The sequence below is a fragment of the Streptomyces sp. NPDC086835 genome (assembly GCF_044745705.1).
Classification (GTDB): Bacteria; Actinomycetota; Actinomycetes; order Streptomycetales; family Streptomycetaceae; genus Streptomyces.
Genome location: NZ_JBIVAU010000008.1, coordinates 110,766 through 168,436 on the forward strand (window position 1 = coordinate 110,766; position 57,671 = coordinate 168,436).

General features: G+C 69.9%; 40 protein-coding genes and 1 pseudogene (2 of these 41 cut by a window edge). 16 read left to right on the forward strand and 25 right to left on the reverse strand.

The annotated features are described in order from the left end of the window. Positions 1-309: the 5' portion of a protoporphyrinogen oxidase gene (gene hemG, locus ACIPJI_RS24785; RefSeq protein WP_356622137.1), read on the reverse strand. The gene continues 1,119 nt to the left of window position 1, outside the view; 309 of the gene's 1,428 nt are visible here — the first part of the coding sequence; it begins with the start codon at positions 307-309; its stop codon lies beyond the left edge, outside the window. Positions 310-438: 129 nt separating this feature from the next. On the opposite strand from hemG, the gene ACIPJI_RS24790 reads away from it, so the two are divergent. After that, entirely contained in the window at positions 439-1,410 is a 972-nt protein-coding gene (locus tag ACIPJI_RS24790) for a DUF4349 domain-containing protein (RefSeq protein WP_402248898.1), read from the forward strand. Positions 1,411-1,438: 28 nt separating this feature from the next. Next, complete coding sequence (locus ACIPJI_RS24795; RefSeq protein WP_402248900.1) at positions 1,439-2,818, forward strand: FAD-dependent oxidoreductase; 1,380 nt, start codon at positions 1,439-1,441, stop codon at positions 2,816-2,818. A gap of 143 nt (positions 2,819-2,961) precedes the next feature. On the opposite strand, the gene hemE is transcribed toward ACIPJI_RS24795, so the two are convergent. Beyond that, positions 2,962-4,023 carry a uroporphyrinogen decarboxylase gene (gene hemE, locus ACIPJI_RS24800; RefSeq protein ID WP_356622140.1) on the reverse strand — a complete coding sequence of 354 codons (1,062 nt, stop codon included), beginning with the start codon at positions 4,021-4,023 and terminating at the stop codon, positions 2,962-2,964. 92 nt (positions 4,024-4,115) lie between these two features. Between hemE and ACIPJI_RS24805 the strand changes: the two genes are divergently transcribed. From ACIPJI_RS24805 to ACIPJI_RS24815, 3 genes are all read left to right on the forward strand, one after another. Further along, positions 4,116-4,811, forward strand: a complete 696-nt coding sequence (locus tag ACIPJI_RS24805; RefSeq protein WP_356622141.1) for a DUF3000 domain-containing protein — start codon at positions 4,116-4,118, stop codon at positions 4,809-4,811. A gap of 270 nt (positions 4,812-5,081) precedes the next feature. Beyond that, complete coding sequence (locus ACIPJI_RS24810) at positions 5,082-5,744, forward strand: response regulator transcription factor (RefSeq protein ID WP_005310513.1); 663 nt, start codon at positions 5,082-5,084, stop codon at positions 5,742-5,744. 79 nt (positions 5,745-5,823) lie between these two features. Continuing rightward, on the forward strand, positions 5,824-7,110 hold the full coding sequence (locus tag ACIPJI_RS24815) for a ribonuclease D (protein WP_356622142.1): 1,287 nt from the start codon (positions 5,824-5,826) through the stop codon (positions 7,108-7,110). Here ACIPJI_RS24815 and ACIPJI_RS24820 read toward each other — a convergent pair. Next, positions 7,091-8,017: a LysR family transcriptional regulator gene (locus tag ACIPJI_RS24820; RefSeq protein ID WP_402248902.1), complete on the reverse strand. Its 927-nt coding sequence runs from the start codon at positions 8,015-8,017 to the stop codon at positions 7,091-7,093. The genes ACIPJI_RS24815 and ACIPJI_RS24820 overlap by 20 nt on opposite strands. 99 nt (positions 8,018-8,116) lie before the next feature. Between ACIPJI_RS24820 and ACIPJI_RS24825 the strand changes: the two genes are divergently transcribed. The 3 genes from ACIPJI_RS24825 (at position 8,117) to ACIPJI_RS24835 (ending at position 12,032) form a co-directional block, all read left to right on the forward strand. Then, positions 8,117-8,482: a nuclear transport factor 2 family protein gene (locus tag ACIPJI_RS24825; protein WP_307708894.1), complete on the forward strand. Its 366-nt coding sequence runs from the start codon at positions 8,117-8,119 to the stop codon at positions 8,480-8,482. 197 nt (positions 8,483-8,679) lie between these two features. Then, positions 8,680-9,906, forward strand: a complete 1,227-nt coding sequence (locus tag ACIPJI_RS24830; protein ID WP_307708893.1) for an acetyl-CoA C-acyltransferase — start codon at positions 8,680-8,682, stop codon at positions 9,904-9,906. Beyond that, positions 9,903-12,032 (forward strand): 3-hydroxyacyl-CoA dehydrogenase NAD-binding domain-containing protein, encoded by a 2,130-nt coding sequence (locus tag ACIPJI_RS24835; protein WP_356622144.1) that lies wholly within the window; start codon positions 9,903-9,905, stop codon positions 12,030-12,032. The genes ACIPJI_RS24830 and ACIPJI_RS24835 overlap by 4 nt, the downstream gene beginning before the upstream one ends. 78 nt (positions 12,033-12,110) lie before the next feature. Here ACIPJI_RS24835 and ACIPJI_RS24840 read toward each other — a convergent pair whose 3' ends face one another. From ACIPJI_RS24840 to ACIPJI_RS24860, 5 genes are all read right to left on the reverse strand, one after another. Beyond that, positions 12,111-13,502, reverse strand: a complete 1,392-nt coding sequence (locus tag ACIPJI_RS24840) for a hypothetical protein (protein ID WP_402248905.1) — start codon at positions 13,500-13,502, stop codon at positions 12,111-12,113. A gap of 8 nt (positions 13,503-13,510) precedes the next feature. After that, positions 13,511-16,375 carry a stealth conserved region 3 domain-containing protein gene (locus tag ACIPJI_RS24845; RefSeq protein ID WP_402248907.1) on the reverse strand — a complete coding sequence of 955 codons (2,865 nt, stop codon included), beginning with the start codon at positions 16,373-16,375 and terminating at the stop codon, positions 13,511-13,513. Between the two features lie 10 nt (positions 16,376-16,385). After that, complete coding sequence (locus ACIPJI_RS24850) at positions 16,386-17,330, reverse strand: hypothetical protein (RefSeq protein WP_307708889.1); 945 nt, start codon at positions 17,328-17,330, stop codon at positions 16,386-16,388. Then, positions 17,327-19,123 (reverse strand): stealth family protein, encoded by a 1,797-nt coding sequence (locus ACIPJI_RS24855; protein ID WP_402248909.1) that lies wholly within the window; start codon positions 19,121-19,123, stop codon positions 17,327-17,329. Before ACIPJI_RS24855 ends, ACIPJI_RS24850 begins: the two co-directional genes overlap by 4 nt. Before the next feature lie 167 nt (positions 19,124-19,290). Next, complete coding sequence (locus tag ACIPJI_RS24860; RefSeq protein ID WP_402248911.1) at positions 19,291-20,361, reverse strand: hypothetical protein; 1,071 nt, start codon at positions 20,359-20,361, stop codon at positions 19,291-19,293. Between the two features lie 249 nt (positions 20,362-20,610). On the opposite strand from ACIPJI_RS24860, the gene ACIPJI_RS24865 reads away from it, so the two are divergent. Further along, positions 20,611-21,666: an LCP family protein gene (locus tag ACIPJI_RS24865; protein WP_356622149.1), complete on the forward strand. Its 1,056-nt coding sequence runs from the start codon at positions 20,611-20,613 to the stop codon at positions 21,664-21,666. A 119-nt stretch (positions 21,667-21,785) separates the two neighbouring features. On the opposite strand, the gene ACIPJI_RS24870 is transcribed toward ACIPJI_RS24865, so the two are convergent. Next, complete coding sequence (locus tag ACIPJI_RS24870) at positions 21,786-22,877, reverse strand: hypothetical protein (protein ID WP_307708885.1); 1,092 nt, start codon at positions 22,875-22,877, stop codon at positions 21,786-21,788. Between the two features lie 142 nt (positions 22,878-23,019). Here ACIPJI_RS24870 and ACIPJI_RS24875 point away from each other — a divergent pair. Continuing rightward, positions 23,020-23,277: pseudogene (locus ACIPJI_RS24875) on the forward strand (hypothetical protein); the annotation flags it as partial. Here ACIPJI_RS24875 and ACIPJI_RS24880 read toward each other — a convergent pair. From ACIPJI_RS24880 to ngcE, 9 genes are all read right to left on the reverse strand, one after another. Continuing rightward, complete coding sequence (locus ACIPJI_RS24880; RefSeq protein ID WP_307708884.1) at positions 23,223-24,737, reverse strand: amino acid permease; 1,515 nt, start codon at positions 24,735-24,737, stop codon at positions 23,223-23,225. The pseudogene ACIPJI_RS24875 and the gene ACIPJI_RS24880 overlap by 55 nt on opposite strands. Positions 24,738-24,932: 195 nt before the next feature. Continuing rightward, the gene (gene dxs / locus ACIPJI_RS24885) at positions 24,933-26,846 is read right to left on the reverse strand and encodes a 1-deoxy-D-xylulose-5-phosphate synthase (RefSeq protein ID WP_402248914.1); all 1,914 of its coding nucleotides are present in this window, start codon (positions 26,844-26,846) and stop codon (positions 24,933-24,935) included. 187 nt (positions 26,847-27,033) lie between these two features. Continuing rightward, positions 27,034-28,323, reverse strand: coding sequence for a sugar ABC transporter permease (locus ACIPJI_RS24890; protein WP_307708882.1), 1,290 nt, complete (start codon positions 28,321-28,323; stop codon positions 27,034-27,036). Continuing rightward, positions 28,320-29,108, reverse strand: coding sequence for an ATP-binding cassette domain-containing protein (locus tag ACIPJI_RS24895; RefSeq protein ID WP_307708881.1), 789 nt, complete (start codon positions 29,106-29,108; stop codon positions 28,320-28,322). The genes ACIPJI_RS24890 and ACIPJI_RS24895 overlap by 4 nt, the downstream gene beginning before the upstream one ends. A gap of 210 nt (positions 29,109-29,318) precedes the next feature. Next, the gene (locus tag ACIPJI_RS24900) at positions 29,319-30,431 is read right to left on the reverse strand and encodes a substrate-binding domain-containing protein (protein ID WP_307708880.1); all 1,113 of its coding nucleotides are present in this window, start codon (positions 30,429-30,431) and stop codon (positions 29,319-29,321) included. 122 nt (positions 30,432-30,553) lie between these two features. Further along, positions 30,554-31,753, reverse strand: coding sequence for an ROK family transcriptional regulator (locus ACIPJI_RS24905; RefSeq protein ID WP_356622152.1), 1,200 nt, complete (start codon positions 31,751-31,753; stop codon positions 30,554-30,556). A gap of 233 nt (positions 31,754-31,986) precedes the next feature. Beyond that, positions 31,987-32,931 carry a carbohydrate ABC transporter permease gene (locus ACIPJI_RS24910; protein ID WP_356622153.1) on the reverse strand — a complete coding sequence of 315 codons (945 nt, stop codon included), beginning with the start codon at positions 32,929-32,931 and terminating at the stop codon, positions 31,987-31,989. A gap of 15 nt (positions 32,932-32,946) precedes the next feature. Next, complete coding sequence (locus ACIPJI_RS24915; protein WP_307708877.1) at positions 32,947-33,879, reverse strand: carbohydrate ABC transporter permease; 933 nt, start codon at positions 33,877-33,879, stop codon at positions 32,947-32,949. A gap of 29 nt (positions 33,880-33,908) precedes the next feature. Next, positions 33,909-35,354 carry an N-acetylglucosamine/diacetylchitobiose ABC transporter substrate-binding protein gene (ngcE, locus tag ACIPJI_RS24920; RefSeq protein WP_356622154.1) on the reverse strand — a complete coding sequence of 482 codons (1,446 nt, stop codon included), beginning with the start codon at positions 35,352-35,354 and terminating at the stop codon, positions 33,909-33,911. 575 nt (positions 35,355-35,929) lie between these two features. On the opposite strand from ngcE, the gene ACIPJI_RS24925 reads away from it, so the two are divergent. Together ACIPJI_RS24925 and ACIPJI_RS24930 are read left to right on the forward strand one after the other, a co-directional pair. Next, on the forward strand, positions 35,930-39,703 hold the full coding sequence (locus ACIPJI_RS24925) for a GH92 family glycosyl hydrolase (protein WP_402249161.1): 3,774 nt from the start codon (positions 35,930-35,932) through the stop codon (positions 39,701-39,703). Positions 39,704-39,933: 230 nt separating this feature from the next. Further along, positions 39,934-40,854: a VCBS repeat-containing protein gene (locus tag ACIPJI_RS24930; protein WP_356622156.1), complete on the forward strand. Its 921-nt coding sequence runs from the start codon at positions 39,934-39,936 to the stop codon at positions 40,852-40,854. 73 nt (positions 40,855-40,927) lie between these two features. On the opposite strand, the gene ACIPJI_RS24935 is transcribed toward ACIPJI_RS24930, so the two are convergent. Together ACIPJI_RS24935 and acnA are read right to left on the reverse strand one after the other, a co-directional pair. Further along, the gene (locus tag ACIPJI_RS24935; RefSeq protein ID WP_402249163.1) at positions 40,928-42,031 is read right to left on the reverse strand and encodes a lytic polysaccharide monooxygenase; all 1,104 of its coding nucleotides are present in this window, start codon (positions 42,029-42,031) and stop codon (positions 40,928-40,930) included. A 169-nt stretch (positions 42,032-42,200) separates the two neighbouring features. Further along, positions 42,201-44,918 (reverse strand): aconitate hydratase AcnA, encoded by a 2,718-nt coding sequence (acnA, locus tag ACIPJI_RS24940; RefSeq protein ID WP_402248918.1) that lies wholly within the window; start codon positions 44,916-44,918, stop codon positions 42,201-42,203. A 244-nt stretch (positions 44,919-45,162) separates the two neighbouring features. Between acnA and ACIPJI_RS24945 the strand changes: the two genes are divergently transcribed. Next, positions 45,163-46,389 (forward strand): DUF418 domain-containing protein, encoded by a 1,227-nt coding sequence (locus tag ACIPJI_RS24945; RefSeq protein ID WP_402248920.1) that lies wholly within the window; start codon positions 45,163-45,165, stop codon positions 46,387-46,389. Between the two features lie 23 nt (positions 46,390-46,412). On the opposite strand, the gene ACIPJI_RS24950 is transcribed toward ACIPJI_RS24945, so the two are convergent. After that, complete coding sequence (locus tag ACIPJI_RS24950) at positions 46,413-47,045, reverse strand: response regulator transcription factor (RefSeq protein WP_307710523.1); 633 nt, start codon at positions 47,043-47,045, stop codon at positions 46,413-46,415. Further along, complete coding sequence (locus tag ACIPJI_RS24955; RefSeq protein ID WP_356622158.1) at positions 47,045-48,337, reverse strand: sensor domain-containing protein; 1,293 nt, start codon at positions 48,335-48,337, stop codon at positions 47,045-47,047. The genes ACIPJI_RS24950 and ACIPJI_RS24955 overlap by 1 nt, the downstream gene beginning before the upstream one ends. Positions 48,338-48,595: 258 nt before the next feature. Between ACIPJI_RS24955 and ACIPJI_RS24960 the strand changes: the two genes are divergently transcribed. Further along, positions 48,596-50,125, forward strand: a complete 1,530-nt coding sequence (locus ACIPJI_RS24960; RefSeq protein WP_356622159.1) for a UDP-N-acetylglucosamine 1-carboxyvinyltransferase — start codon at positions 48,596-48,598, stop codon at positions 50,123-50,125. A 60-nt stretch (positions 50,126-50,185) separates the two neighbouring features. Here the strand turns inward: ACIPJI_RS24960 and ACIPJI_RS24965 are convergent, their stop codons facing one another. Next, a complete protein-coding gene (locus tag ACIPJI_RS24965) occupies positions 50,186-50,599 on the reverse strand; it encodes a CBS domain-containing protein (protein WP_307710521.1) in 414 nt (137 codons plus the stop codon). A 561-nt stretch (positions 50,600-51,160) separates the two neighbouring features. On the opposite strand from ACIPJI_RS24965, the gene ACIPJI_RS24970 reads away from it, so the two are divergent. After that, positions 51,161-55,594, forward strand: a complete 4,434-nt coding sequence (locus ACIPJI_RS24970; protein WP_402248921.1) for an HAD-IC family P-type ATPase — start codon at positions 51,161-51,163, stop codon at positions 55,592-55,594. A gap of 42 nt (positions 55,595-55,636) precedes the next feature. Here the strand turns inward: ACIPJI_RS24970 and ACIPJI_RS24975 are convergent, their stop codons facing one another. Beyond that, positions 55,637-56,113: an Rrf2 family transcriptional regulator gene (locus ACIPJI_RS24975; RefSeq protein ID WP_159694932.1), complete on the reverse strand. Its 477-nt coding sequence runs from the start codon at positions 56,111-56,113 to the stop codon at positions 55,637-55,639. Positions 56,114-56,263: 150 nt separating this feature from the next. On the opposite strand from ACIPJI_RS24975, the gene ACIPJI_RS24980 reads away from it, so the two are divergent. Further along, positions 56,264-56,992: an SDR family oxidoreductase gene (locus ACIPJI_RS24980; protein ID WP_402248923.1), complete on the forward strand. Its 729-nt coding sequence runs from the start codon at positions 56,264-56,266 to the stop codon at positions 56,990-56,992. Between the two features lie 36 nt (positions 56,993-57,028). Here the strand turns inward: ACIPJI_RS24980 and ACIPJI_RS24985 are convergent, their stop codons facing one another. Next, a protein-coding gene (locus ACIPJI_RS24985) for a hypothetical protein (RefSeq protein WP_402248926.1) crosses the window boundary here: on the reverse strand, positions 57,029-57,671 show its 3' portion. It continues 212 nt past the right edge of the window; the window shows 643 of its 855 coding nt (coding positions 213-855); the start codon falls outside the window, past its right edge; the stop codon is at positions 57,029-57,031.

Sequence of the window (57,671 nt, forward strand, 5' to 3'; positions counted from 1 at the left end):
CGGCATGGGCCGCAGCGCGTCACGGGTCCAGACCGCCGAGGTCGCCGTGGCCGGCGGTTCCAGCCGGTCGCCGAGACCGACGGCGCGGGCGAGGCCGGTGCCCTCGGGCCGGCGGGCGAGCATCGACTCGGCGCCCAGGTCGACCCGTACGCCCTCGATCTCGCCCGACTGCAGTTTGCCTCCGACCCGGCCGGTCGCCTCGAGAAGGGTGACGCGTACGCCGGAGGCGAGCAGCCGGTGCGCGGCGGCGAGACCGGCGATACCGCCGCCGATGACGACGACATGGCGCCCTCGTGTGTCCACGTTCATGGTCCAACTCTCTCAAACGCCGTTCCGAGTCCTGACCGTGACCGCTTCGGAACCCGGGACCGGCAACCCCCGCCGGGGGCGCGGCGTCGAACCTGCGACAAGTTCACAACTCATCCCCGGGGGGCCGGTATGCGTGCACGGCGTGCGTTCGCGGTACTACTTCTCACTGCATCACTCGGCCTTGCCGGGTGCGGCGCAGGCGGTTCCGACTCCGGCGACACAGCGCAGAGCGCGGCGAAACCGGCCGCGCGCGACGCGGAGCGCGCGCCCGGTTCCGGACAGGCGGCCGACGAGGCGGCGGGGGCGCCCGCCGAGGACGGCGCGGATACTGACGGCGCCGCGAAGCCGTCGGCGCTGCCGAGCACCCACGTCATCCGCACGGCCACGCTCGAGGTGGAGGTCGAGGACGCCACCAAGGCGCTCGCCGCGGCCCGCAGGGCGGCGGGGAACGCGGGCGGACACGTGGAGAACGAGAGCACCGAGCGGATCGACGACACGCACGTCACGTCGAACGTCGTGCTGCGCGTGCCGCAGGAGCGTTACGAAGCGGTGCTGGCCGAACTGGCCGGAGCCGGGAAGCTGTTGTCCCGCACGGCCGACGCGAAGGACGTCACCGGCCAGGTCGTGGACGTCGAGAGCCGTATCGCGACCCAGCGGGCGAGCGTCGCCCGGGTGCGGGAGCTGATGGACCGGGCGACGAGGCTGTCGGACGTCGTCACGCTCGAGGCACAGCTGAGCACCCGTCAGGCCGACCTGGAATCCCTGCTCGCACAGCAGGCGACGCTGAAGGACCGCACCTCGCTCGCGACGATCACGCTGACGCTGTCGGAGAAGGAGCGCGAGGAGACCGGGAAGGAGGACGACGGCCCCGGTTTCCTCGACGCGCTCGGCGGCGGCTGGGACGCGCTGGTCGCGACGCTGCGCTGGATCGCGGTGGCGGTCGGCGCGGTCGCCCCCTTCGCGGCGCTGGGCGCGGTGCTGTACGCGCTGTGGCGGTGGCTGGTCCGGCCGCGGCTGCCCCGGCGTCCGGCCGGGTCCACGGCTCCCCCTGCCGCTCCCCCGGCCACTCTCCCCACCGCTCCCCCGGTCAAGGAGGACTGAACGGCCCCTCCCCCGTAGCGTGTTCCCCATGACAGCGACCGAACGGCTGGTGATCATCGGGGGCGACGCGGCGGGCATGTCCGCCGCGTCGCAGGCGCGCCGGATGAAAGGGCCGGACGAGCTGGAGATCGTCGCGTTCGAACGCGGCCACTTCAGCTCGTTCTCGGCGTGCGGCATCCCGTACTGGGTGGGCGGCGATGTCGGCGAGCGCGACGAACTGATCGCGCGCACGCCCGAGGAGCACCGCGAGCGGGCCATCGACCTGCGCATGCGCACCGAGGTCACGGAGATCGACGTCGCGGGCGGCCGGGTGCGCGCTCGCGACGCCGGGACGGGCGCCGAATCGTGGACCGGCTACGACAAGCTGGTGATCGCGACCGGCGCCCGGCCAATCCGGCCCGCGCTGCCGGGCATCGACGCGCCCGGCGTGCACGGCCTGCAGACCCTCGACGACGGCCAGGCACTGCTGGACACCCTCTCCCGCACCGAGGGCCGGCGCGCGGTCGTCGTCGGGGCCGGCTACATCGGCGTCGAGATGGCGGAGGCACTCCTCAAGCGCGGCTACGAGGTGACCGTCGTCAACCGCGGCGAGCAGCCGATGGCGACCCTCGACCCGGACATGGGCCGGCTGGTCCACGACGCGATGTCGGGCATGGGCATCACCACCGTCTCCGGCACGGCCGTCACCGGGATCCGCACCGGTGACGACGGCCGGGTCCGGGCCGTCGTCACCGACAGCGGCGAACACCCGGCGGACGTCGTGGTCCTCGGCATCGGCGTCGAACCGGAGACCTCCCTCGCCCGCGCGGCCGGCCTGCCGGTCGGCCGCCACGGCGGCCTGCTCACCGACCTCGCGATGCGGGTCCGCGGCCAGGAGAACATCTGGGCGGGCGGCGACTGCGTCGAGGTCCTCGACCTCGTCTCCGGCCGCGAACGCCACATCGCACTCGGCACGCACGCCAACAAGCACGGACAGGTCATCGGCGCGAACGTGGGCGGCGGCTACGGCACGTTCCCGGGCGTCGTCGGCACCGCGGTGAGCAAGGTCTGCGAACTGGAGATCGCCCGCACCGGCCTGCGGGAGAAGGACGCCCGCGCGGTGGGCCTTCAGTACGTGACGGCGACCATCGAGTCGACGAGCCGCGCCGGCTACTACCCGGCCGCCGCTCCGATGACGGTGAAGATGCTCGCGGAACGCCGCACGGGCCGCCTGCTGGGCGTCCAGATCGTGGGCCGGGAGGGCGCGGGCAAACGCGTGGACGTCGCGGCGGTGGCGCTGACGGCCGGTATGACCGTCGAGCAGATGACGGCGCTGGACCTCGGCTACGCCCCGCCGTTCTCACCCGTGTGGGACCCGGTCCTGGTGGCGGCACGCAAGGCGTCGGCGGCGGTGCGGGCGACGCCGTAGCGCCTGCGGCGGGCCTGTTCCCCTACGCCGCCCCTTCCCCGACCGGGGGCTCTCCCCCGGGTCCCGTACGGCTGTCGGCCGTACGGGACCCGGGCCTGCCCCGCCACGCGGCGGAGCAGCACATCGATACAGCAGAAGCGCGGCTACCGCGCGGTCTGCTCGTGCACGTACGCCACCAGCCGCGTCAGCGCGTCCGGGTCCGTCGTCGGCAGCACCCCGTGCCCGAGGTTGAAGACGTGCCCCTCCAGCCCCGCGGCCGCCTCCAGCACCTCACGGGTCTTGGACTCGACGGCCTCCGGCGTGGAGAAGAGCACCGCCGGGTCCAGGTTCCCCTGGAGCGCCTTGCCGGGGCCGACCCGGCGCGCGGCCTCGTCCAGCGGGACGCGCCAGTCGACGCCGACCACGTCCGCGCCCGCTTCGCCCATGAGGCCGAGCAGTTCGCCCGTGCCGACGCCGAAGTGGATCCGCGGGACGCCGTAGGAGGCGACGGCCTCGAAGACCTTGACCGACGCGGGCATCACCGAGCGCCGGTAATCGGCGGGAGCCAGGGCGCCGACCCACGAGTCGAAGAGCTGTACCGCGGACGCACCGGCCTCGATCTGGACCTTCAGGAAGGCGGAGGTGATCTCCGCGAGGCGGTCCAGCAGGTCGGCCCACAGCTGCGGGTCGCCGTACATCAGGGCCTTGGTGTTCTCGTGGTTGCGCGAGGGCCCGCCCTCCACCAGGTAGCTCGCGAGGGTGAAGGGCGCGCCGGCGAAGCCGATGAGCGGGGTCCCGCCGAGCTCGCCGGTGAGCATCCCCATGGCCTCGGTGACGTACCAGACGTCTTCCGGTTCGAGGTCGCGCAGCCGCGCGAGGTCGGCGCGGGTACGGATCGGCTCCGCGATCACCGGTCCGACGCCCGGCTTGATGTCGAGGTCGATGCCGATGGCCTTGAGCGGCACCACGATGTCGCTGAAGTAGATCGCCGCGTCGACCTTGTGCCGCCGGACGGGCTGCAGCGTGATCTCCGTGACGAGGTCGGGCCGCATGCACGACTCGAGCATCGGGACGCCTTCGCGGACCTTCAGGTACTCGGGCAGTGAGCGGCCCGCCTGACGCATGAACCAGACCGGCGTGTGCGGCACCGGCTCGCGGCGGCACGCCTTCAGAAAAGCGGAGTCGTACGTCGTCTGGTGGCCCGGGGGGCGGTTGTTGGCGCTCACGCACTGAATCTTCGCATGTGCGCGGGAAGTGCCCGCCCCGGCCCGGGTGTCCCTCCCTGCGCGAAGCCCCCGTTCCGCCTACTCTTCCCCGCATGGCTGCGGCTCAGGGACATTTTTCCGATCATTCCAAAAGCGCTGACGAGAAGGGGAACCCCGAACCGAGCAGTGACCCGGGCACCGAAGCGGGTGCTGTTCCGCTTGCGTTCCGTCATGCGGTGGAGGCGCTGCGGTCCGCACGGCTGCGGCCGGAGATCGAGATCGAACCGACCCGGCCTCCGCAGCGGCTCGCCCCCCACTCGTACGCGCTGGAGGCGGCGGTCGTCGACGGTGAGGACGATCTCGCGGACGGCCGTCTGGTGCTGCTGCACGAGCCGGCCGGCCACGACGCCTGGGACGGCACGTTCCGGATGGTGACCCTGGTGCGGGCCGAGCTGGAACCGGAGATGGCGGCCGATCCGCTGCTGCCGGAGGTGTGCTGGTCCTGGCTGACGGGCGCGCTGGAGGCGCGCGGGCTGTCGTACGGGGTGCCGAGCGGCACCGTCACCCGTGCGGGGTCTCACTATTTCGGAGGACTCTCCGACCGGCGTCCCGCGACCCAGATCGAGATCCGTGCGTCATGGACGCCCCGCGAGGGTCCGGGCGGCGTGCCGGACACCGCCGCACACCTCGCGGCCTGGTGCGATCTGCTCTGCCAGATCGCCGGACTGCCGCCGTCCCCGGCCGGCCCGGCCGACAACGCGACGGGCGTGGTGAGCCTTCCGCAGCGCCGCGGCCCCCAGCAGACCTGACCCGGCTCGGGGCCTCGGCGCGGGGAGACTGGGCGCGGCCGTGCGCCGGAGCAGCGGGCTCTTACACCGCCCGTGACCGCCCGCCTGAACGGTTCGCTCGTAGGATGATCGATCGCCTGTCCGAATTGCCCGGATTATTACTCACCAAATCGTGATCATTCTCTAAAGGCGGACGGGTTCGGTGCCGAAGAGGTCAATGACCCAACTGCACGGTTCGCCCCGGCTTCACCCCCCGAGCCGGCTCCGTCCCGCACCTTTCCAGGAGGCCTGGTGTCCGTTCTTCTCGAGCAGCCCGCAAGCCTGGTCGCCTACCGCCCGAACAAGCCGACGGCCATGGTCGTCGTGGCCGACCCGCGCGTCCGTTCCACCGTCACCCGCCACCTGTGGGCACTCGGGGTCCGTGACGTCATCGAGGCGTCGTCCATCGCGGAGGCACGTCCCCGCGTCGGCAACCCGCGCGACATCTGCGTTGCCGACGTCCATCTGCCCGACGGTTCCGGGCTGACCCTCCTGTCCGAGACCCGCGCGGCGGGCTGGCCCAACGGCCTGGCCCTCTCCGCCGCCGACGACATCGGCGCCGTGCGCAACGCCCTGGCCGGCGGCGTCAAGGGTTACGTCGTCACCGGCACCCGAACCAACATCGGCCACCCGACCCGCCCCGGCGCCGCCCCCATCGGCGCCGCGGCGAACCGTATGCACCGCCGCCCCCCGGGTGCCCCGAGCCACCCGGGCGGCTACCGCGAACTGTCCGGCCGCGAGGTCGAGGTCCTGCGCCTCGTCGCGGAAGGCCAGTCCAACAAGGCCATCGGCGTCTCCATGGGCCTGTCCGCGCTGACGGTCAAGAGCCACCTCGCCCGTATCGCCCGCAAGCTGGGCACGGGTGACCGTGCCGGAATGGTGGCCGTGGCACTGCGCACCGGAATCATCCACTGACCGCTCCGTCATACTTTCCGCGCCCGTCGACGGAACGTTCCGTCGACGGGCGCGTTCCGTTCACAGATACCCTTGACACGTGACCGACGCCCAAGAGACCGCAGCAGAGACGACACTGCATTCCACCGGGGGCGCCCCCTCGGACGACGAGGTCCCTGCCGCAGGGCTGCCGATCCCGTTGCTGGAGCCCCGTGAAGGCATTCCCCCGGTGGTCGCCGACGAGGACGCGCTGGCCGAGGTGATCGCCGCCTTCGCAGCGGGCACCGGTCCCGTGGCCGTCGACGCGGAGCGCGCGTCCGGCTACCGCTACGGACAGCGCGCGTACCTCGTGCAGCTGCGCCGCGAGGGCGCCGGCACCGCGCTCGTCGACCCTGTCGGCTGCCCCGACCTGACGGCCCTCGGCGACGCGCTCGCCGACACGGAGTGGATCCTGCACGCCGCCACCCAGGACCTTCCCTGCCTGCGTGAAATAGGCATGGTGCCTGCGCGGATCTTCGACACGGAGCTGGCCGGGCGGCTCGGCGGCTTCCCGCGGGTCGGGCTCGGCGCGATGGTCGAGAGCGTCCTCGGCTACGCCCTGGAGAAGGGCCACTCCGCCGTCGACTGGTCCACCCGCCCTCTGCCCGAGCCGTGGCTGCGGTACGCGGCGCTCGACGTGGAGCTGCTGGTCGACCTGCGCGACGCGCTGGAGAAGGAACTGGACCGGCAGGGCAAGCTCGACTGGGCCCACCAGGAGTTCGAGGCGATCGCCTCCGCCCCGCCCCCGCCGCCGCGCCGCGACCCCTGGCGGCGTACGTCGGGGATGCACAAGGTGCGCCGCCGCCGCCAGATGGCGGTCGTACGGGAGATGTGGACGGTGCGCGACCGGGTCGCCCAGCGCCGGGACGTGTCGCCCGGCAAGGTGCTCGGCGACGCCGCCATCGTGGAGGCCGCGCTCGCCCTGCCCGCGAACGTGCACGCCCTCACCGCGCTGCCCGGCTTCGGACACCGCATGGGCCGGCGTCAGCTCGAGCAGTGGCAGGCCGCGGTCGACCGGGCCAAGGCCCTGCCCGACTCCGAGCTCCCGCAGCCCGGCCAGCCGCTGAACGGTCCCCCACCGCCGCGGTCGTGGGCCGACAAGGACCCGGCCGCCGCGGCCCGCCTGTCCGCGGCGCGCGCGGCGGTCTCCGCGCTGGCGGAGGAACTGAACATGCCGCAGGAGAACCTGATCACGCCGGACACCGTGCGGCGGGTGTGCTGGGAGCCGCCCGCCACGGTCACGGTCACGTCGGTGGCCGACGTGCTGGAGTCTCTCGGCGCGCGTCAGTGGCAGCGGCAGCTCGTCGCGCCCCTGCTGGCCGGGGCGCTCACGGTCCGCCCGGCGTAGCGACCGCGTCCACCGCGACGGGGCCCGCCGCCGTTGTGAAGGCCCCGCGGCAGTGGGCGCTCAGCGCCCGCACCGCGGGGTTGCCCGTCCGCCGCCTGACCAGGGCGAGCTGCGCGGGTGTCCGGACGTCGTCGATGAGCCGGGCCGTCAGTCCGTCCTGATACCCGGCGGCCATGGACTCGCTCAGCACCGCGACACCGAGTCCGCGACGGGCGAGGTCCGCGACGGCGTCCGCGGCGCTCGCCTGGAGCGCGATCCGGGCTTCGATCCCCTGCTCCGCGCAGGCGCTGTCGAGCACCGTGCGCAGGCCGGTGCCCGGCGGCATGCAGACGAGCGGGTGGGCCGCGGCCTCCCGCAGGGTGACGCGGCGGCACCGCTCGAGAGCGTGGTCATGGGGGACGGCGACGACGAGCCGCTCGCTGATCACCGTCCATGTGTCGAGGCCCTCGACCGCCGGGGCGGCGGTCCCGACGAGCGCCAGATCCACGCCGCCCGCGCGTACGGCCTCGATCAGCCGGTCGGAGTTGTCCTCCAGCAGACGCAGTTCCACGCCCGGGTGCGCCCGGTGGAAGGCGGCGAGTCCGTCGAAGAACGGCGTGACGGTGCACCCCGCCACCATGCCGACCGTCAGCCGGCCCCGGATCAGGCCGGTCAGCTCCCCCACCGACCGGCCGACCGCACCGGCTGCCGCCAGTGCGGCCCGTGCGTGCCCGAGTGCCGCCTCCCCGGCCGGGGTGAGCGTCACGCTGCGGGCCGTCCGGTCGAACAGCTCCGCGCCGACCTCGGTCTCCAGGCGGCGGATCTGTGCACTGACGCCGGACTGGCTGATGTGCATCCGTGCGGCGGCGCGGGTGAAGTTCCGCTCCTCGGCGACCGCCACGAAGTATGCGAGCTGCCTGAGTTCCATAACCAGAAATGCTAGTTCCGATCCGAACCATCTGTTGGACTTCTGATCACCTCGGGGCCGATCCTTGAAGGGCCGAAGCCGGAACAGCTGGAGGTAGCGATGACGGAGTACGAGAAGGCCCTTCACCCCGAGGACATCACCCGCCTCTTCGTCGAACGCTCCAACGCGGGCGACGCGGCCGGGGTCGCCGCGCTGTACGAGGAGGACGCGGTGCTGGCCTATCCGCCGGGCCGGCAGACCGTGGGCCGCGAAGCGATCAGGGCCCTGTGGGAGAAGGTGCTGGCGAGCGCGCCCACGTTCCGTCCCGAGGCGCCGCTGCCCACATTGATCAGCGGGGATCTCGCGCTGACGTCCACCCCTCCGTCGGACGGTGCCGGGGCCCGGGCGCAGGTCGCCCGCCGCCAGCCGGACGGGAGCTGGCTGCGCGTGCTGGACCAGCCTGAGTTCGTGACCCCGACGGACTGAGCGACCGCCGGGCGGGCGTTTCGCGCCTGGCCGGGGCGGGGAAGGGCTCGGCGCAGCCGCCTGCGACGTGTGACCTTCACCGCTCCCGCCCCAGGGGGTGGGCAGCCTGGTTACCCACAAGTAGCATGGGGCGAGCAAGCGCACGCTCAGCCGTGCGCCCGCAGCAGTGCAACCCCGCACCCTGGAGGAGAGCCATCGTGCCTCGTACCGTCAGGGACGTCGTCTTCGTCGACGGCGTCCGCACCCCGTTCGGCAAGGCGGGCCCGAAGGGCATCTACCACGAGACCCGCGCCGACGATCTCGTCGTGAAGGCCATCCGGGAGCTGCTGCGCCGCAACCCGGCCCTCGACCCCGCGAAGATCGACGAGGTCGCCATCGCCGCGACCACGCAGATCGGTGACCAGGGTCTGACCCTCGGCCGTACCGCCGGCATCCTCGCCGGTCTGCCGCAGTCCGTGCCCGGCTACTCCATCGACCGGATGTGCGCCGGTGCGCTCACCGCCGTGACGAGCGTCGCCGGTTCCATCGCGTTCGGCGCGTACGACGCCGTCATCGCCGGTGGTGTCGAGCACATGGGCCGCCACCCCATGGGCGAGGGCGTCGACCCGAACCCGCGCTTCGTCAGCGAGAAGCTCGTCGACGAGTCCGCCCTCTTCATGGGCATGACCGCGGAGAACCTGCACGACCGGTACCCGCAGATCACCAAGCAGCGCGCCGACGAGTACGCCGTGCGTTCGCAGGAGAAGGCCGCCAAGGCGTACGCCAACGGCAAGATCCAGCAGGACCTGGTGCCGGTCTCCGTCCGCCGCACCAACCCCGAGGCCGGCGAGACCGGCTGGGGCCTGGTCACCGCCGACGAGCCGATGCGCCCGGGCACCACGCTCGAGTCCCTCGCGGGCCTGAAGACGCCGTTCCGCGTCCACGGCCGCGTCACCGCCGGCAACGCCGCGGGCCTGAACGACGGCGCCACCGCCTCGATCATCGCGTCCGAGGAGTTCGCCCGCGAGAACGGCCTCCCGGTCAAGATGCGTCTCGTCTCGTACGCCTTCGCCGGTGTCGAGCCGGAGGTCATGGGTTACGGCCCGATCCCCGCGACCGAGAAGGCCCTCGCCAAGGCCGGCCTGTCGATCGAGGACATCAACCTCTTCGAGATCAACGAGGCCTTCGCCGTCCAGGTGCTGGCGTTCCTCGAGCACTACGGCATCGCCGACGACGACGCGCGCGTCAACCAGTACGGCGGCGCGATCGCGTACGGCCACCCGCTGGCCTCCTCCGGTGTCCGTCTGATGACGCAGCTGGCCCGCCAGTTCGAGGAGCAGCCGGAGGTCCGCTACGGCCTCACCACGATGTGCGTCGGCTTCGGCATGGGCGCCACGGTCATCTGGGAGAACCCGCACCACAAGGACGCCGGAGGCGACAAGTGACCACCACCGCTGAACTCCTGAAGGGCGCAGCCGAGCTGTTCCCCGACGAGGTCGTCACACAGGCGCACGTACGCCACCTCGACCTCCCCGGCGGCGCCGGGCGCTTCGCGCTCATCACGCTGGACAACGGCCTGGACCACACCAAGCCGACCACCTTCGGCCCGCAGTCGCTCGCGAACCTGAACACCGCGATCGACCAGGTCGAGGCGGAGGCGGCGAACGGCGACATCGTCGGCGTCGGCGTCACCGGCAAGCCGTTCATCTTCGCCGTCGGCGCGGACCTCAAGGGCGTGGAGCTGCTCAAGGAGCACTCCGACGCGCTCGCCATCGGCAAGGGCGGCCACGACGTCTTCAAGCGTCTCTCCGCCCTCGCGGTCCCGACCTTCGCGTACTACAACGGCGCGGCCATGGGCGGCGGCGTCGAGGTCGGTCTGCACTGCTCGTACCGCACCGTCTCCCAGGCGATCCCGGCCTTCTCGCTGCCCGAGGTCTTCCTCGGTCTCGTCCCCGGCTGGGGCGGCTGCGCGATCCTGCCGAACCTGATCGGCGCGGACCGCGCGGTCTCGGTCATCATCGAGAACTCGCTCAGCCAGAACAAGCAGCTCAAGGGCGCGCAGGTCTACGAGCTCGGCATCGCCGACGCGATCTTCGAGGGCGCGGACTTCCTGGAGCAGTCCCTCGTGTGGACGGCGTCCGTCCTCAAGGGCGAGATCGCCGTGGAGCGTCCCGAGGTCGACCGCGGCGAGGCCTGGGACCAGGCCGTCGCCAAGGGCCGGTTCATCGCCGACTCCAAGGTGCACGGCGCGGCCCCGGCCGCGTACCGCGCCCTCGACATCATCGAGGCCGCCAAGGACGGCGACCTGCAGAAGGGCTTCGACGCCGAGGACCAGGCCCTGGCCGACCTCATCATGGGCGGCGAACTGCGCTCCGGCATCTACGCCTTCAACCTGGTCCAGAAGCGCGGCAAGCGCCCGGCCGGCGCGCCGGACAAGAGCCTGGCCCGCCCGGTCACCAAGGTCGGCGTCGTCGGCGCCGGTCTGATGGCCTCGCAGCTGGCGCTGCTGTTCCTGCGCCGCCTCGAGGTGCCGGTCGTGCTGACCGACATCGACCAGGAGCGCATCGACAAGGGCGTGGGCTACGTCCACGCCGAGATCGAGAAGCTGCTCGGCAAGGGCCGCATCAACCAGGACAAGGCCAACCGCCTCAAGGCCCTGGTGACCGGTGTGCTCGACAAGGCCGAGGGGTTCGCGGACGCGGACTTCGTCATCGAGGCCGTGTTCGAGGAGATGAGCGTCAAGCAGAAGGTGTTCGCGGAGGTCGAGGCGGTCGCCCCGGCGCACGCGATCCTCGCCACCAACACCTCCTCGCTGTCGGTCTCCGAGATGGCGTCGCAGCTGAAGCACCCCGAGCGGGTCGTCGGCTTCCACTTCTTCAACCCGGTCGCGGTCCTGCCGCTGCTGGAGATCGTCCGCGGTGAGAAGACGGACGACGCTTCGCTGGCCACCGCCTTCGGTGTCGCGAAGAAGCTGAAGAAGACCGCGGTGCTCACCAAGGACGCCCCGGCGTTCGTCGTGAACCGCATCCTGACCCGCTTCATGGGCGAGATCCAGAACGTCATCGACGAGGGCACCCCGGTGGCCACCGCCGAGAAGGCCATCGAGCCCCTCGGCCTGCCGATGTCGCCGCTGGTCCTGCTGGAGCTCGTCGGCCCGGCCATCGGCCTCCACGTCTCCGAGACCCTGAACCGCGCCTTCCCGGAGCGCTTCAAGGTCTCCGAGAACCTGGCCGCGGTCGTCAAGGCCGGCAAGCGCGGCTTCTACGTCTACGACTCCGGGAAGCCGGAGCTGGACCCGGAGGTCGCCGCGCTCCTCAAGCAGGGCGACACCGTCCTGACGGAGGAGCAGGTCCGCGACCGCGTGCTGGACGCCGTCGCGCAGGAGATCGGCCTGATGCTCGAGGAGGGTGTCGTGGCCGAGGCCCAGGACATCGACCTCTGCCTGATCACGGGCGCCGGCTGGCCCTTCCACCTGGGCGGCATCACGCCGTACCTGGACCGTGAGGGTGTCTCCCAGCGGGTGAACGGCAAGCCGTTCCTGGCTCCGGGCGTGGCGAGCGTCCCGGCGTAACGCCCACAGCCCTCCGCCCCGGTACCGCTGACGCGGTGCCGGGGCGGAGGCGTTTTCGGGTCCGCGTGCTGCCGGCCGTCACCAACTCGGTTCGTGCGGAAGGTGCTCACATGCGGAAGCGCAGTCATGCCGGGCCAGGGCGGACTCACGCAGCCAGTTGCTCTCCGGAATTCCGTGAACCTTGAGGGTCAGCGCGGCCGGGCTCGAGCGCAGCGCGCTGAACACGGAGACGAACTCCACCGTGTACACCCCCGGCTTCCAGTCGTGCGGGTGCTTCACGCTCCACGTCCCGTCCTCCTTGACGGCGGCCTCGGCGATCAGCCGTCCGCTCTCCAGGAGCATCACCTTGCTCACACCCTGGGCGGCCGTGCCGGAGAATCTCGGCCGTGGGCCACTCCACGCCCCCTCGCGCGGGCCGAGGACCTGAGGCGCCTCCACGTGGTCACGGACCACGAATCCCACGGCGGCCACGGGCGACATGCCTCGGTCATGGAGACCGACGGCCTGTACGACGTGCTCGCCCGCCGGCCAGCTGACCACACGCCGCCACATCCACTGGCCCTGGGCGTTGACGGACGTGCCGCCGATGTACTCCCCCGCGCCGGTGAAGAACAGCAGATACGTCGTGCCCGGCTCGGCCGTGCCCGCGAACTTCAGCTGCCCACTGACCATCCGGCCGTGCACCGGCGAGGTGATGACGGGCGGGGCACCGACGCGGCCCTGGTCGACGAGAGCGGACTCGGGGTTCTGCACAGTGAATTCGGGCAGCACCGGCGGGTAGTCACCGGTTATCAGCTTTTCCGCATCGACCACTCCGGGCGCGATGCCCGGGGCCGACCGGAGCGCCCCGGCGAACAGCCTGGCCACCTCGCGGGCACCCAGTTCGTTGAAGTGCGTGGAGTCGATGATCCCCTCGGGATGGTTCGGATGAGCACCGGCGTCCTCCCACCGGAACAGGCCCCTTGCCCTGGTACAGCCGAGTTGGTGCAGCATCCGGGTCGTGAGTTCGTTGAGGTCGACGAGGACTGCCCCCGTCTCCGCGGCGGCGTCCCGTGCGTACTGCGGATATCCGTCATGGGTTTCCGACACGTTCCCGTGCACGTCGAACACACAGCGCGCGGCGGGGGTCACCACGACGGGAACGGCGCCCTCGCCGCGGATGGCCTCCACGTAGAGTTTCAGATACTCCTTGAACTCGCGGGGGCCGTGGTACCTGAGCGGCACATTGACCCGTTGCTCCACGGCGCCGAAGTCGATCGCCACGAAGTCCCCGGGCTCCAGGATGTTCAACAGCTTCACGAACCGGTCGGTGAAATAGCCCCGAAGCGTCATCGCGTCGCGGGCGTAGTTCTTGACCTCGTACCCGGGCCCCAGGAATTCCTGGACGTACTGGCCCCAGCCCGCCATCGGGGAGTCCTCCGGGCGGCGTGAGGTCGCGACGGAATTGCCCAGGATGCAGAACTTGTTCACGCTTTTCCTTACAGAGGCCAGCCGGGAAGGCGGCCGGCATGGAAGAGTTGGTTACGTGCCGATCCCGCCTCGAACTGGCTCGCGATCGGGAAATAACTGGGGAGGAAGGCGGCGAGCGTCGCGTCCTGCTCGTCCTCCGAGACGTCGCCGTCGTGGAAGTCGTTCAGACAGAAGACGTCGTTGGAGCGCGCGGCGAGAAGGTGGTTGAGCTTCTTGACCTGCTCGCTGATACCGACGTTGACGAAGCCGCTGGAGATGCTGCCGGGCACGCTGCGTTCGGTGTAGTAGCCGAAGTAGTGGTGCAGCGAGGAGGCGACCGACACGTCGGAGCGGTCCCTCAGCTGGCTCGCCGCCGTGGCCCGGAGATGGTCGGGGAAGGTTTTTTCGAGGTCGTACATCACGCTGCGCCGCAACGGGTGCGGCGCGTGGATGAACGAATTGACGAGGAGCCGGCCGAACGCCCAGGAGATCAGCTCCCTGTTGTTCTTCGCCGCGCTGCGGCTGTACTCGTCGGTGAGCTGGACCGGGTTCATCGGGATGGCGTTCGACGACATGAAATGCTTGGACTGCCCGTTGCCGAGGAAGAAAAGGCTCGGCCGGATCGGCTTGGCCACGAAGACGTCGTCGTTGAAATACAGGAACTGCTCGGACAGATCCTTGATGTGGTGCATCCGGCTCTCGATGGCGTGCGAGTTGTACGTGGGCAGCACGCCGTCGTCGCCGAATATCTCGGTGTGGTCGACCACCCGTACACGCGGGTGGGCCGGGTCGAGCCAGGCCGGCACCTGGCGGTCCGTCACGATGTAGATGTTGCGGATCCACGGTGCGTACATGTCGAGCGAGCGCAAGGAGTAGCGCAGTTCGTCGCGGTTGCGGAAGCGGGCGGCGCTGGCCGCCGCGTCCTCGGTGTCCATGCCCTTCGCGGCGAGCACCGCGTTCTTCCGCTCCAGCCAGTCGACGTCCGATCCGTCGACCCAGGTGTAGACGGCGTCGATGGGGAAGGCGACGTCGTGGTGCAGGGTCTGCTCGAAGGGTGTGATCGTCGGGTAGCGCCGCCCGCCCAGAACGGTGGGGACCCGGGTCAGGGCCTCCTTGGGGATCCGGGAGCCGATCAGGGTGCGCAGCGGGGAGATCATGTGGTCCGGTTCCTCCGGATCCTCCTCCCAGAAGGAGATGGTGCACCCGTACGCCGCCCCGAGCCGCAGCGTGCGCGCCGGGGTGACCACGTTCTGGTAGACCCGCACGCCGGCGCAGGGCGTGTTCACGTGATCGGTGGCCAGCGAGGCCAGCGTCGTCGTCATGGCGGCGTCGGAGTCGTTGAGCAGGGCCATGTACACCGCCTGGCCCTGGCAGCTGGCGGCGAGGGCCTTGAGCGCCGCCTCCCGCTGTCCCACGAAGACGGCGAGACTGTGCCTGATCTTGGAGGTACGCGTCACGAAGTACGGGATCCCGCCCTGCTCGAGGGCGTTCGCGGCCAGGGCGAGGTTGGCCTGCATCACGTCGAACGGCGTCTCGGTGTCGGTGACCCGGCAGATCTGTCCCCCGTCACGCACCAGCCCGGTCCCGCCCTGGAGAACGCGCTGCTCCGCGTTGGAGAGCCGACGGGAGTGCCGGGTGCTCGGAGGCGCGGCGGCGGCCGGCCGGCCCTTGCCGTCGACCCCGCAGTGCAGGGCGTACGCCGCCACACGCTCCGCCTTCATCAACTCCCGGCGGCCGGAGGACAGATCGGCCCGCAGCGCGGCCAGCAGCGTCTCCCACCCCTCCGTGGGCCGGAACCTGGCGGCGTACGAGGCGGCCGACCGGCCCAGCGAGTGGCGCATCTCCTGCTGCTCGATCACCGCGAGCAGGACCGACGCGAGGGCCTCGACGTCCCCCGGGGTCACCAGCAGGCCGGTCTGGCCCTCCATCACGACGTCACGGGAGACACCCGGCGCGTCGTAGGCGATGACCGGGACCCCCGCTGCCTGCGCCTCCATCAGTGAGAGGCCGACGGCGTCCTCGTCGGACGTGCTCACCGCGATGCTCGCCTTCGCCCATTCCTCCGCCTGGTGGGGCGCTTCACCGATGAACTGCACACTGCCCTGGAGGCCCAGCTGGTCCCTGCGCTGGCGGAGGGCCCTGCCGTACGGCCCGTCGCCGAGGATGCGCAGGGTCCATGTGGGGTGGAGGCCGCTGACCTTGGCCCAGGCGGCGAGTACGTCCCCTGTCCGGGACTCCTTCTCCAGCCGCGAAGCCATGGTCACCATCCGCGTCTCCAGGGTGGAGCGCGGCCGGAAGCCCTCGGGCAGGCCCGGCGGCAGATGCGTCAGCCTGGCCGCGCCAGGGCCGAAGGTGTCGGCGAACCACTGCTCGGAGCGCGCGCCGGAGAACGTGAGGGCGTCGCACCGCGCGCCGTGCAGGGCCAGCGGCTCCCGCTCCGCTCCCCCGCTCTCCACGGCACGCAGTTCGTGATGGACGGTGAGGACACGCGCGGGCGCGAACCGGGCCACGTAGGCGAGCAGCGCGGGAGAGGTGGGGACGACCACGTCGGCGTCGATGCCCTGGAGGAAGTACTCCAGTTCGATGTCGGCGAGCCGGTGGTACTGGCCGTCCCAGCGCCGCTCGACGATCTCGCTGGGCATGGCGGCCAGGGCCGCCCCGGTCGCGGCGTCCGGTCCCGAGCGGCGCACGGCCTGATGGACCGACTCCGCCGCCTCGACGAGGAACTGGACGGCGACCCGCTCGTCCGGTGACACGAAACGCCGGCGCCGCGCCTTGAAGACGCTGACGACACCGACCTCGTGACGGTGGGCGAGCAGGGACGCATGCTGGAACACGGCGCGTTCGGCATCGCTCATGACATCCGCGCGCGCCAGCAGGAACGCGATCTTCATACAGAACCCTCTACTTGCCCTCTGCCTCGCGGCTGCAGGTGAGCCGGAAGTTGCCCGCCGGGGTGTAGCGGGGCTCGACCACCATCAGCCGCTCCCGCTGCGGGGCGACCGTGATCCTTCGCATGCCGAACACCTTGCCGGGGTCGCGCACGTCGTGCAGCCGCCTGGCCAGGCGCAGCGGGCGCTTGCCGCCCCCGGGGTGCACCAGGACGTCCCAGTGGACGCGCCGGCCGCTGTCGGGGACCATCTCGGACAGCGGCACCTCGACCCGCCACAGTCCCGGAACCGTCTCGGACAGGGGCCGTTCGACGCTGTGTCCGGCCGCCACGAACTCGGCCACCGGGCGGTCGGCGCGCACGCCGAAGAGATAGAGGTCCAGCTCCACCCCGGAATGGGCCGAGTGGACGTTCGCGACCTCGGCCGCCGGCCTGGCCTTGCTGCACACGATCCGCGCGTCACCTCGCAGCGTGCGGCCCACGCGGTAGCGGTCGCCGCTGACCGGCGAGGCGCTCATCGCCCCGGTCGGGCCGCCGGTGGGGGCGGGAAGCTCACGGAGCAGCAGGGGCATCCGGCGCGACCTGTTCCCGGCGCCGACCCGCAGCCGCAGCTTCCAGCGCCCGCGCCCGACCGGCAGTCCGCCGGCCTGCGCCCCGAAGAGGACGGCCGCGTCCATCAGCAGCCGGCCTCCGCTCTCGTACACCGTCGCCGGCACCCGGTGGCGGCTGCCCCGGCGCCGGACGAGGATCTCCGCGCTGTCCGCCGCCTTGACGGACGGCGGCAGCACGGCGTGCAGGTTGAGCGTCTGTCCGTCGAGCAGTGCCGCGTAGCGCAGCACAGCGGTGCCGCCCTCCCGCCGGGGCAGGAAGAAGCGGGTCATCACCCGCAGGCGGACGGCACCGAAGCGGGCACGGACGCCGCGGCGCGCGGCGCCCAGGCGTCTGCGGACACGGCTCATGCGCTCAGCCCCAGGCCGCCGGTACGCGGGGCCACGAGCGCGTCGGCGCCGGCCTGCTCGTACGGGCTGGGAACCGGGAAGTACGTGTTCAGGAACGTGTCGATCATGCGCGCCTGGGCGTCGGGATCGTCGGCCACGACGGTGTCGTTGATGCAGAAGGTGTCGAAGTTCCGCTTCGCCAGCAGGGAGTTGAGACGCCGCTGGGCGAGCTTGTCCGCGAGGTCGATGTAGACGTACCGGATGTCGCCGACGGTCGCCCGGGCGGAGTGGTACGCGTAGTAGTGGTGCAGCGACGAGGCGATGGGCACGTCGTGCGGCGAGCGGAAGCGGGAGTGCTGGGTCACCCGGTGCGCCTGGGCGTAGACCTGCTCGATCTCGTCGAGGACGCTGCGCCGCAGGGCGTGCGGGGTGTGCTTCATCTTCTGCGAGATGACCGTGCCGAACTGCTGGGCGATCAAACCACGGCTGTTCTTGCCGGCCGCGTTGACCGGCAGGTCGTCGGGGCCCGCGCTGCCCGAGGGGATCAGCGCCTTGGACATGAAGAACTTGGTCAGTCCGTTGGGGTGGAAGAACTGCCCGGGCTGGACGGGACGGCCGAAGAAGACGTCGTCGTTCAGGTACAGGAAGTGCTCCGCGAGGTCCGGTATGTGGTGCAGCTGGCTCTCGATCGCGTGCGAGTTGAAGGTCGGCAGCGCGTCGGGGTCCGAGAAGATCTCGCGGTGGTCCACGACCCGCAGGCCGGGGTGGTCGGTGTTCAGCCACCGCGGCACCTGGCCGGCGGTGACGAGGTGGATCCGGCGTACCCACGGGGCGTACTGGTGGAGGGCGCGGAGGGAGAAGAGGAGTTCGTCGCGGCTGGTGTAGCGGGAGTCGTTGGCGGCCTGCTCGTGCAGCGGCGGCACGTCGGCCGCCGTCTTCCCGTCGCGGACCGCGTCCCTGCTGGCACGCCACTTCGGGTCGTCGCCGTCGACCCATGTGTAGACGACGTCGATCGGGAAGAGGTGGTCCTCGGGGAGCGGTGCCGCGAACTCGGGCAGAGTGCGGGCGTAGCCGGTCGTGTAGGCGGCCGGGACGGTGCTGAACAGCGTCTGCGGGGCCCAGCCGGTCTCCCGTGCCACCGGCACCTCGGTCACCACCCGGTTGGGTCGCGGAGCGACGAGCCGGCCGTCGGCCTCCGTCCAGAACTCCAGGTCGCAGCCCGATTCCGCGCCGAAGACGAGTTCGCCGGTCGGGTCGCACACGTACCAGGCCAGGCGCAGGACCTTCTGCGAGGTCAGCCGCCGCCAGGTCTTCGCGGAGGCGCCCGGATGCATCCGGGCGCCGGTGGTGCCGACGTAACCGGGGTTGCGTCCGAACACCAGCCGCAGCACTTCCTCCACGTCGCCTCTGGAACGGGAGGGCACCGCCACGCAGGGAAGGGGGCCGGACACACCGCGGACGCAGAAGTAGTCGATGTCCGCGGCCTCGAGGGCGGCGACGACGATGTGCAGGTTCCGCGCCCGGGCGGCCCAGGCGGTGGCTCCGGGCACCAGGGTGGCGCGGGCGTGCCTGCCGCCCACCTTCACGACCTTGAGCAGGGCGGCGGCACTGTGGCGGGCCGGCTTGCGGCGCCCGCCGAGCATCCAGACGACCGTGGCGGTACGCACCGCGTCGGCGAGGGCCAGTGCGGCCATGACCGCGTTACGCAGTGGCTGCGGGACCCGCCGGACAATCTTCCTGCGCGCACGGACCGGCACGAGAGATCGATAAGTCGACACAAGCGCACTGGCCTCGGGGTTCTCGAGGCTGACCACTGAACTACCGCACCATCCCAGACAAGGCACACCGCGCCCCTGTCAGCGGCGCTGCTGCAGATTGGCGGCCCGGCGCGGTCGTCACGGCCCCCCCATGAGACGCACACCCAAGATCGACAGGGAAATCGATCACTCCACGCTGGAGTGATCGATCACGCGCAGGATCTTCACATTTTCTTTGTCCATTTGTCCAGCAGAAAACCTTCGTCCGACGCCTTCTGTCGCGTAAGCCACAGTTGCTGCCGATCCGCCAGGGCGGCGGCCACCATGCGGCCGTGGGTGCCGGTGCACACGGCAGGCACCACGGAAGGCGCCCCCGTGTCGGTCTCCGACCACCACGCGCCCGCCGACTCCTGCTCGGTGGGGTGGGCCGTGAACGAGACCCGCCCCGGCCCGGACTCCTGGGCCAGGACGGTGCAGTCGTACCCGCCGATCATCGCGCGGGTGGCCACCAGCGGCCCGGCGCCGGCAGCCTGCACGAGCGGCTGCGCGTAAGGCGAACGCCCCGGGGCCCAGACGTTGACGATTCCCCCGCCGTCGAGGAAGTACAGCGAGACGGAGCCGGAGCTGGTCGCGAGGGCGGTGAACGCACCCGGCGCCGCGACGGCGTCGAGCTGACCGCTCAGGACGAACTTGCCGCCGTCCTCCTCCTGTGTGAACCATCGGATCGCCCGCGCCCCCGGCACGAAGAGCTGCACCCGGCCCGCACCGTCGGCCGCCGCGGCCAGGAAGTCGCCGGTCCGCGCGCCGCCGAGGTCCTGCCAGCCGCCCCACCCGCGGCTGTTCTGCACCCGGCAGCTCACACCGCCGCCACCGTTGCGCACGAAGACACAGAGCCGCCCGTCGGCGTCGACGGCCGCGGCGGGATGGCCCGTCCACGGGCCGGTCCTGTTCGGATGTCCCAGCGAGGTCCATCCCAGCACCGGCCGCCCGGTCTGGAACTGCACGGCGTGCGTCAACTCCACCTCGTCACCCACGCCGGTGCGACGTATGCCTACGAGATGGACATATCGGTCCACGCCTTGAGCGACCGTCAGATCGGCGGTCAGTCCGTCATGGGCCAGCCGGTCCGGCTCCGACCATCCGGAGCGGCCTTCCGTCCAGCGCAGCACCGCACCCTCGGCGGGCGCATAGGCACTGAAGAGCCCTTCTTTTCCGCAGGTCAGCCACGAACCTGTCAGAAGGGAGGCACCGAGCGTGCCGTCCTCTCGGGACGGGCGGGTGCGTGCAGTAGGCATGTCAATCCAGTGCGTAAGATAGGACCGGTTGGGTTTTCATTCGCCCGTTGATCGTTGGATCACCATAGTCTGTTCACTGTACGATCACTTCCGCCGCTGCCCTGCTCGGGGTACGCACTTCGGACAACAGAAGCCGTCCCCACCGGCCCCGATCGTGCACCTTCGCGACAGCAGCCTCCCCCATGAACGGCCATCACGGCGACGCGATGACACATGCCCGGACGGGCTCAGCACGAAGGTTGGACGACCATGACTGACGAAGGCGGCCGCAGGAAAAGGGGCCGGTCCCGGAAGCGACCCGTGCTCCGGATCGTTCTAGGGACGCTGCTCGTACTCGTCCTCGCAGCGGCCGGCACCGGATACTGGCTGTACAGCCGTCTCGACAGCAACATCGAGTCGATCGACATCGACGATGCCGTCAACGGCGAGCGGCCGGAGAAACTCGCCACCGGCGCCCGGGACATCCTCGTGCTCGGCTCCGACTCGCGCTCGGGCGACAACAAGGACCTGGCGGGCGGCAATGTGGGCGGCACCGCGCGTTCCGACACGGCGATGGTCGTCCACATACCCGAGGGCCGGCAGCAGGCCGTCGCCGTCAGCATCCCGCGCGACACCCTGGTGAGCCGGCCCGAGTGCACCAAGAAGGACGGCTCCACGCTCCCGGCCGCGGAGCGGGTGATGTTCAACTCCGTCTACACCAGCGCCGGTCCCGCCTGCGTGATCAGCACCGTGGAGAAGATGTCCGGCGTCCGGATCGACCACTACATGGAGATCGACTTCTCCGGGTTCAAGGAACTGGTCGACGCGATAGGCGGCGTGACCGTCGACGTGAAGGAGCCCATCCACGACAAGGAGTCGGGCCTCGACCTCACGGCCGGCTCCCACAAGCTCGACGGCACGCAGTCACTGGCTTTCGTCAGGACCCGGCACGGCATCGGCGACGGCAGCGACCTCGGCCGCATCGGTCTCCAGCAGCAGTTCATGATGGCGCTCCTCAGCGAGGTCAAGTCGCAGGACCTGCTGGGCAGTCCGGCCAAATCGTTCAAGATCGCCGACTCGCTGACCCAGTCGCTGACGACCGACTCCGGGCTCGACTCCCTCACGAAACTCGCCGACTTCGCCCGCAGCATGGACGGTGTCGACCCCGCCTCGATGGAGACGATCATGCTGCCCGTCGCCTACGACAAGGTGGACCCGAACCGGGTCGTGGCCGCCGAACCCCAGGCGACCGAGCTGTGGAAGGCGATCCGCGAGGACTCCGAGATCCCGGCCTCCGCGAAGAAGTCACCCGCCACGGGCGGCTGACGGACCGCCGGCCAAGGAAGCCACGGCCGCGCCTCGCGCGCGCCGTGGCTTCCTGCGTCCCGCGCGGTCCGCCGGGCCGCTCCGGTGGACGGTCCGCAGGACTCCGCTGCCCGGCAGCCTCACCGCAGCGGCTTCCAGCTCCCCAGCGCGAACCCGCCCGCCTCCGTCTTCTGTCTGCTGACGATCAAGCTGCCGTCGCGCGCGAGAGCCATCGCGACCAGGCCGTGCCCGCCGTGTTCCCGCAGAGCCAGCGGAAGGTGGCCGGCGCCGGTGGTGGCCGTGCGGGTCCACCAGCCGCCCGCCGACTCGTCCTCGGTGGGGTACGCGGCGAACGCCACCTGCCCCTGGTCCGCCTCCTGGGCGAGGACCGTGCAGTCATGGCCGTCGATGACCAGCCGCGAGAGCACCAGGGGCCCGGGCCCCGCCGCGTCCATCAGCGGGCGGGGCTCCGGCAGCCGGCCCGGTGCCCAGACCTGGATCACCCCGTCGCCGTCGGTGTAGAAGAGCGAGACGGTCCCGGAGACCGTGGTGATCGCGGAGAAGGCTCCGCCCGGGGCCGCCTGGACGTCCAGCCTGTCCGCCAGGGCGAAGGCCGCGCCCGGCTTCTCCTGGGTGTACCGCGTGATCTGCTTGCGTCCCGGTACGAAGAGTTCGACCAGTCCTTCCCCGTCGGTGGCGACCGCCAGTGCGTCCAAGGTCCCGTATCCGCCGAGGTCCTGCCAGCGGCCCCAGCCGCCGCGGACGCCCTGGACCCGGCAGCTCACACCGGTCCCGCCGTTGCGCAGGAACACACAGACCCGGCCCTCGCCGTCGACCGCGGCCACCGGGTCGCCGGTCCACTTGCGGACCTTGTTGGGGTGACCGAGCGGGTGCCAGCCGAGCAGGGGGCGCCCGGTCTGGAACTGCACCGCGTGCACCAGCTCCAGCTCCTGCTCCCCCTCCGTGTCGGTGCCGGTCCGGCGCAGGCCGATCAGATGGGCGTAGCCGTCCGCTCCCTGGGCGACGGTGAGCACCGGCATCAGCCCGGGTGCGTCGAGCCGGTCCGGCCCGCTCCATCCGGAGGGCGTCTGGGTCCAGCGCAGCACCGCGCCGTCCGCGGGTGCGTACGCGGTGAGGAGACCGTCCTTGCCGCGGGTCAGCCATTGTCCCGACAGCCGTGTGTCATCGGCCCGGTCTCGGTCTCGAAGCGTGGTCGCACGCTCAGTTGGCATGGGAAGTCCAGTGCGTCGGAACGGCTCGGAGGGGCCGGTGAGTTACCTCACCGGCCGGTCAATTCTGGCAGCACCGGCGGGCCACTGACACCGCAGCCCCGCGCACGCTGCGACCCTGGTGCCATGGACGAGCCGCCCCCCAGCTTCCCGGGGCGGCGGCTCCGTGCCCGGCACCACGGTGGAGCCGGCACCGGGGAGCGGTGACGACGTGATCGTTGCGAGGGTGCGGAAGGCGGCCGGCCGGACCTGTGTGATCGTCACGGCCGACCGCGAGCTCCGGAGAAAGGTCGAGGCGCACGGCGCGCGGCGTGTGGGCCCGCGTGCCGTGCGCCCTGCGGAGCCGGCTCAGTACCGGGCGCCTGGGCCCGCCTTGCCGAGGCGGCTGTGCCTGCGCCCGTAAAGTGCGTACACGACGATGCCGAGCGCCATCCACACTGCGAACCGGAACCATGTCTCGCCCGGCAGGTTGAGCATCAGCCACACCGAGGCCGCGACCGACAGGATCGGCACCAGGGGCACCAGCGGGGTACGGAACGCGCGGTGCAGGTCGGGCCGGGTGCGGCGCAGGATGATCACGCCGAGGGCGACGACGACGAACGCGAAGAGCGTTCCGATGTTCACCAGGGTGGCCAGCTCGTTGATGCTGGTGAAGCCGGCGACGATCGCGATGATCACACCGAGCAGGATCGTCGGGCGGTACGGGGTGCGGAACCGCGGGTGCGTCTTGGAGAAGAACCGCGGCAGCAGGCCGTCGCGGCTCATCGCGAAGAACACCCGGGTCTGGCCCAGGAGCAGGATCATGCACACCGTCGTCAGACCGACCGCGGCGCCGAAACTGATGATGCCGGCGAAGAACGGATGGCCGGTGGCCTTGAAGGCGTCCGCCAGGGGTGCGCTGATCGACAGTTCGCTGTAGTGCTGCATACCGGTCACCACGAGGGACACGGCGACGTAGAGCACGGTGCAGATGAGCAGCGACCCCAGGATGCCGCGCGGCATGTCGCGCTGCGGCAGCTTGGTCTCCTCGGCCGCCGTGGCCACGACGTCGAAGCCGATGAAGGCGAAGAAGACGATGGACGCGGCCGTGAAGATGCCCATCACGCCGAAGTTCGTGGGCTCGTAGCCGAACAGCAGCTGCACCAGCGGCGCGTCCCAGCCGGAGCCGGCCTCCTGACCCTGCGCCGGGGGGATGAACGGGTCGTAGTTGGCGGCCTTGACGAAGAAGAGGCCCGCGACGATGACGATCAGCACCACGCCGACCTTGATGGCCACGACCACAGCGGTGATGCGTGCGGACAGCTTCATGCCGACGACGAGGATCGCCGTCAGCAGCAGGATGAGTACGAAGGCCAGCAGGTCGAAGGTGCCGCCCTCCACATCAGGGCCTTGCAGCCCGGCGGGTAGGTTCCACCCCACGTTGTCCATCAGCGAACGCACATAACCCGACCAGCCGACCGCCACCACCGCCGTGCCGAGCGCGAACTCCAGCACCAGGTCCCAGCCGATGATCCAGGCGGGCAGTTCGCCGAGCGAGGCGTACGCGAAGGTGTAGGCGGAGCCGGCCACCGGGACGGTGGAGGCGAACTCGGCGTAACACAGGGCGGCCAGGGCACAGACGATGCCGGAGGCGACGAAGGCGAGTGCGGTCGCCGGGCCGGCGTTGTTCTTGGCGACGGTGCCGGTGAGGACGAAGATGCCGGTGCCGATGATCACACCCACGCCGAAGACGGTGAGGTCCACCGCGGAGAGGGACTTCTTGAGTGCGTGCTCCGGCTCTTCGGTGTCCTGGATCGACTGCTCGACGGGCTTGGTCCGGAAGACGCCTTGCCTGCCTCCGGACGGGTCAGTATCTGTGCTCACCCCTGCACCTCCACACTTGTCGTCCTCGCCATGATCGGGACGGTGCGTGGTCCACAGAGAGCCGGAACGGGTGGAGTTCAGCCGAATGGGCCGAAGGGACCACCCTTTCAGGGTTACCCTCCGGCCCGGGGTCGGCACGTCGTGCACACGATCCGTCCCATTCGTCCACGGATCGATTGCATCGGCCGCGGCGGATCAGTCGCGGGCGGGCTCGACCGCCTCGCTGTCGATACGGCCGTCGAGCTTGGAGACCAGACCGGTGACCTGGCGGGCGATGTCCGGTGCGGTCAGGCCGATCTCCGCCATGACCTCCTTGCGGGAGGCGTGGTCGAGGAAGCGGGGCGGGATGCCGAAGTCGCGCAGCGGCACGTCCACGCCCGCGTCGCGCAGGGCCTGGGCGATGGTGGATCCGACGCCGCCGACCCTGCTGTTGTCCTCGACGGTCACGACGACCCGGTGCTGCTCCGCGAGCGGTGCGAGCGCCTCGTCGACGGGCTTGACCCAACGGGGGTCGACGACGGTGGTCGAGATGCCCTGGGCGTCGAGCAGGTCGGCGATCTCCAGGCACATCGGGGCGAGGGCGCCGACGGAGACGAGCAGGACGTCGGGCCGGTCGGCCTCCGGCCGGCGCAGCACGTCCATGCCGCCGGCCTTGCCCACGGCCTTGACGGCCGGTCCGACCGCGCCCTTGGAGAAGCGGACCACGGTCGGCGCGTCGTCGACCTCCACGGCCTCGCGCAGCTGGGCGCGGACCTGGTCGGCGTCGCGGGGGGCGGCGATCCGCAGGCCGGGAACGACCTGGAGGATCGACATGTCCCACATGCCGTTGTGCGAGGCACCGTCGGTGCCGGTGACACCGGCCCGGTCCAGTACGAAGGTCACACCGCACTTGTGCAGGGCGACGTCCATCAGGACCTGGTCGAAGGCGCGGTTGAGGAAGGTGGCGTAGACGGCGAAGACGGGGTGCAGTCCGCCGGTCGCCAGGCCCGCGGCGGAGACCGCGCCGTGCTGCTCGGCGATGCCGACGTCGTAGACCCGGTCGGGGAACGCCTTGGCGAACCGGTCGAGACCCACGGGCTGGAGCATCGCGGCCGTGATGGCGACGATGTCCTCGCGCTCCTTGCCGAGCTTGACCATCTCCTCGCCGAACACCGAGGTCCAGTCGAGGCCGGAGCTCGAGATGGGCAGACCCGTGTCGGGGTGGATCTTGCCGACGGCGTGGAAGCGGTCCGCCTCGTCCGCCAGGGCGGGCTGATAGCCGCGGCCCTTCTCGGTGAGGCAGTGCACGATGACGGGGCCGCCGAAGCGCTTGGCGCGGGCGAGGGCCGACTCGAGCGCCTCGATGTCGTGGCCGTCGATGGGGCCGACGTACTTGAGGCCGAGGTCCTCGAACATGCCCTGCGGGGCGATGAAGTCCTTGAGGCCCTTCTTGGCGCCGTGCAGCGTGCCGTACAGCGGCTTGCCGACGACGGGGGTGCGCTCCAGGAGGTCCTTGCCACGGGCGAGGAAGCGCTCGTAGCCGTCGGTGGTGCGCAGGGTGGCCAGGTGGTTGGCGAGGCCGCCGATGGTCGGCGCGTACGAGCGCTCGTTGTCGTTGACGACGATGACCAGCGGACGGTCCTTGGCGGCCGCGATGTTGTTCAGCGCCTCCCAGGCCATACCGCCGGTGAGAGCGCCGTCGCCGATGACGGCGACGACGTGGTCGTCCTTCTTCAGGACCTCGTTGGCCTTGGCGAGGCCGTCGGCCCAGCCGAGCACGGTGGAGGCGTGCGAATTCTCGATGACGTCGTGCTCGGACTCGCCCTGCGAGGGGTAGCCGGACAGACCACCCTTCATCTTGAGCCGGGAGAAGTCCTGGCGGCCGGTCAGCAGCTTGTGGACATAGCTCTGGTGCCCGGTGTCCCAGAGGACCTTGTCCTTGGGGGACTCGAAGACACGGTGGAGGGCGATGGTCAGCTCGACCACGCCGAGGTTGGGTCCGAGGTGCCCACCGGTCTTGGACACGGCGTCCACCAGGAAGGTGCGGATCTCTGCGGCCAGCTGCTCCAACTGCTCCGGTCCGAGCCGGTCCAGGTCGCGCGGTCCCCTGATACGGGAAAGCAGTGCCACCCGTGCCTCCTTGCATTCGAGCTGCATCCGAGCCGATCGGCTCTGGGCTGATCGACCTTGCCGATTGCCCGAGTCTAATGTTCCGTGCACGGGCCCCGTCATCGGGCGGTGCGTTCTGTGTCACGGCTATGACGTGACACAGCAGTGCCCGGCACCGCTGGGCGGCACCGGGCACTGTGCGGTCGTACTAGGCGCGACCTGCGGTCTTCTGCGTCCTACGGGTGACGGAGTCGATCACGACCGTCGCCAGCAGGACACCGCCGGTGATCATGTACTGGATCGGCGTCGCGATGCCCTCCAGGGCGAGTCCGTACTGGATCGAGACGATGACCATGACGCCCAGCAGGGCGTTCCAGGTGCGGCCCCGGCCACCGAAGAGGCTGGTGCCGCCGATGACGGCCGCGGCGATGACGTTCATCAGCAGGTCGCCGGCGCCGGCGCTCTGGTTGGCCGCCGCGATCTTGGAGGCCCAGAACAGGCCGCCGACGGCCGCGAACAGTCCGGCCAGCGCGAAGACCGAGATACGCACCGCGGTGACGTTGATACCGGCGCGGCGCGAGGCCTCGACGCTGCCGCCGAGCGCGAAGATCTTGCGGCCGTAGGCAGTCCGGCGGAGCACGAAGTCCGTGATCACGAGGACGGCCAGGAACAGCACCAGCGCCAGGGGCAGGCCCTTGTACTGGTTGAACATGACGGCCGCGGCGAACGCGATGACCGCGAGGATCACCGTGCGCATCACGATGTCGGACAGCGGCCGGGACGGGACGCCGGCCGCGGCGCGGCGGCGGTTGTCGAAGAAGGACGACAGGAAGAAGCCGACCACGGCGACGGCGGCGAGCCCGTAGGCGGCCGCGATGTCGGAGAAGTAGTACGTGGTCAGCTGTCCGACGACGCCGTCGCCGTCCAGGTTGATCGTGCCGTTCTCACCGAGCAGCTGCAGCATGAAGCCCAGCCAGAACAGCAGGCCGGCCAGCGTCACGGCGAACGCCGGGGCGCCGATCTTGGCGAAGAAGAAGCCGTGCAGGGCGCCGATGGCGGCGCCGCTGGCCAGGGCGACGACCAGCGCCAGCCATTCGTTCATCCCGTGCGTCACGCTCAGCACGGCGACGATCGCACCGGAGACACCACTGACGGAGCCGACCGACAGGTCGATCTCACCGAGCAGCAGCACGAAGATGATGCCGACGGCCATCATGCCGGTGGCGACCATCGTGACGGCGATGTTGCTCAGGTTCTCCGCCGAGAGGAACTGCGAGTTCATCGTCTGGAAGATCACCGCGATGACGATCAGACCGATGACGACCGGGATCGACCCGAGGTCGCCGGCGTGCACCTTGCGCTTGAACTCGGAGAAGTAGCCCTTGAGCCCCTGCTCGCGCACCAGCAGACGGGGGTCGACCGCGGTCAGCGCGTCATGCGCGGCATCCGGGTTGACCACCTTCGTGCCGGTGGACGTGGGGGTCTTTTCCGTGGTCACTTCGTAACCTCCGCGTTGCGCGCCGCACGGCGGGTCACGGCGTTGTCCGTGGCACCGGTGATGGCGGAGATGATCTCTTCCTGCGAGGTCGACTTGACCTCGAAGACACCGTTGTTCCTGCCCAGCCGGAGCACGGCGACCTTGTCGGCGACAGCCTTCACGTCGGCCATGTTGTGGCTGATGAGGACGACGGCGTGGCCGCGCTCCCGCAGCCGCTCCACGAGGTCGAGCACCTGTGCGGTCTGCTCGACGCCAAGAGCGGCGGTGGGCTCGTCGAGGATGACGAGCTTGGGCTCGCCGAGCATCGAACGGGCGATGGCCACGGTCTGGCGCTGACCGCCGGAGAGCGAGGCGATCGGGATACGGACGCTGGGGATGCGGATCGACAGCGTCTTCAGCAGTTCGAGGGCGCGTCGCTCCATCTCGACCTCGTCGAGAACGCCGCGCTTCTGCAGCTCCCGGCCGAGGTAGAGGTTGCCGACGACGTCGATGTTGTCGCACAGCGCGAGGTCCTGGTAGACGGTCGCGATGCCGAGGTTCTGGGCGTCGTGCGGCCGGTTGATCGAGACCCGCTTGCCCTCCCACTCGATGGAGCCTTCATCGATGGGATGCACGCCGGCGATCGTCTTGACCAGCGTGGACTTTCCGGCGCCGTTGTCGCCGACCAGGGCGACCACCTCACCGGCGTGGACCTCAAGCTCTACGTCGGTGAGCGCCTGGACGGCACCGAACCGCTTGGAGACCCCGCGCAACGCCAACACGGGCGTAGCGGACACGTGAACCATCTCCTTCGCCGCCTGACCGGCGGGGATGCCGCGCCGGGGGAAATGCGGCGCGGAGGTTGAGCAGACTGGAAATGCAGCGAGTGTTCCGACCGGTGCCCCGACCGGCAGCGGGGGCTGATGGCGGGGCGGGGCACCGGAAGGTATCTGCGGGACGCGTGCGTCCGGGCAGAGGCCGGAGCACCGGGGGGACCGGGGCTCCGGCGTGCGGCCTTACTTCAGGCCGAGCTGGTCACACGCGGCCTTGAACTTCGGGGTGCAGATCTCGTTCACCGTGTAGACGCCGTCCTTGACGACAGTGTCCTTGATGTTGTCCTTGGTCAGCGAGACCACCGGGACGAGGACCGACGGGATGCCCTTCTGGGAGGGGCTGTCGACCTTCTCCTTGGCGATCGCGTCGAGCGACTCGCCCTTGGCGAGCGCCACGGCCATCTCGGCGGCGGCGGAGGCCTCCGGCGCGTACGGCTTGTAGACGCTCATGAACTGCTCACCGGCGACGATGCGCTGAACACCGGCAAGCTCGGCGTCCTGACCGGTGACCGGCGGGAGCTTGGTGAAGCCGCCCGACTTGAGGGCGGTGATGATGCCGCCCGCCATGCCGTCGTTCGCGGAGTAGACGCCGATGATCTTGTCCTTGCCGAGGGCAGAGATCGCGGCCTCCATGTTCGCGTTGGCGTTCTCCGGCTTCCACTCCTTGGTGTCGTACTCCTTGCCGATGTTCACCTTGCCGTCGAGCTCGGCGTGGGCACCCTTCTTGAACAGCGCGGCGTTCGGGTCGGTGACCGAGCCGTTCATCATGACGATCTGGCCGTCCTTGGCCTTGTCGCCCAGGGCCTCCAGCAGCGCCTTGCCCTGCACCCGGCCGACCTCTTCGTTGTCGAAGGAGGTGTAGGCGTCGATCGGGCCCTCGGCGAGACGGTCGAAGGCGACGACGGGGATACCGGCGTCCTTGGCCTTCTTCACACCGCCGGCGATGGCCTTGGAGTCGACCGCGTCCACGATGAGCGCGTCGACCTTGTTGGTGATCATGGTGTCCACCTGCTGCGTCTGCAGCGTGGCGTCCTGCTTGGCGTTGGCGTAGACGACCTTCGCCTTGCCGTTCGTCAGCTCGCTGATCTTCTTCTCGATGAGCGGCTTGTCGAACTTCTCGTAGCGAGCGGTCTGGTTCTCCGGAAGGAGCAGGCCGATCGTGATGGCGTCGCCCTTCTTGGCGCGCGACTCTTCGGCACTGTCGCCCGAGTCGCCGGCCTGGCCACAGGCGGCGAGCGATACGGCCATCGCAGAGGCGGCGACAGCAACGGCGGCACGACGCAGATGTGCGTTCACGATAAGAAACCTCCCTGACGAGGCCGCGTCGCTGCGGCCGAGGTGGCTGGAAGTCAACTCGGCCCCGTGGTCAGCGTCAAGGAGTAAATCCTTAACGAGATGACAACGGTGCCATTCGTTATCTAAGTGAAGGCGGGTGCCCCGACCGGCAACGCACTGTCCAGAAGGGTCGAATCACCCATTTCGCTGAGCACGAGGGCCAGCGCACCGAGCACTTCGGCACGCCCGCCCAGAGCACCGGGAGCCACCGAGAGCTGCCTCGCCGCACTGGGAATGGCGTAACGGGAGACGGACTCACGAATGGGTCCCAGTACCAACTCTCCAGCCTCCGCCAAATCCCCTCCGAGCACCACCCGGCTCGGATTGAGGAGGTTGCACAGGTTGGCGACACCACTGCCGATGTGGCGGCCCACGTCCGCCACCACACGACGGCAGCCCGGATCGCCCTCCCGCGCCAGCTGCACGACGCGCTCCATGGTCAGTTCGGCCCCGTGACTCGACTGGAGCAGCGGCAGCACGTACCGGGCAGCAGTGAACGTCTCCAGGCACCCGCGGTTGCCGCAACGGCACACCGGGCCCGACTCGTCCAGCGTGATGTGCCCGATCTCGCCGGCGGTACCGCCCGGACCCCGGTAGATCTGGCCGTCTATCACCAGGCCCGCGCCGACACCGCTCGCCACCTTGATGTACGCGAGGTCCTTCACACCCCGGCCGCTGCCCCACACCATCTCGCCGAGCGCGCCCAGGTTGGCGTCGTTGTCGACGTACACGGGCACGCCCAGCCGGGCCGAGAGCTCCTCACTCGGATTGATGCCGGTCCAGCCCGGCAGGATCGCCGTCGAGCCCAGCGTGCCCGACTCCACGTCGATGGGGCCCGGCACGCCGAGCCCCACGCCGATCACCTTGCCGAGACCGATCCCGGTGGCCTCCACCAGCCGGTTGACCAGCGCCTCCGCCCTGTCGAAGCCCTCCGCGGACGACGCGTCCACATCGAGCGGCTCCGCCTCCTCCGCCAGCACCTGATGAGCGAGGTTGCCGATCGCCACGCGCAGGTGCGTATGGCCGAAGTCCACGCCGATCACGATGCCGGCGTCGCCGCTGAGGGAGACGCTGCGGGCCCTGCGGCCGCCGGCCGAGGTCGGCGTCACCTCTACCGTGCCGCCGTCCTTGAGCTCACGGACGATGTTGGAGACGGTGGCCGCGGAGAGGCCGGTGCTCCTCGCGATCTCCGCCTGCGTCAGCGAACCCGCCATGCGTACGGCACGCACGACACGCTCGAGATTGGCCCGGTGCAGAGATGTCTGCGATCCCGGAGTCTCCATTGACCCATCCACTCCTGCCCCCGGTGGGCGGCGCGACGACCGCCCCCGGCCGGGGCATCCAGGCCCCGGCTTCTCTCCAACTTATGAACCCTAAGCTGACCCTTTTGGGGCTTATCCCGTCAAGACCTTGAGCGGGGTGAAACTCGGATGAGCACTGCGGAGCACCGGGGGGAAACACACAGGGCCCCGCCGCGCAGCAGCGCGGCGGGGCCCTGTGTGCGCAGGGGGGCGCGCTATTTCAGGGTGCCCGCGGTGAGACCCGACTGGACCTGCCGCTGGAACGAGAGGTAGACGACGATCACCGGGAGCATCGCGATCGTCATACCTGCGAAGATCACCGGCAGGTCGCCCTCGTAGCCCTGCTGCTGGTTGAGGAGCACCAGGCCCTGGGTGAGCACCGAGCGGTCCTTGTCGAAGCCGCTCTGCTGCTGCATCAGGGTCATCGGCAGGATGTACTGGTTCCACTGGCCGAGGATGTTGAAGATACCGACGCTGAGCAGGCCCGGCTTCGCCATGGGGACCATGACCTGGAAGAAGATCCGGGTGTGCGAGGCCCCGTCGATGACCGCGGCCTCGTGGATCGCCGTCGGCAGCGTCCGGAAGAACGCGTGCATGAAGAAGACGGTGAACGGCAGCGAGTAGGCGACGTACACCAGGATCAGGCCCTGGTACGTGTTGAGCATGCCGAGCATGTCGATGAGGAAGTACAGGGGCACCAGCCCCAGGTAGACCGGGAACATCGCGCCGGCCACGAAGAAGTAGTAGAAGAAGCGGTTGCCCGGGAACTCGTAGCGCGCCAGGACGTACGCCGCCATCGCGCCGAGCAGCATGGTCAGCGGGATGGAGAAGACGAGCACGATGAGGGTGTTGGCGAAGTAGTCGCCGATCCCCTTCTCCCAGGCCCGCGCGAAGGCGTCGAAGTTCCAGTTCGACGGCCACGACCAAGCGCTGGAACCGATCTCCGTGTCGGTCTTGAAGGAGCCGAGCAGCAGCCAGATCAGCGGCAGCACGATCATCACTGACCACAGGATGAGGAAGCCGTGCGAGAAGACGTTGAGGACCTTGCCCTCGCTGTCGCCGTTCGCGCCGGCTCCCCCGGGTCGGGCGCCGTTCTTCACTTCGCTCGGACCGGGGACGGCGTCCTTGGCGACGCCGGGGATCAACCGGGTGTTCGACATGGCGTGGTTCCCCGCTCAGTATTCGATGCGCTCGCGGCGGCTGATCCGCAGCGTGACGAGGGACAGGATCAGCGTGAGGACAAGGATCACGACGCCCATCGCGCAGGCGTAGCCGCTCTTCCCGAAGGAGAGGAAGTTACGCATCAGATAGGTCGCCATGACCTCGCTGTTGTGGTCTGGTCCGCCGCCGTAGCTGTTACCCGGAGTCATGACCGAGATCAGGGCGAAGCAGTCCATCGCCAGGATCGCGAGATAGACCCAGGCCGTCTGGACGGTGTCCCACAGCAGGGGCAACGTGACACGGAAGAAGGACTGGGTGCGGCTCGCGCCGTCGAGCAGGGCGGCCTCGTAGATCTCCTTGGGTACCGACTGCATCGCGGCGGAGAAGAGGACCAGGTAGAAGCCGACGCCCCACCACAGGAGCACGAAGGCCACGCACCACAGCACGAGAGCGGGCTCGTTGAGCCATTCGATCGGGTGCGCGGGGTCGGAGATGCCGAGCTTGACGAAGACGCCGTTGATCAGTCCGGCGACGTCACCCCGGTAGATCGCCCGCCAGAGCACGGCGAGGATCGCGATCGACAGAACGTGCGGGACGAAGAAAAGGATCTTGTAGAAACCCGATCCCGCGACACCGCGGATTCCGCCGGCGCCGCCCCGCCCGCCCACGTTCACCATGTAGGCGAAGAAGAGGGCGAGCAGGATGGTCGCGACGGGGAGGAAGATCAGGAGCAGGATGTTGTGCCACAGAGCCTTCAGGAACACCGAGTCGGAGAACAACGCGGTGTAGTTGTCGAGGCCGACGAAACTCATCTCCTGCGACTGGCCCTGCCAGTTCGTGAAGGAGTATCCGAAGGTCTGCATGTACGGCCAGATCATGAAGACCGCGTACAGCACGACCGGTACGATCAGAAAACCGGTGACGAACCGGTACTTACCCTGTTGCATGGCACCCTGCCCCTGGATTCCCGGCTCGGCTACTGACGCTTGTTGTTCTTGCTCGCCGGGTCCTCGGCCGCCTTGTCGACCGCGGCCTGCGCCCGCTTGAGCCATTCGGCCGGCGTGATGCGCTTGGCCATCAGCTCCGCGGACGCGGTACGGATGGACTCGTCCATCTCGCTGTACCAGTTGATGTAGAAGTAGTCGAAGCGCTGCTCGACCGGGCACGCGTCGACGGCCTCGACCGCGGACTTGGTGCCCGGGCGGAGCTGGACGCTCTTGTCGACGCCGTCCTGCACGATGGTCAGGGAGTTGGCCTGCTGCGCGAAGCTGGTCGACCACTCCTTCGAACACATCATGCGCAGGAACTCCAGGCCGCCGGCCTTGTTCTTGGCCTTCTCCGGCACGATGAACGGCTCGCCCGCGCCGGCCCGGATCGCCTCGAACGGCAGCTTGCTGTCGGGCAGCAGGGGCATCGGCAGGAACTTCATGTCGAAGTCCTCCGGGGTCTGCTTGAGCTGCTCGTTCTCCAGCCAGGAGCCGGAGGGGATGAAGACGGCCTTGCCCTCGTTCCAGGCGGTCTGCGACTCGATGTGGTCCAGGGAGTTGGTGCCCGGCATGAGCAGGCCCTTGTCCACGATCTCGTAGATCGCCTCGATGGACTGCTTGGCGGCGTCGCTGCCGACGAACGCGTTCTTCTCGAGGTTGTCGATCGCCTTCATGGCCTCCAGACCGCCGGTCTTGGCGATCAGGTCCATGATCATGACGTTGATGTAGTACGGGTGCTTGCCCTGGTGGGCGAGACCGCCGATGCCCTTCTTCTTCGCGTCCCGCATGATCTGCAGGAAGGCGTCCCAGGTCTTCGGCACCTCCCACCCGTTGTCCTTGAACATCTTGCCCGAGTACCAGACTCCCCAGACGGTGTAGACGTAGTTCAGGGAGTGCATTTTGCCGCCGATGAAGCCCTTGTCGGCGGTGCCCGGGACGAGGATGTCCTTGATCTTCTTGCTCGGGTCGTCGGGCGCGGGGGCCTCGAGCAGTTCGGTGAGGTCGGCGAGCTGGCCGTTCTTGTGCAGCACGTCCAGCTTGATCTGCTGGGCGCCGGAGTTGTCCACGACGTCCGGCGGGTTGCCCGCGTTGAAGCGGGGCTGGAGCTTGCCGGTGATCTCCTGGGTGCCGAGGTGGCTGATCTTCGGGCCGTACTTGGCCTTGTAGAGCTTCTCCCACTCGATGGCGTACTGGTCGCCGAAGCCGCCCTTGAAGATGACGACGTCGAGCGTGCCGCCCTTGGTGACTCCGAACGGGTTGTCCTTGGTCACCTCACCCTTCTGCTTCTCCTGGTCGTCGCCGCCGCCGCTGCTCGCACAGGCGGACAGGAAGCTCATCGTGGGTACGGCAATAAGACCGAGTGCGGCGGCCCGCTTGATCAGATTCCGACGGCCAAGGCTCTCACCGTGCGTATTCGAGGTGGAGGTGGATCCCATGCTCAAGTCCTCGCCTTCTCCAGGACTCAGGCGGTGTACCGGTCGCCCGTCCTTCTCGCCTCAGGCGAAGGGCCCCGCCACCGCGGTCAGTTGCTGTGTTTTCCCGAAGGGAAACTCAGTGAAGCTCGGATCGTGCGGCTGACAGCGGGAACGGAGTAGCTGCGGTCGGCGGTCGCGTGCTCCGCACGTGTCCGCCGTCCCCGTCCCCCCCTGGTCCGCTGCCATACGAAACAGCTATGCGGACGCCGACAGGTATAGTCCACTTCCCGCCGAGTGAGCAAGATCAAATGCAAGGTTGGGCGCCCATCTTTCCCGAGTTGAGACCTCGCGGACACATGGGACCCGAAAACACCCTTACGACCGCAGCACTCTTAACGGATCGTCCGATTCCGACCGGCACGTCCCGCCAACACCCTTGACACCGTAGGACACTTGCCTCCCTACTGGAGCCTGCGCCTCGCGCCTGACAACGTTGTCCAACGCGACTTCCCTCTGGAGGAAGACCCGGGATGCAGCCCAGAAACAGACCCCGGCCCAGAAAGATCAATCCGGTCACCCTCGTGGTGACCGCTTCCATGCTGGTGTTGACGGCGCCTTCCGCCGCCACCGCCCTTCCCGCTGAGCCCGGACAATCCACCTCGCCGGGCCGGGAATTCAGCTCGTCCTTCGAATCGGACGAAGCCCAGCCGGACTGGCGTAATACCGTTGAAGTCGGCACCGACGGAAAGAAGCGGTCATCGGGTGTCGACGGCGGCTTCTCCAGCGGAATACCGGGCAATGTCACCGACAAGGTGATCGAGCTGCGGGCCAGCGACGAGAACACCGGCGGCGGCGAGACCAAGGAGAACCTGGTCGACCTGCTGCCGAGCAGCAAGTGGCTGGGGTTCGAGCCGACCGCCTGGATCGAGTTCGACACCGACGAGCCGGTCAAGGTCTCCACCTACGCCCTGACGTCCGCCAACGACTTCGCCGCGCGCGACCCCAGGGACTGGACGCTGAAGGGGTCCGCCGACGGGGAGAACTGGACGGTCCTGGACAGCCGCTCCGACGAGACCTTCGCCGAGCGCTTCCAGACCAGGACCTTCGACATCGGCGCCCCCTCCGAGGTGACGGCCTACGCCCACTACCGCCTGGAGATCACCAAGAACAACGGCGCGCCCGACATCACCCAGCTGGCGGACGTGCAGTTCTCCAACGGCGACACCAGCGCCCCCGTCCCCGACGACATGCGCAGCCAGGTCGACCGCGGCCCCAGCGGCTCCCCCACCGCGAAGGCCGGCGCGGGCTTCACCGGCAAGCGCGCCCTGAAGTACGCCGGCACCCACAAGCCGGACGGCAGGGCCTACTCGTACAACAAGGTCTTCGACGTCGATGTCGCCGTGCGGCGCGACACCGAGCTGTCCTACAAGGTCTTTCCCGCCATGGCGGAGACGGACCTGAACTACCCCGCCACCAACGTGTCGGTGGATCTCGCCTTCACCGACGGCACCTACCTGAGCGATCTCGGCGCCACCGACTCGCACGGCGGGCTCCTCACACCCGCGGGCCAGGGCGCCGCGAAGCGCCTGTACGTCAACCAGTGGAACGCCGTCGCCTCGGGCATCGGCACCGTCGCGGCCGGCAAGACCGTCGACCGGATCCTGGTGGCCTACGACTCACCCAAGGGCCCGGCGAAGTTCCAGGGCTGGATCGACGACGTCACGCTCGCGCCCAAGGCTCGGCAGGAGCGGCTCGAGCATCTCTCGGACTACGCCTCCACCACCCGCGGCACCAACTCCAGCGGTTCGTTCTCCCGGGGCAACACCTTCCCCGCCACCGCCGTCCCGCACGGCTTCAACTTCTGGACGCCGGTCACCAACTCGGAGTCCAAGAGCTGGCTGTACGAGTACGCCCGCGGCAACAACGCGGACAACCTGCCCACCGTCCAGGCCTTCAGCACCAGCCACGAGCCGAGCCCCTGGATGGGCGACCGGCAGACGTTCCAGGTGATGCCGTCGGCGGCCGAGGGCACCCCGGACACCTCGCGCACGGCCAGGGCCCTGCCCTTCCGGCACGAGAAGGAGACCGCCAGGCCGCACTACTACGGTGTCACCTTCGAGAACGGCCTCAAGGCCGAGATGACGCCCACCGACCACGCGGCGATGATGCGCTTCACCTACCCCGGTGACGACGCGAGCGTCATATTCGACAACGTCACCAAGGAGGGCGGCCTCACACTCGACGCCGCGACCCGCTCCTTCACCGGCTTCTCGGACGTCAAGAGCGGCCTGTCCACGGGCGCCACACGGCTGTTCGTGTACGGCGTCTTCGACGCGCCGGTGACCGACTCGGCCTCCGAGGGCGTCACCGGGCGGCTCCGCTTCGACGCCGGCGACGACCGCACCGTCAATCTGCGGATGGCGACCTCGCTGATCAGCGTGGACCAGGCGAAGAAGAACCTCGCCGACGAGATCCCGGCCGGTACCCGCTTCGAGCGGGTGAAGGACCGGGCGCAGGACGCCTGGGACGACATCCTCGGCAAGGTGGAGGTCGAGGGCGCCACCCACGACCAGCTGGTCACCCTCTACTCCAGCCTGTACCGGCTCTACCTCTACCCGAACTCGGGCTTCGAGAACACCGGTACCAAGAAGCGCCCGGAGTACCGGTACGCGAGCCCGTTCTCGCCGATGACCGGCCCCGACACCCCGACCCGCACCGGCGCGAAGATCGTCGACGGGAAGGTCTACGTCAACAACGGTTTCTGGGACACCTACCGCACGACCTGGCCGGCCTACTCCTTCCTCACCCCGAAGAAGGCCGGTGAACTGGTCGACGGCTTCGTCCAGCAGTACAAGGACGGCGGCTGGATCTCCCGCTGGTCCTCCCCGGGTTACGCGGACCTGATGACCGGCACCAGCTCCGACGTGGCGTTCGCCGACGCGTACGTCAAGGGTGTCGACTTCGACGCCGAGGCCGCCTACGAGGCGGCGCTGAAGAACGCGACCGTCGTCCCGCCGGCCTCCGGCGTGGGCCGCAAGGGCATGGAGACCTCGCCGTTCCTCGGCTACGCCTCCACCTCCACCCACGAGGGCCTGTCCTGGTCGCTGGAGGGCTACCTCAACGACTACGGCATCGCCGAGATGGGCGAGGCCCTTTACAAGAAGACGAAGAACGCCCGCTACAAGGAGGAGTCGGAGTACTTCCGGAACCGGGCCCGCAACTACGTCACCCTCTTCGACTCCAAGGCCGGCTTCTTCCAGGGCCGGAACCTGAAGGGCGACTGGCGGGTGGAGAGCTCCAAGTACGACCCGCGGGTGTGGGGTTACGACTACACCGAGACCAACGGCTGGGGCTACGCCTTCACCGCCCCGCAGGACTCGCGCGGCCTGGCGAACCTGTACGGCGGCCGCTCGGGCCTCGGTGAGAAGCTCGACAGCTACTTCGCCACGCCGGAGACGGCCTCGCCCGAGTTCGTCGGGTCGTACGGCTCCGTCATCCACGAGATGACCGAGGCGCGCGATGTGCGGATGGGCATGTACGGCCACTCCAACCAGGTCGCCCACCACGCCACGTACATGTACAACGCGGCCTCCCAGCCGTGGAAGACCCAGGAGAAGGTCCGTGAGGTCCTCTCCCGCCTCTACACCGGCAGCGAGATCGGGCAGGGTTACCACGGCGACGAGGACAACGGCGAGCAGTCGGCCTGGTACCTCTTCTCCGCGCTCGGCTTCTACCCGCTGGTGATGGGCTCCGGCGAGTACGCCATCGGTTCGCCGCTGTTCACCAAGGCGACCGTGCACCTGGACAGCGGCCGCGAACTGGTCGTGAAGGCCCCGAAGAACAGCGCGAAGAACATCTACGTGCAGGGCCTGAAGGTCAACGGCAAGAAGTGGAACTCCACGGCCCTGCCGCACGAGGCGATCGCCGAGGGCGGCGAGATCGAGTTCGCGATGGGCCCGAAGCCGTCCGCGTGGGGCACCGGGAAGGACGCGGCGCCCGTCTCCATCACCCAGGACGACAAGACACCCACGCCCCGGCACGACGTGATCCCGGCGGGCGGCCCGCTGTTCGACAACACGTCCGCGACCACGTCCGCGTTCACCTCGGTGGACCTCCCGGTGACGTCCGGGACCCGCGCGGTGCAGTACACGCTCACCTCCGCGGCGAAGGACAAGGCGCCGACGGGCTGGGTGCTGCAGGGTTCGGCCGACGGGCAGTCGTGGACGGATCTCGACAAGCGGTCGGGCGAGTCCTTCACCTGGGACAGACAGACCCGCGTCTTCGGTGTGGCGGAGCCGGGTTCGTACCGGCACTACCGGCTGGTCGCCACGGGCGAGGTGACGCTCGCGGAAGTGGAGCTGCTGAACTGACCCCGCGCCACCGCGACGGGCCGCACTCCCCAGGGGTGCGGCCCGTTCGCGTCGACGAGGCGGCGCGGGCCGCCGACCGGCAGCGGCGGCCCGCTATCCGGCTGTAGCAATTCCGGTACATGAAAACCAAATCGACCCGTGAAGGTTATGTGGAAAGATCAGGACCAAAGCATGGCCTGCCCCGCTCGCGCGGCGGGCCACTTCTTCGACACACCCTTATGGAGACATACGTGGCCGAACTCTCTGGCCTCAAGCGCGGCCGGACCCGTGCCCGCCTCGCTGCCGCGGCGACCGCTGCCGCGCTGCTCATCACCGGAATAGGCGCCGGCTCCGCGTCCGCCGCCGACCCCGCCCCGTCCGCGACCTCCGTGAGCGGAGCCGGCAAGGCCGGCAACACCTTCGGGACGCAGGCAGCCCCGACGCCGATCAACGCCCTCTACGGCGTCAACAGCTCCGGCACCCTGTACGGCTACCCGCCGAACGGCAACGGCGGCCTGGACAGCCGTATCTGGAGCGGCGAGAACTGGGGTCCCGTCAAGCACGCGACCCAGGTCGACCACGACGCCGACGGCCTGTCCGACGGCATCTGGGCCATCGACGGCGCCGGCGGCTTCTCCCACCTCGCGTGGGACGGCACGCCGGTCTCCGTCGGCACCGGCTGGCAGATCTACAACAAGATGGTCTCGCCCGGCGACCTCGGCGGCGCCACCGCCGACGACCTGATCACCCGTGACTCCGCGGGTGCGCTGTGGATCTACCTCGGCTACGGCAACGGCCAGGTCACCGGCCGCACCAAGGTCGGCACCGGCTGGCAGATCTACAACCAGATCACCGGCAAGGGCGACCTGACCGGCGACGGTCGGGCCGACATCGTCGCCCGCGACGGCAGCGGCACCCTGTGGCTGTACAAGGGCACCGGCAGCCGCACGGCTCCCTTCTCCGCCCGCACCAAGATCGGTACGGGGTGGAACATCTTCAACAACCTCACCTCGGTCGGTGACATCGACCTGGACGACAAGACGGACCTGATCGCCCGTCACACCGACGGTTCCCTGTGGCTGTACAAGGGCACCGGCTCGGCCTCGTCCCCGTTCCAGGCCCGGGTCAAGATCGGCAGCAGCGGCTGGAACACCTACCGTCTGATGTTCTGATCCGGCAGCCGTCCGCACGGGCGGCGGTCAGTACGGAGCCGCACTCCCCTCAGGAGTGCGGCTCCGTCGCGTATCACCCCAGTCTGCAGGCCAGAGCGGTGGCGGGATCGGCCCCCGGCCCCGAGGCCACGTAACCGAACGTCGTGGACTCCCCGGGATCGAGACTCCCGTTGTGCCCGGCGTTGTGGACCATGACGGCTTGGCCCTGCGCGGTCATGGCGCCGTTCCACAGACTGTCGATCCGGTGCCCGGCGGGCAGGTTCCAGTCGACCATCCAGCCCAGCATCGGCACGGTGCCCGTGTTCTTGACGGTCACCTCCGACTGGTAGCCGCCGCCCCAACTGCCGGTGGTCCTGCGGGTCGCGGAGCAGTCACCGGCCTGCGGCGGGTCGGTCGGGTCCGGCGGGTCGGTCGGGTCGGGGCCCGGGCCGCTGCCGTCACCCGGGTCCTTGACCCCGGTCACTTCGCCGTTGCCGCCGTCGAAGACGACGTCCGAGCAGGAGTAGAAGGTCTCCTGGCTGTCGGAGCGCTGCCACACCATGTAGATGATGTGCCGGCCCGACTTGTTCGCGGGCAGGGCGCCGCGCCAGGAGTAGTTCGCCTCCACGGTGCCCGGGCTGCCGTTGAGCGGCGGGTGGTCGACGGTCAGGAACGGCTGGTCCTCGACGTCGTTCCAGGTGAGCGCCGACTTCGGGTCGAAGCCGTCGTTGGTGATGTACACCTTGAACCAACCCGGGTGGGCGGCCCAGGCGTTGTACGAGAAGTCGATGGTGGCGCCCGAGGTCAGGTGGGTGAGCGGCCAGTCGTCACGGGCGGCGTCGAAGCCCGTGAAGTTGGTGTTGCCGCCACTGCACAGTTGCCCGTCCGGCACGAAGCCGCGGGTGCGGCCTGCGCCGTCGGAGCGCAGCACGGAGAACCAGTTGTAGAAGGGCGTGGTGCCGCTCTGTTGGGCCGCCGCGCGGCAGGCTGGGTTGATCGGCTTGATCTCCCCGGTGTCGGTCAGCCCGTCCTGCCAGCACAGGAAGGTGCGGCTGGCCGGTTTCATGGGTGTGCCGTGTGCCTCGGCGTCGCCGCCGGCGGTGACGACGAGCCCGAGGGCGGGGATGGCGGTGAGCAGTGCGAGCAGGGTGAGCAGCAATGCCCGGGGGCGGCTCTGCGCCAGTAATCGGCGGATCATCCGGACGTCCCTTCCATGGGGGTGGGTGAGGGGGCGGACCGAGCCATGGGAGCGCTCCCACAGCTTCACCAAGTGAAGCTAGCGCGGCGGGCGTTGGCTGTAAACGCTTCGCGCAACGCCAAGGGCCCGCCCTCCGCCGGTGCGGAGGGCGGGCCCTTGGACCGGGCGACTAGCCGCGGATCAGGTTCCGCAGCACGTACTGCATGATGCCGCCGTTGCGGTAGTAGTCCGCCTCACCCGGGGTGTCGATGCGGACGACCGCGTCGAACTCCACGCCCGAGTCGGTGGTCACCTTGACCGTGCGCGGCGTGGTGCCGTCGTTCAGCGCGGTGACGCCGGAGATGGAGAAGGTCTCCTCACCGGTCAGCCCGAGGGAGTCGGCGGAGCCGCCCTCCGGGAACTGCAGCGGCAGGACGCCCATGCCGATGAGGTTCGAGCGGTGGATGCGCTCGTACGACTCGGCGATGACGGCCTTGACGCCGAGCAGCGCGGTGCCCTTGGCGGCCCAGTCGCGGGACGAACCGGAGCCGTACTCCTTGCCCGCCAGGATCACCAGCGGGGTGCCGGCGGCCTGGTAGTTCTGCGAGGCGTCGTAGATGAACGACACCGGACCGCCGTCCTGGGTGAAGTCGCGGGTGTAGCCGCCCTCGGTGCCCGGCGCGATCTGGTTGCGCAGACGGATGTTGGCGAAGGTGCCGCGGATCATGACCTCGTGGTTGCCGCGGCGCGAGCCGTAGCTGTTGAAGTCACGGCGCTCGACGCCGTGCTCCGTGAGGTACTTGCCGGCCGGGGTGTCGGCCTTGATCGCACCGGCCGGGGAGATGTGGTCGGTGGTGACCGAGTCGCCCAGCTTCGCCAGCACACGGGCGCCGGAGATGTCGGCGACCGGAGTCGTCTCCATCGTCATGCCCTCGAAGTACGGGGGCTTGCGCACGTAGGTGGACTGCGGGTCCCACTCGAAGGTGTTGCCGGTCGGGATCGACAGGGCCTGCCACTGGGCGTCACCCGCGAAGACGTCGGCGTAGGACTTGTTGAACATGTCCTCGCCGATCGCGTTGGCGACGACGTCGTTGACCTCGGCCTCGGTCGGCCAGATGTCCTTCAGGTAGACCGGCCGGCCGTCCTGGTCGATGCCCAGGGCGTCCTTGGTGATGTCCACCTTCATGGAGCCGGCGAGGGCGTACGCGACGACCAGCGGCGGGGACGCCAGGTAGTTCATCTTGACGTCCGGGTTGATCCGGCCCTCGAAGTTGCGGTTGCCGGAGAGCACCGAGGTGACGGCCAGGTCGTGGTCGTTGACGGCCTTGGAGACCTCGTCCGGCAGCGGGCCGGAGTTGCCGATGCAGGTGGTGCAGCCGTAACCGACCAGGTTGAAGCCGACCTTGTCGAGGTACGGGGTCAGGCCCGCCTTGTCGAAGTAGTCGGTGACGACCTTGGAGCCCGGGGCGAGGGTGGTCTTGACCCACGGCTTGCGGGTCAGGCCCTTCTCGACCGCCTTCTTGGCCACCAGCGCGGCGGCGACCATGACGTACGGGTTCGAGGTGTTGGTGCAGGAGGTGATCGCGGCGACGGTGACGGCGCCGTGGTCGATCTCGTAGGTCGAACCGTCGGGAGCGGTGACGGTGACCGGCTTCGACGGTCCGCCGTTCGGCGTGTTCGCCGGGGCGTCGGAGGCCGGGAAGGACTCCTTGCTCGCCTCCATGTCGTCTTCGACATAGTTGCGGACGTCCTGGGCGAACTGCTGGGCGGCGTTGGCCAGGACGATACGGTCCTGCGGGCGCTTCGGGCCGGCGATGGAGGGGACGACCGTGGAGAGGTCGAGCTCCAGCTTCTCGGAGAAGTCGGGCTCGGCGGCCGGGTCGAGCCAGAGGCCCTGCTCCTTGGCGTACGCCTCGACGAGCGCGACCTGCTGCTCGTCGCGGCCGGTCAGGCGCAGGTACTTCAGGGTCTCGTCGTCGATCGGGAAGATCGCGGCGGTGGAGCCGAACTCCGGCGACATGTTGCCGATGGTGGCGCGGTTGGCCAGCGACGTGGCGGCCACACCCTCGCCGTAGAACTCGACGAACTTGCCGACGACACCGTGCTTGCGGAGCATCTCGGTGATCGTGAGGACCAGGTCGGTGGCGGTGGTGCCGGCGGGCAGCTCACCGGTCAGCTTGAAGCCGACGACGCGCGGGATGAGCATCGAGACCGGCTGGCCGAGCATCGCGGCCTCGGCCTCGATGCCGCCGACGCCCCAGCCGAGCACACCGAGGCCGTTGACCATGGTGGTGTGCGAGTCGGTGCCGACGAGGGTGTCGGGGTACGCCTGGCCGTTCCGGACCATGACGGTACGGGCCAGGTGCTCGATGTTCACCTGGTGGACGATGCCGGTGCCGGGCGGGACGACCTTGAACTCGTCGAAGGCGGTCTGGCCCCAGCGCAGGAACTGGTAACGCTCCTTGTTGCGGCCGTACTCCAGCTCCACGTTCTGGCCGAAGGCGTCCGCCGTGCCGAACTTGTCGGCGATGACCGAGTGGTCGATGACCAGCTCGGCCGGGGCCAGCGGGTTGATCTTGGCCGGGTCGCCGCCGAGCTCCTTGACGGCCTCACGCATGGTGGCGAGGTCGACGACACAGGGAACACCGGTGAAGTCCTGCATGATCACGCGGGCCGGCGTGAACTGGATCTCCTGGCTGGGCTGGGCCTGGGAGTCCCAGTTGCCGAGCGCCCGGATGTGGTCGGCGGTGATGTTCGCGCCGTCCTCGGTGCGGAGCAGGTTCTCCAGCAGGACCTTGAGGCTGTAGGGAAGGCGCGCGGCGCCCTCGACCTTGTCCAGCCTGAAGATCTCGTACGACTCGTCGCCCACCTGCAGCGTGCTGCGGGCGTCGAAGCTGTTCGCCGACACGACAGTCTCCTTCATCAATATGCGCGTACTACCTCAATGCTGCCGCCACGGCTCCTCGCCGATCCGCTAAGGTAAGGCTTAGTTAGGTAACCCTTACCGACTGGCGGCTTGCGGTACGCCTTCGGCAGATATCTCGATGTCGAGATAACTCTAGTACATGACCGCTGCGGGGTCATGCCGGGACACCCCTTGGCCGCTGCCCTCCGGATGGTGGAACCCGGCAGTTCCCTTGACTGTGGAACATATGAGGCGCGACGCATCGCCGGACATCGCACCCGAGACACCTGCGCCGGCCGGGCCGCCCTTCACGTCGTCGACAGGACGGCTGGTCGGCCTGGATCTGGCCCGGGGGCTGGCGATCTTGGGCATGTACACCGCGCACGTCGGTCCTGATCCGTCGGTGGGCGGCGCCGTGGGCTGGGCGATGGAGGCGGCCCGCGGGCGTTCGGCGACCCTCTTCGCGGTGCTGGCCGGCTTCACTCTGGTCATCCTCACCGGCCGGCCACAGCCGAGAACCGGGCGGCCGGGGCGACAAGCCGTGGGCAAGGCCCTGATTCGCTCCTTCTTCCTGATCGCCCTGGGCTACGTCCTCACCGCCCTCGACACCCATGTCTTTGTGATCCTTTCCTACTACGGCGTCCTGTTCGTCCTCGCCCTTCCGCTGTACCGGCTCAGGGCTGCCACTTTGGGTTCCGTCGCCGTGACATCGGCGCTCGTCATGCCCCAGGTTCTCTATGTGCTGCGGGCGGAGGTCGACAACGGAAGCTGGTCGGACACGTTCATCGCCCACGACCCGCTGGCCCGCGCCACCGGTTCGGGCGGGCTCGTCGAGCTGTTCGTCACAGGTGCCTATCCGGTCCTGACCTGGCTGCCTTTCATCATCACGGGAATGGCGGTGGCCAAACTGGACCTTCGGCGGCCGGGCGTCGTGGGCAGGGTGGGACTGCTCGGCTGTGTGCTGGCCGTCAGCGGGTACGGCGGGTCATGGCTGGCTCTGCACCTTGTTCCGGGGGCACTGGAGGGGGTGCGAGAAGCCTCGGCCACCGGGACCGCGGCATCGGCCTGGTGGTCCGACGCCGTGGGCGCGTACCCCGTCTCGGGCATTCCGGCATGGCTCCTGGTGGCCTCACCGCACAGCCAGACGACTCCGTCCGTCCTGGCCAACACCGGCGTGGCCTTGGCGGTGGTGGCCACGTGTCTCATCGGCACCAGCCGTTCGGCGCGTCTGCGGTGGGTCACCACGCCCGTCAGCGCGGTCGGATCGATGGCTCTGACCGTGTACGTGGGCCACATTGCCGCCATCAAAGCGCTGGGCACCCGTGACCTGCCGGACTCCGCCGCACTGCCGGTCTTCCTCTGCTTCGCCGCGGCAGCCATGCTCTTCGCCCTCGTGTGGACCCGCTTCTTCCGGCGCGGGCCGCTGGAGTACCTGATGCACGCGCTCACGGTGCCCGCGCGCCTGATCCCATGACGCGGGTTCCGGGCGAGCCGGTGTCACGCGCGCAGGTAGGTCAGGACAGCGAGCACCCGGCGGTGCGTCGCGTCCGCCGGCGGCAGGTCGAGTTTGGCCAGGATGGAGCCGATGTGCTTGCCCACCGCCGCCTCGGAGACGACCAGTTGGCGGGCGATCGCGTTGTTGGACCTCCCTTCGGCGACCAGTCCCAGCACCTCCCGTTCGCGCGGTGTCAGACGCTCCAGCGGGTCGCGGCGGCGGCGGATCAGCTGACGCACCACCTCCGGGTCGACGACCGTGCCGCCGGAGGCGACCTCCTGGAGGGCGGCGTGGAACTCCTCGACCTGGCCCACCCGGTCCTTCAGGAGATAGCCGACACCGGAGCCGTCCCCCGAGTCGAGCAGCTCGGAGGCGTAGGTGCGCTGGACGTACTGGCTGAGCACGAGCACGGGCAGGGACGGCCGCTCGGTCCGCAGCCGCACGGCCGCCTTCATCCCCTCGTCCTGGAAGCCGGGCGGCATCCGGACGTCGGTGACGACGACGTCCGGTGTGTGTTCCGCGACCGCGGTCAGCAGCGCGTCGGCGTCGCCGACCGCGGCGACGACCTCGTGTCCGAAGCGGGCCAGCAGCGCGATGAGCCCTTCCCGCAGCAGCACACTGTCCTCGGCCAGCACTACGCGCAGTGCTCGGTCCTCCACTCGCAAGGGATCTCCACACGCAGCAGGGTCGGTCCACCGGGCGGGCTGGACAGGGAGATTGTGCCATCGAGCACGGACACCCGGTCCGCGAGTCCGGTCAGTCCGCTGCCCCGCCCGGCGTCTGCTCCTCCCCTGCCGTCGTCGCGCACTTCGAGAGCCAGCAAGCCGCCGTCGTGGCGGCCGGTCACCTCGGCGCGGGTCGCACCGCTGTGTCTGCCGACGTTCGCGAGGGCCTCACAGACCACGAAGTACGCGGCGGCCTCGACCGCCTCCGGCAGCCGGCCCGGCAGGTCGAGGGTGACGTCCACCGGGACGGCGGACCGGTCGGCGGCGTCGGCGACGGCGGCCCCGAGGCCGTGGTCGGCGAGGACCTTGGGGTGGATGCCGTGGATCAGGTCGCGCAGTTCGGCCAGCGCCTTGCCCGCCTCGTCGTGCGCCTTGGCGAGCTGGTCGGCGAGCGGACCGGGCGGCGCGTCGAGACGCGCGAGGCCAAGGGTCATGGAGAGAGCCACCAGGCGCTGCTGGGCGCCGTCGTGGAGGTCGCGTTCGATCCGGCGCCGCTCCGCCTCGAAGGCGTCCACCAACCGGACCCTGGAGCGGACCAGTTCGGCGACCCGCTCCTGCCGCTCGGGATCCGCGGGCACGAGGAGGACCCGGGTCAGCTCGGCGCGCCCGGCGGCGACGGCGCCGAGGACGTAGCCGCTCACCGCGAGCAGGAGCAGCCCCACGGATGCGGCGGCGAACGCCTGCGGCCACGAGGTCGCCAGCCACAGCTTGAGCACCCGCACCTCCTCGCCCCCGCCCACCGTGGCCATCACCAGCGGTGTGCCCAGCAGTCCCAGTGGCACGCCGAGCACGACCGCGGCCACCAGCAGGTCCAGCGGCCACAGCACGGTCGCGAGGACCAGCGCGAAGCCCAGCTCCCGCCAGGTCGCCGGCTCCCGGAAACGGGTCCGCGCCCACACCGCCGGCCCCGGCCCGTCCGGCGCCCGGTGCGGGCTGCGGGCCGGCCTGCTGTCGACGAGCCGGAGCCTGCGCCGCTCGAGAGCCGCCACCGGCAACCCGGAGAGCGCCAGCACGACGAGCAGCGGCAACCCGACGAGCACCACCGCGAGCACCCCGCCGACGACGACGCCCACGAGCAGCACCATGAGCACGGCGAGGCCGACGGGCGCACTGCTGAGCAGATATCCGGCCGCCCGCCAGGGCCATGCGGAGAGCAGATAGCGGGGGTGCGCGAGGGCCTGCCGCACGGTGGGGAGACGCATGCGGATCACCGTAGAAGCCGGGGCCGTGCCGCGGCCATCCGCCCAGGCGGACAACGGAGGTAGGGCCTGCCCTACCTTCCATTTGTCCTGATTCCTTGAGCATTTACGGCATTTCCGCTCACTCGTGGCAACCACCTTCCGGTTGCCGAAGGCAGGCGAGCGGCTCACCCTGGAGACGAACTCTGCGCTTGACAGAGCGTCACCCGAACAGCCGGCCCCGACGCGACGTCATCTCATATGTGAGATAGCCTCACCGTCATGTCAGACGACTACCTCGTACGCATCGGCAAGCTCATCCGTGACGCCCGGCAACATCGTGGCTGGACACAGACGCAGCTCGCCGAAGCTCTCGGCACCAGCCAGAGCGCGGTGAACCGCATCGAGCGCGGCAACCAGAACATCAGCCTTGAGATGATCGCGCGCATCGGTGAAGCGCTCGACAGCGAAATCGTCTCTCTCGGTTACGCCGGCCCGATGCATCTGCGCGTGGTCGGCGGGCGCCGGCTCTCCGGCTCCATCGACGTGAAGACGAGCAAGAACGCCTGTGTGGCACTGCTCTGCGGTTCGCTGCTCAACAACGGCCGCACGGTGCTGCGCCGCGTCGCCCGGATCGAAGAGGTCTACCGGCTGCTGGAGGTCCTGGGCTCCATCGGCGTACGGACCCGTTGGATCAACGACGGACACGACCTGGAGATCGTCCCACCGGCCGGCTTCGACATGGACGCGATGGACGTGGAGGCCGCCCGCCGGACCCGGTCCATCATCATGTTCCTCGGTCCCCTGCTGCACCGGATGGACAACTTCCGTCTGCCGTACGCCGGCGGCTGCGACCTCGGGACGCGGACCATCGAGCCGCACATGATCGCCCTGCGCCGCTTCGGCCTGGACATCACGGCGACCGAGGGCATCTACCACGCGGTGGTGGACCGTTCCGTCTCCCCCGGCCGCCCCATCGTGCTGACCGAGCGCGGCGACACCGTGACCGAGAACGCGCTGCTCGCGGCCGCCAGGTACGACGGCGTCACCGTCATCCGCAACGCCTCCTCCAACTACATGGTCCAGGACCTGTGCTTCTTCCTGGAGGCGCTCGGCGTCAAGGTCGAGGGGGTCGGATCGACGACACTGACCGTGCACGGCGTCCCGAACATCGACGTCGACGTCGACTACTCCCCCTCGGAGGACCCGGTCGAGGCGATGAGCCTGCTGGCCGCCGCCGTGGTCACCGAGTCCGAGCTGACGATCCGCCGGGTGCCGATCGAGTTCCTCGAGATCGAGCTCTCGGTGCTCGAGGAGATGGGCCTCGACCACGACCGCACCCCCGAGTACGCCGCGGACAACGGGCGCACCCGGCTGGTGGACCTGACCGTGCGGCCCTCCAAGCTCGAGGCGCCCATCGACAAGATCCACCCCATGCCGTTCCCCGGCCTGAACATCGACAACGTGCCGTTCTTCGCGGCGATCGCGGCCGTCGCCCAGGGCCAGACCCTGATCCACGACTGGGTCTACGACAACCGGGCCATCTACCTGACGGACCTCAACCGCCTCGGCGGCCGCCTCCAACTCCTCGACCCGCACCGCGTCCTGGTGGAGGGCCCGACCCGCTGGCGCGCCGCCGAGATGATGTGCCCGCCCGCGCTGCGCCCGGCGGTGGTCGTCCTGCTGGCGATGATGGCCGCCGAGGGCACGTCGGTGCTGCGCAACGTCTACGTGATCAACCGCGGCTACGAGGACCTGGCCGAGCGGCTCAACTCCGTGGGCGCGCAGATCGAGATCTTCCGCGACATCTGACGGACGAATCCCCCGCACCCCCCTTCTGACCGGCAGAAGGGGGGTGCGTCGTCATGCGGGTCAGCTCGAGATGGCTTCGAGCAGGTCGCCGACCTTGGGGTCGGGCAGGGCGCGTGCGACGTCGGCCTGGGCGACGATGCCGACCAGCGTGTGGCCGTCGATGACCGGAAGCCGGCGTACCTTGTGCCGGCTCATGGTCCGCAGGATCTCTTCGGCTTCGTCGTCGGCGCCGATGGTCACCACTTCTCCCTGGGCGAGGTCGCCGGCCTTCACCTGGGCGGGGTCGTTACCGGCGCCCAGAACCTTCACGACGATGTCGCGGTCGGTGAGCATGCCCTTGAGCCTTTCGTCGGTGCCGCAGATGGGCAGGGCTCCGACGCCGAGTTCGGTCATCTTCTTCGCCGCGTCCAGGGCGGTTTCCTTGGCGCCGATGCAGGTGACGTCCGGGGTCATGATCTCGCGTGCGGTCGTCATGGTGGACTTCTCCTCCTTGTTCCCGGCGGATTCAACGGTGGGTCGTGCGTCTGCGGTGGTGGCGGCAGGCGGGGCGGCGAGAACGCCGTCGCCCCGGCGCAGAACGGCGTAACCGACCCCTATACCGAGGGCGACGGGCCATTCCAGTACGTCCGCGGCTCCGAGGACGCCCAGGCCGAGGTAGAGCGGGAGGCCCTTCTTGGCGGGCAGGACCTGCCGGGCGACGGCGACGGGGAGCATGGCGGCGTTCAGCGCGCCGCTTGCCACCTGGCCGGGTGAGGGCATGGTCAGGGAGACCGTGCGCTGCTTCGCCGCCGACGACGGTGGTGTGGCCTCGGAAGGGGGCCCGGTGAGGCGCTCGCCCGGGGCGGGTGTTCCGGTGCCGGACGGGAAGTGCGTTCGGGGTGTGGAGGTCACTGGTATCGCCTCGACTGTTCGATCAGGACTTCTGGAACCCTTATCAATAGGTCTATCCCGTATCGCCCCTTTCATGAGTTTCGATGAGACTGCGTCTGAAGGTTTCATCCGCACCGACCGCTCTGATGCGAGGAGGCACGCCTCATGCCGCCGGAGCATGCCTCGGCCCTCGGAACGCCGCCGTTCCTGCGTTCGATCGTCTCCGGCGTCGCCTCTTGTGCGGTGTCCGGCGCCCGGGCTGCCTGGGGGATGGCGGAAAGTCTTCTGACCGGCCCCGGCCGTGAGGTGTGGTGGTCGTCCGAGCGCTGTTACATCGCGGTCTGCGGTGTCCACGGCGCGGGCGGCGAGGCCGTCGCCCGCCGTGTGGTGCGTGCCGTGGAGGGACATCCGGGGGTGTTGTGGGCCCGGGTGAACGCGCCCATGGAGCGGGTGATCATCGCGGTCGGTTCGCCCGCTCCCCACGAGAGTGAGCTCGTCGCGCTGGTCGAGCAGGCCGAAGGCGACCATGCCGCGGACGCGGAGGCGTTCGACGAGTGGCAGCCGGAGCCGCATCACCCGGCGGAAGGTCCGCCTTCCCCGGCGGTGCCGGCTCTGGTGGCGGACACGCTGGGACTGGCCCTGGTGACGTTCCGGCGGCTCGCTCCCTGGTTCCGCCTGCCGCCGGAGATCTCCGGCGGCATCGACGCCGTTCGTCACCATCCGCGACTTCGGCACCTGGTCGAGGACATCGGCCCGCGTGAGCAGGCCGATTCGCTGCTTCCGGTGATCGGCGCGCTGGTGCAGGGCGTGGCCACAGGCGGTGGGGGGCTTGCCCTGGACGTGCTGCAGCGTCTGGCGGTGTGGCGGGAGGCGGACGCCGAACGCACGGCGTGGCGCGAGCGCGAGGCCGTGCTCGTCCGTGGACCGGAAGAAGCCTCGGCGGACGCGGTCACGACCGGCCGGGCGGGCCCGCCGCCGCAGGACGGCGCCGACCGGTACGCGGAGCGGTCGATGGCGGCGGGGATCGCCGCCGGTGCGGCCGCCCTGCCGTTCGCCGGCATCCGTAAGGCGATCGCGGTCGGTCTGGCCTCGGTGCCGAAGGCGCCGGACGCGGGACGTGAGGGCTTCGCCACGGCTCTGGGCCGGTATCTGGCCCTGCGCGGCGTCGTGACGATGGACCGCACCGCTCTGCGACGCCTGGGGCAGGTGGACACCATCGTCCTGGAGGAGAACGCCCTTCGGGGGGACCGGTACGAGCCGGTGGACATGGAGCTGCTGGAGGACGCTGATCCCGAGCAGGTCTCCGAGCGGCTGTTCGCGATCTTCGACTCCGACGCGCCTCTGGCCGTCGGCCGCGCAGACGACTGGGTGCTGGGGCCGCTGGACGAGCTGGACCTGGAAGGGCGGACCGGTCGCAAGGCGGCGAAGCGGCTGCGGAGGCGGGGCAGTGAGAAGACCCTCGGGCTGGCTCAGGGCCGACGGCTTCAGGCGGTGGCGGGGCTGGGCACCGAGTCGGCGCCCGGAGCCGAGGCCGTCGCCGCGGCAGCGCGACGGGCCGGCGCTCGGGTCGTCGTCGCGTCCGACCAGGAGAGCCCCGCCTTGACGTTCGCCGATGCCGTGGTGCCCGCGGGCGACCGCCTGGCGGCGTCGGTCCGTGACCTCCAGGCCGATGGCGCGGTCGTTCTGCTGATCTCCGGCGATCGCCGCGCGCTGGCCGCCGCCGACTGCGCGATCGGCGTGCAACGCGAGGACGAGCACACCCCATGGGGCGCCCACATCCTGGTCGGAGCAGACCTCGAGGCGGCCGGCCTGATCGTCGACGCGGTAGGGGTGGCCGCCGTCGTGGACCGCGACAGCCACTACCTGGCCGCGGGAGCGAGCGGGGTCGGCGCTGTCGCCGCCCTGCAGGGTCCGGCCTGGCGGGCGACCGCGCGGGTACTGGCCGTGAGCAACATGGCCGGGGCCGCGGCATTCTGCCTCGGTACCTGGCGCGCCCGGCAGTTGCTGGGCCGCCCCCTCACGCCGCCGGTGACCCACGTCCCCTGGCACCTCATGCCCGCCGACCGCGCCCTGGAGCGGCTGGGAACCCGCCCAGAGGGCCTCTCCGCGCAGGAAGCGGCCGCTCGCAGCCCCGAGGCGCACGCGGGGGGACCGAGGAAGCTGACCCTGCCGTACGCGTTCGTCGAGGAGCTCTCCAATCCGCTCACCCCGATCCTCGCCGCCGGCGCCGCTCTCGCCGCTGCCGTGGGGTCCCGGACCGACGCCGCTCTGGTCGCCGCCATCACCGGTGTCTCCGCACTGGTCGGCGGCGTCCAGCGAGTGCGGACGGATCACGCGCTCGCCGAGCTCTTCGCCCGCTCGGCCATCGGGGCGCGTGTGCGACGCGAGGGGCGGGAGCGTCTGGTCGCGTCGGGGGATCTGGTCCCCGGCGACATCGTCTGCCTGGGGCCCGATTTGGTGGTGCCCGCGGACTGCCGGCTGCTGGAGGCGGAAGGCCTCGAGGTCGACGAATCCTCCCTCACCGGGGAATCCCTGGCCGTGAGCAAGGATCCCGCGCCGGTGGTCGCCGCACACATCACCGGACGCCGCTCGATGCTCTACGAGGGCACCACCGTCTCCGCCGGACGAGCCGTCGCCGTCGTCGTCGCGACCGGCTCGGCGACGGAAGCCGGACGCAGTCTCGCCACCGCCCGCCAGGCCGCACCGGAAACGGGCGTGGAGGCCCGGCTCTCCTCGCTCACCCGCGCCAGCATGCCCATCGCCCTGGGATCCGCCGCAGCTGTCGCCCTCTCCGGCCTCCTCCACGGCCGCCCCCTGACCGACAATCTCGCCTCCGCCGTCAACCTGGCCGTCGCCTCCGTACCCGAGGGCCTGCCCTTCCTCGTCAACGCCGCTCAGCTCGCCGCCGCACGCCGCCTGGCCGACAGGGGCGCCCTCGTGCGCAACCCCCGCACGATCGAGGCACTGGGTCGCGCCGACGTCCTCTGCTTCGACAAGACCGGGACCCTGACCGAGGGAACCCTGGAACTCTCCGGCGTCAGTCATGGCGAGGACGCCGCCGCACCCGACCGGCTCGACACCCTCCACAAGGACGTTCTCGCCGCGGCGCTGCGTGCCACGCCGCCCGCCCGTCAGGCCGAACCGATGGCTCACCGAACCGACCGGGCCATCGTGGACGGCGCTCGCCGTGCGAACGTCACCACCCGTACCGGCGCGCCCCGTTGGCGGCGCACGGACGCCCTGCCCTTCGAGCCGGCCAGGGCGTACCACGCCACCGCCGGCCACACCGCCGGCGGTGTCCTGCTCAGCGTGAAGGGGGCGCCGGAGAACGTCGTCAGCCGATGCACCCGGCGTCGGCAGCCGCACGGTGCCGTGGCTCTCGACGACGCGGCCAGGACGGCCCTCGCCGGAACGGCCGAGGAACTCGCGGCGGCGGGCCGGAGGGTCCTGGCCGTGGCCGAACGCCGTATGGAGACCGGTGAGGATCTCACGGACGAAGCCGTACAAGGGCTGGTCTTCCTCGGCTTCGTCACACTCGCCGATCCGGTACGCGAGAGCGCGGCACCGGCGACGGCACGGCTGCGCGAGGCGGGCGTGCACACCGTCATGCTCACCGGCGACCACCCGGCCACCGCCGACGCCATCGCCTCCACCATCAGTGACGACGTCGCGCAGCCCAAGGTCTGCACCGGCCCGGAGATCGACGAACTGGACGATGCCGCCCTGGACGAGCTGCTGCCCTCCGTCGACGTCATCGCCCGCTGCAGCCCCGGTCACAAGGTCAGGATCGTCCAGGCCTACCAGCGCATCGGCAGAGTCGTGGCGATGACCGGCGACGGGGCCAACGACGCTCCCGCCATCCGCCTCGCCGATGTCGGCATCGCACTCGGGCGCCGCGGCACCCCGGCCGCGACCGCGGCCGCGGACCTCGTCGTGACGGACGACCGGCTGGAGACCATCGTCTCCGCCCTCATGGAAGGCCGGGCCATGTGGACCTCCGTCCGCGCGGCGCTCGCCATCCTCATCGGCGGGAACCTCGGCGAGGTCACCTTCAGCGTCCTCACCTCCGCGATCACCGGCGCCACACCGCTGAACGCGCGTCAGATCATGCTCGTGAACCTGCTCACCGACCTCGCCCCGTCCCTCGCCATCGCGGTGCGTGAGCCGTCCGGCCAGACCGGCGAGCGCCTCCTCGCCGAGGGCCCCCACCGCTCACTGGGCACCGCCCTCACTCAGGAGATGCTGGCCCGCGGCATCGTCACCGCCCTCGGCGCGGGCCTGGCGTGGACGGCGGCCCGCCTCACGGGCCGCGGCCGGCGCGCGGCCACCGTCGCCCTCGCCGCCGTCGTCGGCACCCAGCTCGCCCAGACCCTCACGACCGGCGGCACCGACCGCAACGTACTGGTGGCCGGACTGGGCTCCGCGGCCGTCCTCGTCGCCATCATCCAGGTCCCCGGCATCAGCCAGTTCTTCGGCTGCACCCCACTCGGGCCCGTCGCCTGGGGCATCACCTTCGGCGCCGTCGCCGGCGCCACCCTCCTCGGTCACTTCCTCGCGCCATGGATCACCTCACGTCTCACACCGGGCGACAGCGGGTGATCCGCGAACACAGGGCTGCGGGGAAGGTGCCGTGTCGGGCCGTCACGCGTCCGACGCGGTCAGCCACTCCCTGATCCCCGCCAGCGCGCCCGGGCCGTAGTCGGAGCCGACGCCTTGGACGAGATCGGCGATCGAGACGGCGCGCAACGCCGCTCGCCATGCCGCGTCCGCCCCCGCCATCGCGCGGGCGATCGCGCAGGGCACGGTGCACGACTCGGCCGGGGTGGCCAGCGGACCCCTCTGGCGGATCTCTGTGCACGTGAAGGCCTGGCCGGGACCGTCGACCGCCTCGACCACATCGAGCACGGTGATCGAGGCGGGTTCCCGGGTGAGTACGTAGCCGCCCGCCTTGCCCTGCACCGAACGCACGAGCCCGGCACGGGACAGGGCTTGCAACTGCTTGGCCAGATAGCTCGCCGAGACGTCGTGCAGCTCCGCCAGCCGGGTCGCGGGGACGGGCTCCTCGACCGATGTGAGCACGACACAGCAATGCAGGGCCCACTCGACTCCGCCGGACATCTTCACTCGGTCACTCTAACGACGCAGTTGACTCGGACAAGACTTGTCCAAGTATAGTCCCGGACAGAACGTGTCCGAGTTTGGTGCGTGCGGCGCCCTCATGGGGTCGTATGCCATATTGCGGACATATCCCCCGACGAAGGGCATGTCATGAAGTTCGCGGTCATCGGCGGTACCGGGCTCATCGGGTCACAGGTCGTCGACCAGCTGAACGCCGCCGGCCATGAGGCGGTACCGCACGCGCTGTCCACCGGAGTCGACGTCATCAGCGGCCAGGGACTGGACGAGGCGGTGGCGGGGGCCGACGTCGTCGTCAACCTCACCAACTCCCCGACCTTCGACGAAGCCTCCCCCGCCTTCTTCCGGACCTCGATGGACAACCTGCTGGCCGCGGCGGAGAAAGGCGGCGTCCGCCACTTCGTGATCCTGTCGATCGTCGGCGTGGACCAGGTGCCGGAACTGGACTACTACCGGGCCAAGGTCCTCCAGGAGGACCTCCTCAAGGCCGGACCGATCCCCTACTCGATCGTCCGCGCCACGCAGTTCATGGAGTTCATGGACGCGGTCCTGTCCTGGACCGCCGACGGCGACACCGTCCGGCTGCCCGCCACGCCGATCCAGCCGATCGCCTCCAAGGACGTGGCCCGCGCGGTGGCGGAAGTCGCCGCGGGCACACCGCTGGGGGACGTGCACAACATCGCCGGCCCCGAGATCTTCCCCCTGGACGAACTGGGCCGGATCACACTGGCCCACCGCTCCGACGGCCGCACCGTCGTCACCGACCCCGCCGCCGGCATGTTCGGCACCGTCAAGGGTGACGTCCTCACCGACAAGGACGCCCACCTCGCGCCCACCCGCTACGCCGACTGGCTCTCCTGAACACCGTGGGCGGCCGTCGCGGCGGCCGCCCACGGGTCAGCCGGTGCGGACCGCCGTGACCGTGAAGCGTTCGACCTCCGCGATGTGGCCGCCCGTGGACGCGACGACCGTCAGCACCGGGTCGACGGCGCCGGTGAAAGAGACGGACGACCTCCACGGTTGGTTGTTGCCGCCCGCCGACATGCAGCACGAGGTGCCCAGCAGATCCCGCGACGACGGCTGGCGCACGTCCACGCGGACACTTTCGTCCACGCCGGTGATCCGGCCACCGACCGTCATCGGGGTACGTGCGACGGAGCCGTAGGCGGGCGCGGTCATCGAGAACGTCGTGTCGTCGGTGCCCACCACCTCCCACGGGGCGTCCGGGCCGGTGCCGAAGCGCACGAGATGGATGACGGCCGCGGTTCCCGTGCTCTCCGCACCACTCAGGCCGACGCCGATCCGGGCCTCCCTGCCGTCGACGGACCGTGAGGTGACCCGGTCGACGTCCTCGAAGCCCAGGTAGTGCTGGGTGAAGGAGAGGGCGGTCTGCTCCGGGTCGAGGTGCCAGGGCTGGTGGCCGCCGGAGCGGAACTCACGCTCCCACTCGCGGGCTTGGGCGAGTGTCGTGAACGGCCACAGCGGCTGGAGGTCCGAGAACCCCGGCAACGGCGCGCTGCTCCCCGGCGCGGACGCCGTC

What these genes read in the sequence shown, in the direction of transcription:
- ACIPJI_RS24870 (WP_307708885.1), bottom strand. Translation starts at nt 22,877, where the DNA reads ATGCCAACTGAGCGTGCGACCACGCTTCGAGACCGAGACCGGGCCGAT.
- ACIPJI_RS24980 (WP_402248923.1), top strand. Translation starts at nt 56,264, where the DNA reads ATGAAGTTCGCGGTCATCGGCGGTACCGGGCTCATCGGGTCACAGGTC.
- ACIPJI_RS24910 (WP_356622153.1), bottom strand. Translation starts at nt 32,931, where the DNA reads ATGTCGAACACCCGGTTGATCCCCGGCGTCGCCAAGGACGCCGTCCCC.
- ngcE (WP_356622154.1), bottom strand. Translation starts at nt 35,354, where the DNA reads ATGGGATCCACCTCCACCTCGAATACGCACGGTGAGAGCCTTGGCCGT.
- ACIPJI_RS24790 (WP_402248898.1), top strand. Translation starts at nt 439, where the DNA reads ATGCGTGCACGGCGTGCGTTCGCGGTACTACTTCTCACTGCATCACTC.
- ACIPJI_RS24965 (WP_307710521.1), bottom strand. Translation starts at nt 50,599, where the DNA reads ATGACGACCGCACGCGAGATCATGACCCCGGACGTCACCTGCATCGGC.
- ACIPJI_RS24970 (WP_402248921.1), top strand. Translation starts at nt 51,161, where the DNA reads ATGCCGCCGGAGCATGCCTCGGCCCTCGGAACGCCGCCGTTCCTGCGT.
- ACIPJI_RS24905 (WP_356622152.1), bottom strand. Translation starts at nt 31,753, where the DNA reads ATGGAGACTCCGGGATCGCAGACATCTCTGCACCGGGCCAATCTCGAG.
- ACIPJI_RS24960 (WP_356622159.1), top strand. Translation starts at nt 48,596, where the DNA reads ATGTCAGACGACTACCTCGTACGCATCGGCAAGCTCATCCGTGACGCC.
- ACIPJI_RS24860 (WP_402248911.1), bottom strand. Translation starts at nt 20,361, where the DNA reads ATGCCTACTGCACGCACCCGCCCGTCCCGAGAGGACGGCACGCTCGGT.
- ACIPJI_RS24865 (WP_356622149.1), top strand. Translation starts at nt 20,611, where the DNA reads ATGACTGACGAAGGCGGCCGCAGGAAAAGGGGCCGGTCCCGGAAGCGA.
- ACIPJI_RS24850 (WP_307708889.1), bottom strand. Translation starts at nt 17,330, where the DNA reads ATGAGCCGTGTCCGCAGACGCCTGGGCGCCGCGCGCCGCGGCGTCCGT.
- ACIPJI_RS24820 (WP_402248902.1), bottom strand. Translation starts at nt 8,017, where the DNA reads ATGGAACTCAGGCAGCTCGCATACTTCGTGGCGGTCGCCGAGGAGCGG.
- ACIPJI_RS24975 (WP_159694932.1), bottom strand. Translation starts at nt 56,113, where the DNA reads ATGTCCGGCGGAGTCGAGTGGGCCCTGCATTGCTGTGTCGTGCTCACA.
- ACIPJI_RS24805 (WP_356622141.1), top strand. Translation starts at nt 4,116, where the DNA reads ATGGCTGCGGCTCAGGGACATTTTTCCGATCATTCCAAAAGCGCTGAC.
- ACIPJI_RS24915 (WP_307708877.1), bottom strand. Translation starts at nt 33,879, where the DNA reads ATGCAACAGGGTAAGTACCGGTTCGTCACCGGTTTTCTGATCGTACCG.
- ACIPJI_RS24895 (WP_307708881.1), bottom strand. Translation starts at nt 29,108, where the DNA reads ATGGTTCACGTGTCCGCTACGCCCGTGTTGGCGTTGCGCGGGGTCTCC.
- ACIPJI_RS24845 (WP_402248907.1), bottom strand. Translation starts at nt 16,375, where the DNA reads ATGAAGATCGCGTTCCTGCTGGCGCGCGCGGATGTCATGAGCGATGCC.
- ACIPJI_RS24935 (WP_402249163.1), bottom strand. Translation starts at nt 42,031, where the DNA reads ATGATCCGCCGATTACTGGCGCAGAGCCGCCCCCGGGCATTGCTGCTC.
- ACIPJI_RS24825 (WP_307708894.1), top strand. Translation starts at nt 8,117, where the DNA reads ATGACGGAGTACGAGAAGGCCCTTCACCCCGAGGACATCACCCGCCTC.
- ACIPJI_RS24925 (WP_402249161.1), top strand. Translation starts at nt 35,930, where the DNA reads ATGCTGGTGTTGACGGCGCCTTCCGCCGCCACCGCCCTTCCCGCTGAG.
- ACIPJI_RS24945 (WP_402248920.1), top strand. Translation starts at nt 45,163, where the DNA reads ATGAGGCGCGACGCATCGCCGGACATCGCACCCGAGACACCTGCGCCG.
- ACIPJI_RS24955 (WP_356622158.1), bottom strand. Translation starts at nt 48,337, where the DNA reads ATGCGTCTCCCCACCGTGCGGCAGGCCCTCGCGCACCCCCGCTATCTG.
- ACIPJI_RS24795 (WP_402248900.1), top strand. Translation starts at nt 1,439, where the DNA reads ATGACAGCGACCGAACGGCTGGTGATCATCGGGGGCGACGCGGCGGGC.